Raw genomic sequence first — 48,342 nt, 5'->3', positions numbered from 1 at the left:
AGTGGGCATGCCCACCCTCAGAACCTGGATCTCGATCAAACTCAGTTACGACAATCAGGGGAGGCACTTTAGCCCGCTTATGCCAGTTGGTTAGATTTCCTTTTAACTGGGAAAGGATGGGAAAGAACTGTTCCGAAGTATTAATCCTGGACTCGGGAGCTGAAGTGAGGGACGCAAAACCGAACCACTTTGTGGAGTGAGCCATCGCCCAGAGGGCATCAAGCTCAGCGTTTGAATACGCCCTAGCGCCACGCTCCCCTTTCCCTGGCGTGGGAGGGACGCGCCGCTTCCCCAGGGATTTGGCGGAGCGCTTAGCGCAAGCCCGATGAACAATGTAGTCCACCATACGTTCTTGGAAGTTTGAGATGCAGACGTGTGCACTCACTCAGGGGTCACTCAGGACCCCGCGCCCCATGATTTGGAGCAGCAAGCGTTACAGCACATTGACGTGCATAAAGGCAGCCAATGACCGCCGAACTATGCGCGGGCCTCCGCCTCCAATTTCAAAACGTCCGACATCGAAAAGCGGACACCTCGGGAGCTGAATCTATACACTGGTAGTTTTCCAGAGCGGCGATGCCTCCAAACGAACATGGCGGAGACTTTCCAGCGATCACACAACTCGTTAGTCGTGAGAAATGCGGCTGGTTCAGATTTGTTAGTCGTTGTGTTCATAGCGTCTGTCATGTGACGCTAGGATAGATAGCGAGATAATATGGCTAACAACAACTATGCACATCGGACACCCCGAAAGCACGCGCACAATAAGTTAGCGCTTTTGTGCGCGTTCCGCCCTCTCTGCGCGTCGTCGCTTCTCGATAGTGGCGTTTTTTGTGGCACGGGTATGAGGCTTGTCATGAGCCAACCCATCTAGCCCAGCGGCCTTCCATACCTCATTCCATTTTCGCTTACTCAGGAGCTTTCTATCCTTCTTATCAGCATACAACTGCTGGACTTCCCCTTTGGTTGGCAACTCGCCATTTTGCTCCAGCAGCATACGGACGGTCTCGATGACCCAGCACTCAGGGGGCACAAAAACAACTTCGCCCGCGAATTGAGCTTCCACCATGCTCGTCTTTCCATCAGTGCTGTCCTTTACATACGGCTCATGCAGTCCATCGAGCGCCGTCTCAAACCTCCGCATAAGCACCTTCTTCAATTTGGACTTCGCGGACTGAGCTTGCGTCAAGTTAACATACTCACCGAGTTCGACGCCCAAGCCCCCTTGAAAGAGTTGCGCCACCAGAACGAAGGGACGCACTTTGTCATACACCTCGTTTGTCACAGCAAAGACATCAGATGTGTGTCCCAACATGCGCCCGACCTTTAATGCGGCAAAAGGGTTTCCTATGGGGCGCAGGTCCTGAATTTCGCGAGGCAGCTTTGCGCAGCGCCGGATAGCAAAACCAAGATAGTCCTCGTGGGCATCTATCCATTTAGCGAACCGCACAAAGCGCACATCCATGCTCTGGCTCAAGACCGCCTTTTTTGTCCCGTCAGGATATTCATGAAGCTCGAAGAGATCATCGAATCTTGTGGTTCTTATTCCGGGGACTTCCCTTTTCATGCGGACGCCTCCTTCTGAAGGGCATTTGCGTTTGTGAAGTTAGCTTCGATCACATTTTTCAATGGTGCCGCCAGAAAAGACCCAAGCCCCGCCGTCACCGGCTTTTTGACATCCGCATAGAGCTTCGCGGTGATCGAGATATTGGAGTGCCTGAGATACCGGCTAGCGTTAAAGATACCCTCTCGGGTGGCGATGATGCTACCGATCTCTTTGCGGAGGGTATGAATTGGACGAATACCGCTAACGCCCTTCTTTTTGAGCCACACGATCAGCGCCATGAAGTGCATGTTACACCGGTAAACCTTATGCCGTTTACCCCGCCGCGTCGGCTCCTCCAGGACGAACTCGCCCGAGGCACGCGTCTTGTAACCCCGAAACAGGGCCACGAGTTCCTTGTCCAATCCCAGTTGGCCCGCCGAGTCTTTGGATTTGAGCGCCTTGTGCTCGGTGTCAGCGATTTCTAGGACACTGGCGTTGAAATCAAACTGCCGCCACAGCAGCGCGTCCGCCTCACTCCGGCGAAGGCCACACACTAGGGTCAGCAGGAGAGCCTTGTACACCTCAGGCTGGTCTTGAGCTAGCTCGTCCTGCGCGGCGGCGAGGATCTCTCCCGCATCAATTTTGGAGAGGTATCGTAGAGAGGGCTCCTTCTCCCGCGCCACGCCATCGAACCAGAGAGGGACAGGGAGAACCAGCTCACCTTCGATAAAGGGTCGCAGCTTTTTGGAGAGGAGTGCCTTGGAGTTCCGCATCAGGGCGTTGAAGCTGACGACAGCCGAATTGCGGGCCTGGGGCGTCTTGGCAGCCTTTAAATAGCGGTTCTTCCACTCCAGGATCAGGCTGGGTGTCAGCTTCTCCAGGGGAGTATTATCCACGGCAGCCTTCCAGTTGCCATTCTTGGCGGCCTGCCGTTTGAACTTGTCCTCGATTCCAAGAGCGCCAGCCGTGATGCGGCGTAGGGCCTGGGAATAGGCTTCGAGGCTCGTGGGACGGGCAGACGACAAACGGGAGGCGACGGAGATGAGAGCCCCGACCGTGGCGGACTGCTTACGTTTCACCGTTTTGGGTTTGAAGCGCTCCACTGTCGCATCCCAGCCCACCCCCACGAGGGAAAGGTAGATGTCACGGGCCTTTTCAGCGGCTGTGTCCTTGTTCGCCGTCTCCAGGGGGAACCGGTGGCGTTTGCCCCTGTAGGCTATCTGAACCCCGAAGAGCGTGCTGTCCTGGGGCTTCTTCACCTTGGGAAGCCAGTAGGCCGCTGCTGTCTTGGGATACTGCTTCTTGGTCCTGTGCACTTCCTGTGCACTTTTGGGGTTATCCTGTGCACTTTTACGTGCGGTCTTGTTATGAACTTTGGTGGAGTTTGAAGCGGTTTCTCCTGGGTAATTGGTAATCATGACCTAACATGATATAACATGAGCGAAAAAGCAAAAGAAAGACTCAAAATCTTGTGTCCTTTGGACGTGTCGGTTCGAGTCCGACCACCGGTACTCCCCTTGAATAACAAGGGGTTCTGATGCCCCAAAAGCTCATGCTTTCACAAGTGAGACGGAGCATGGTTTATGCCGCGGGGACGGATGCAGAGCACGCCCCTATGACAGAGCCTCATTTGTCATCCAGGCCCTGCCTGCGCATCGCGTCCACGATTTCCAGGAGCTTCTTCGCAAGGGGAGCGGTCAGGTACCAGTGGACACTTTCGCCATACTCGTCCGTGGCGAGCTGGGTGTAACCGGGGCAGTGGCCGGGACGCCACCACCGCGGCAAGCCAAGATCGGGTTGCTTGTAGAGAGCAGTCTTGATGAGCTTCACTCCCCTGCCCGCCTCACGCACTTGATAGGGCACGCAGTTCCGGGTGCTGCCATTGTAGCGGTCCTCGATGAAGTTGTAGTAAGGCTCGCGCACTCCTTCAGGACCAGGCGATTCCCAGTTCACGTACTTGGGGCTGGGATTGACCAGCTGCAGGCCCACAACACGCTCGTCGAGGTCGGTGATGAAGCTGATGTATTTAAACTGGTTGCAGCGGTCCTGGATGGCCTGGCCTCCTTCGACGGCCCACATGTGCACATGCAGTGAATGCTGCGGAAAGGCCAGGTTCATCACATCAAACTCGCGCTGACGCCGGGCTCCACGCGGCAGCATGGCGATGGCCTCCTTCACCGGCATGAGCCACTTCACACCCGCCCAGACGGTATCCGGCAAAACCTCCGGAGCGTCACGTTTGCCGCCGAGCACCTCGAGGCTGTAAAACTCGATGCTGTTGAGCAGCACCTTGCGCGTGTGCACGTTCAGCGGCAGCCAGTCCGCGCTGAGGCTCATCTGCGTGGGATGGGGCGGCGGACGCACAGCGGCTGCGGCAGCGGGTCTGGCCTGACTGGGGGAGGTGACAGTCCGCTGGCCGAGGCGCTGGCCCTTGACGGCTCCTTCCGCATTGCCGTTTTGGGCGAAGGTCATCAGGTCCTGGGCAAAGGTGAGCTCGAGGCTTTTTTCGTTAGGCTGAAGCACCTTCACACTGGTGCTGTTTGTCTGCTGCCAGCGGCTCGGTTGAGAAGAGCCCTTCATGAGCAGAGTGCCGTCCGGCTCAAAGATGACCTGGGTGTCTGTGATGCCTGCCTTCCATGACCAGATGTGACCGGTGAGATCCTGGATGAAGCGGCTGGCGTTCTGCGCCCGGGCTGCGGCGGAGAAACCCATTAGCAGGCAGGTGATGAGGCTCAGGAAACAGGGATGGGAGAAGACGGGAGAGGACATAAGGATGCTCGGGGCATCAGGTTCTTCGGATCTACTGGTATGGAGTTGCGGCCGAGGCGGAAAAAACTTCACTCCTCCAGAAAAAAGCCACGTCAGCATGCAGCAGCTTCAATGCACGGAAGTACGGAGATGACGGATTGCTGATGCTGCATCTAGGGCCTCTGAAAATTGATCTCCCCCGTGCTTTTCTCCGTGCCGGTCATGGGTGGCAGAAGGTAGTGGCCGTCTCCGATGAGTGCATCCTGGCTGTCCGCAGGCTGGCGGAGGACGCCGCTGAAGGTCGCCGGACGCTTGAGGGCTCCATCGGTGAGCTCAAAGCTGCCGGTGAAGGTGCCGTTGGTGGCATTGAAGCTGGTTGTCTTCCATTTGGTTAGGTTGATGGAAGGCGACAGCACGCTGACGGCGTTTGTGGAACTGATGGCCAGGCGGACGGGCAGCTCTGCATCGGAAGCACTGCCGCTGGCGCTGTGCGTGACGGTGAAGTCAGGCACACTGAGGCCGAGACGCTGCGGCAATGTGACGGCAGGCGTGGTCTTGGTGGCAGGGACGGGCTTCTGCCAGGGGTCGAGTAAGAGCACGGTATTCACGGGGCCGAAACCGCCGCGGTAGCCAGCATCCGTGGAAAGGCCGGATTTCTTCCAGATCATGCCAGCAGCGACCACATGGCGGCGATTGAGCAGCCACGGGTGTGAGATCAATTCAAAGCTGCCCGCCAGGAAGCACTGCGGACGCGGCGTGAACTTGGGCGTGCCGGGAAGCGCCGGGCGGCCGCCCGACGGTTTTGTCTGGCTGGTGATGTCGAGATACGGCTGCAGGAAGATGCGATAGCCAGGATCCAGCATCTCATCGGGTGAGACGCTGCTGATGAATGCGGTGCCATCCCCCAGTCTGCCTGTGAGTGTCAGCACGCCTTTGCTACTGATGGCAGCGGTGGCCCAGCCCGCGCCGGCAGGCACATGGGCCTCGGGTGGGCTGGCAGGTTCCAGAACAACGGTGTGAACTCCTGCGTGCAGCACGCTGCTAGTGCTGAGCTTCTGGCCATCCATGGCGCTGCCAAGGGCTGTGCCATCACGTGTGGCACTGGTGGTGACCCTGCCCTTCAGAGGCAGAGTGAACTGGATCGCATAAGGAACGCCGGACTTCATCATGGTAGCGCTGCCGGCGGCCTGCTCCAGCGCGGGGTTGGTGACAAGGCTGCCCGCGAAGGAGACGGCCGAACTCTCCGCAGCGGTGGTGAGGCTGGCGGAAAAGGCTGTGTTGGAAGCTGCCACGGTGATGGCGAGCTTGCCGACAGGCATGCGGGCTCCGTCCACCATCAGCGCATCATAACTGCCAGCAAAGCTGTCCACAACAAGCGTGCCCTGCTGGTAGACAAAGGTGTAGTTCCGAGCCTCGGCACCGCTGGCCGTGATGGCGTATTCTCCGCCCGGGCTGGCCGGCCCCGCAGTGGTCCTCAAAACCGGCATCCTGGTCACCACAGCTTCCGTGTCCGTGCCACGAAAACCTGTGATCTTGTAGGTTAGGCCTGGATTGGCTTGGCCAGCGAACTTGCGCTGGTCGTCCGGAGTAACGTAGAGCGGGGCTTTGGCGATGACTAGGGAAGCGGTCACAGTTCTCCCTCCTGACGATGCCTCCACCTTGTAGCTGCCAGCGGCCACGGGAGCGGCGGGCCCCTTGATGCCGCCTGCTTCGTAAGTGATGCTGGTGACGGCCGGCCCCAAGCCAACTACGGAGACAGGTTTGGGACTGCCATCGTAGACGTGTGTCAGATCAGCCAGTGTGGTGTTTCCAGGAGTTCCGTGAACGATGATCGTCCTCACCACGGCCAGTGCCGGAGCATAGCGACCATCACCAGCCTGCGAGGCCGCGACCTTCACAGTTCCCCTATAGTAGGGCAAGAGGTAGCGGCCGCGCAGCAAAGCCTGCGTGTAGCTGTAGTTCCCGGACGCCTGGTCCGGGACCAGGTCGAACGTGACTGGCAGCCCAGAACTACTGGACGCATTCAGGATCAGCACACCCTGGCCCACGTGAAGCGCTGCAGGCGGTGAGAAGGTAATGGTTTGGCTCCGCAGCTTGTCCACCCTTCCAAAGCCTGAGATGGCGAAGCTGAAGACCGGCAGGGCCGGATCATCACTGGGGATGCTCACCATGGCGGTTCGGACGCCAGGCAGAGTTGGGTCAAAGTTGATGTCAAAAAAAGCCGTACCTCCATGGGACAAAGAAGCGTCTGGCTGGGTGGTCACGGTGAAATCTCTAGCCGCAGCACCGGTAATCTGGACCGAAGGCATCCCTGTCAGGTTGAGAGGAGCAGCCCCTGCGCTGGCGATGGTGAAGCGGTGTGTCACCTGCTGACGAGTCAGCGACACTGTGCCAAAGTCCGTATGGTTAGCAGCTGACGGCGTCAGGTCTGCGTGAGTGATGCTCATGCCGTTGCCGGTGACTGAAATGCCAGTGGTGGTGGTGATCGTGAACCTTTGCGGCGGACTTGTGTCAAGCCCCCCATGAAGCGTGCCCCCATCATCCACAGCCGTCACCACTACTGTAGCCGTGCCGCAGGCGGTGGGCTGCGGAGTAAAGGTCAAGGTGCCGCTGCCATTGATCTCTGGCTGGCTGCTGAAGAGGGCAGGGTTGTCATTCGTGACCACGAAGCTGACGGTCTGCCCCGCATCACTGGGCGGACCTGCGGAGATGTTTGTCACCAGGCTGGCGGCGGTGACCGCGCCGCGGTCTGCCTGAACCTTGATGGTGTGACACACCTCTCTGGACGTGCAGATTTCACTATCACTGATCGCCGCCAGCTTGGTGCCGTCTGCCGAGGAAGCAACGGCAGTCCAATTCCGGCGAGTCGACCATCTTTTCCAGGTCACCCCAGAATCTATTGAAGTATAAACAGAGTCTTTGGCCACGGCCACCAGCCTTGTCCCGTCAGCGGAGGAGGCGATGGCGTTCCCTGACGGGTTAAACAACGATCGGGCCCAGTTCACTCCGGAGTCGGCCGATGTGCAAAGCTGTGCCCCTAGTGCCGCCAGCTTCGTTCCATCAGCGGATGAAGCGGCCGAGAACCAAAGATTCTCACCCTGGCTTTGCCACGGGCTCCACGTGGCCCCGAAGTCATTCGAGACACAAACCCAGCCGTAAGGGGACAAGGAAGGGTTCGAGGTGCTTGTGACCGCCACCAGCTTTGTCCCATCGGACGACGATGCCATGGCCGTCCAGTTCCTCGGAGTATTTGGCTGCACGATCCAGTTCGCGCCAGAATCTGTGGAGGTGTAAATCCGTCCGGAAGCATTCGGGGCAGCATGGGCTTCTGCCGCCACCAGTTTCGTGCCATCTGCTGACGATGCGATGCAAGACCAGCTCCGGCCGCTCTCCCGTCCAATCCAGCTCTCTCCAGAGTCGGTCGAGGTGTAAATCCGGTCGTCATGGGCCACTGCAACCAGCTTTGTTCCGTCGGCCGAGGAGGTGATGGACCGCCATTTTCGACTCTGCTCTCGCGCCGTCCAGCTCTCTCCAGAGTCCGTCGACGTGTGGATCTGGCCGAGGTATGCCACCGCCGCCAGCTTCATTCCATCCGCTGATGATGCGATGGAGACCCACTCCCGCCTGCCCGCATTCGGCTGAACTTTCCAGACGGCGCCCGCGCTCACCATCCCTTCGGCGGGCAGGGTGAAGCTGGGTCTGCTGTTGATCATGGCATAGGTGTAGACCGTGCCTGGAGCCGTGACACCGCCCGGCGGAGTGGTGATCACCACTTGGGCCGTGCCCGCAGCATGAGCGGGTGTTTTGCAGGAGATCGTCATGTCATCCACGAGCGTGATCTCCGTGGCAGCAATGCCGTCGAAGGTCACTGAGGAAACCTTGCTGTAGCCCAACCCCGTAAAACCAGTCCCCCTGATCATGACCTGGGTGCCGCCACTCGTCCTCCCCAAGACTGGACTGATGCTGGTGATGACCGGCGGAGTGGCACCGAGTCCACTAAAAGCCAGGGCCCTGCCAGAATCAACCATACCCGGGTAGGGCAGTATTTCACGGTTGTCTTCCGCAGGTATCCCTGTCAGCGCAATGTCTCCCGAGGCGGCCACTTTGACGCCGAGATTGTCCCCATGCGTCAGATAACTGGCCTTCAGATATGCCTGCTGGCTCCAGATGGCGCCATACCGCACGAAGGCATACGCCGCGCCCACGTTACCGTTTTGGCCAAAGTATTCATCGGGCGTGCCATTCACCCCTGTCGCGCCGCCATCCTCTCCGGGTGCCCCGATCACAATCATGTCTCCCGAGATGGCCACCGACCTTCCAAAATAATCCCCTGCGGAAACCTGTCTGGCCTTCAAATACGCCTGCTGGCTCCACGAACTGCCGTTGCGCACAAACACATAAGCCGCACCGGCATCTCCGTCCCTGCCAAGAATCCAGTTAGGCGTACTGTTCACGCCAGTGCTGTTGCTGTCATCGTTAGGCACCCCGACCACCACGGTGTCTCCCGAGATCGCCACCGAATCTCCAAAGAAATCACCCGCTTCGACATGACTGGCCTTCAGATACGCCTGCTGGCCCCATTCGGTGCCGCTGCGCGTGAAGACATAGACCGCTCCTGCGCCCTCCTGGAGTTCGTCCACCGGGCCGTTCACCCCTGTCGCGCCACCATCCTCTCCGTAGGCCCCGACCACCACGGTGTCTCCCGAGACGGCCACAGAGTAGCCGAAGCAGTCATGCATCGAGACTTGGTGGGCTTTCAAATACGCCTGCTGGTTCCAAGTCGTCCCTGTGCGCGCAAACACATAGGCGGCACCCCCGTTTCCATCGAGGCCAAGCGCCTCATCAGGCGTGCCGTTCACTCCTGTCGAGCCGCCATCTTCCGCGTAGGCTCCAACCACTACCGTGTCTCCCGAAACGGCCACAGAGCAGCCAAAGCGATCTTCTGCCGTAACCTGGCTCGCCTTTAAATAGGCCTGCTGGGTCCATGTTGTGCCGTTGCGCACGAAGACATAAGCTGCGCCAGCACCAGGTGCCGACTGATCCGAGCCAGTGCCATTCACTCCGGTCGCGCTGCTGGCCTCGCCCAGGGCTCCGACCACGACCGTATTTCCTGAGATGGCCACGGACCAGCCGAAATTATCGCCTCCATGCAAGGTGCCAGCTTTCAAATACGCCTGCCTGCTCCAGGCCGAACCGCTGCGCACAAAGACATAAGCCGCCCCGGCGGAGGTTGCATTCTCGTTCACGGCGCCATTCACCCCCGCCGAACTACCGTCCTCCCAAGGCGCCCCGACCACCGCCGTGTTTCCCGAAACGGCGACTGAGCTTCCGAAACCGTCACCTTCCGACATCTGATGCGCATTGAAATACACAGATCCCACCATCGGATCAATGGTTAGGGGATACTGGGCGCCGGTGTCATCATAGCGCACGGCAAAACCTTCCGCGGTGGCCTCGAAATGAGTGGGGATGATCCTGCCTCTGGCGTCCCAGGCTTTGAGGCCTGAGTAGGTGATCTGACCGCCGAAGGTGATGCTCTGCGCAGAGACATCGGATTTGAGCCCGCCACGGACTCGCAGCCGGATCTCGGCGGGGGCGGTGAGCGTCCAGCCTTGTTCAAGACCGCGTGAGTCATTGACGAACCACTCCATGATGACGGGGCCGAGCCGCGCCTCCAGGCGGTTCGAGCCGCTCTTCCTCTCGAAGGACTCCTGGTTAGGCCTCGTCTGGCCTGACTCCAGCTCCAGCCCCCACTCCCACGTGCCCTCCTCAGGTCGTGCGGTGAAGCCGTGCTCATCAAAAGTCATCGTCCAGCCCAGACCTGGGTTCCGCGCCAGATAGCTGCCATCCTTCTGCTTGAGGAACTCATGCCGGCCCGCTTCATACGCTTCTCGAATGCCGGACCAGTCGGACTTGTCCAGCCCCGCCGGCATTTGCTCCGCTGCGGTGAGCGGTCGGGACTCCACCGACGGCAACGTGCCTGCCCGGGTGGAAAACACACAGGCGAAAAGGACGGCAAGGCAGCGTAACATGGAGGACGGGAGCGATGAAAAGAATGGGCCGGATGCTATTCAGCCACGGGGCTGCAGGCAAGGATAGTTCTGCATTGCAGGTGGCGGCCTGTTCGTCATCCGTCAGCCCTTCACCAGCACCACACGGAAGCCGATGGAGTTCCTGCGCGTCTCCGCAGGACCGGGAGAGCGGCTGGCACTGCGGCATTTGTCATAGGTGGTCATCCAGGAACCCCCACGCATCACACGGTTCATGCTGGCGACATTCGCTGTGCCCCAGGGATCATCACCCACGACCTGCTGCTTGTAGTAGGGATGCACGCACCACTCCCAGACATTCCCATGCATGTCATAGAGACCCCACGCGTTCGGCCGGTAGGTCGCCACGGCGGCCGTGCTGTTGCCCACGCCATCGCTGTGGGTCTTGTCCCCGTGCGTGAACTGCGTGTAGCTTTTGTCCGCATAGTTGCCGTGCATCCAGAGGTCTGCCCAGCTCGCGTCAAAGCTGAAGGCACTTTGTGTTCCCGCCCGGCAGGCATACTCCCACTGGGCCTCGGTAGGCAGGCTGACCCTCCACCCATCCTTGGGTTTGACCGCGGCATTCATGCGCAGGCAGAAGTTCATGGCATCATTGTAGCTCACGTTGTTCATGGGCTGGTTGGGGCCTTTGAACTCGCTCGGATTTGAGCCCATCACGGCCTGCCATTGCGCCTGGGTGCATTCCGTCTGCGCGATCCAGAACTCCTTGGTCAACCTCACAAAGCCCGCAGCTTCGTCATCGCCATGCCCGGCTTCGTCGTTGGGACTGCCGAGATAAAAGCTGCCAGAATCACAGTGCACGAACTTCATCTCCACCCCCGGAGCCAGTTGAAAAGCGCTGATCTTCACATCCACCGGAGCGATTCCGCCGCCGGCAGGCATGACGGGCGGCATGGCGCCTGGAGGCGGCAGGTCGGCAGCACCGGGCATGAAGTAGAAGAGGTCACTCAGCCCGGAGTTCATGAAAGGAGTCTGCTCCGCGCCAGCTGCACGCGTCACGGTTTTCACCTCGGACGTCACACGCGTGTGCATGTCACTGATGCTCAGTCCGGGCTGCGTCATAAACTTGCACAAGGCAGTAGTGTACGGACTGCCATTCATGGAAGCGGCGGCGGTCATTTCTGATGCGGTGGCAAAGCCAATGAAGGTGCCCTGCGCCTGCATGACGGCCAGACCAGGCCCCCCGGCCGACTTCGTCAGGTCATTGCGACAGCAGTCGAGGAAGATGATGTTCACCCGCGTGCCCTGGCCCTCCATGCGACCAATCACGCGCTTGGCCGCAATGGCCTCCTGCATCACATCCACGGGCTTGGTGATGCGCGCTCCTTTGGGGATGAGATAGTTCGCGCCATTGTATTCACCACCATGGCCGCTGAAGTAAAAAAGCCCCACGCCCTTGGTGGCGAGCAGGCGGTCACCGAAATCATCGATGGCCTTGTGTGCCTCGACCAGAGTCGGCTCCGTGACCACATGTACCTCAAACTGCGCCGCCTCCAACGTGGCCTTCATGCGGCCGAGGTCCTGCTTGATCCCCGGCAGGCTGCCGAAGATCGGGGAGCCCACCTCAGACACGCCCATGATCAAGGCCACGCGTGGCTCGCCAGCGGGTGTGGTGGCATCACGGGTGATGATGCGCACCGATTTTTCCGGCGTTTCCTGGGCCAGCAGGCCTAACGGCAAAAGCAGCATGGCGATAAGCGAATGCGATTTCATAAGTTCGGGAGAAGAGAGAGCGGCGCATTACGGAGCTGTGTGGAGCACGACGCGATCCAAGCCGCGTGCAGGCCGGCTGGTGCGAGTGAGAGCTGCATGAGCGGAAGATGACGATGATGCAGATGAGGTGATAGCCGCAGGCGTGTCACTGGAGGCAGGACGCGCAATGAGCCGCGCTGCCTTGGTGATGACAGACTGGATGTCCTTGGAACTCTCCTCCATGAAGGTCGCGCCCTTGCTCATGTGCATCCCATAGTTCTCACCATCCGCAAACGGACGGTCACTCACGACGGCCACGAGTTGCTCCATGCCGAAGGGCGGGCCTGTGATCTCGATAGCCACCTCTTGCGCGGCATTCTTCTGGCTGCGCGCCGGCATGATCTGGAAAGACTGGCCACCGCCAGGGATGCGGTCATCCGGCATCAGTGCGTTGGGGAAAAGGGTGACGATGGCACCGCTGGCATCCTGATACAGCAGGCGAAGATGCGCGGGCTGCGAGGCCTGGATGCGGATGATCGGGATCTCGCCTGCACGATAGTGCGTCTTGTCCGAGCTGAGCTTCACGGCGATGGGCCGCCCGCGACCCGGTGACGGCTCACGACCCGCGATGTCCAGGCCTGGAAGCACCACGGAGCCACGCACAGTGCCGAAGTTCAGGCGGGTGATAATGTCCGCGAACTTGTCGAGGAAGTGCTCGCGGCTCATCCCATCACCTTCCAGCAGCGTTTTGACATCAAAGAGGCCGATCTGCGGCTCGAGCTGCTTTTGAAAATCATCCACGGTTAGGCCAGTCTCCGCCGCAGCCTCTGCCAGGGTGATGATGCGGTCATAGTGCTTGAAGAGCGCGCTCACTGGCTCGCTTCCACCCTCGGCGGTGATGCCTGCGGACTTCAATGCGGCAAGGAAGCGCTGAGTGTCCTCGTTCACGACTGAGTCGATCTTGTCCTGCGGGGGATGCAGCATCTCCACCAGCCGCTGCTCATCCGCTCCATAGGTCTTGGCCAGCGGGCGGATCTCATCACGAGGGAGCTGCTTGATCCCCTGGTCATGGCAGATCATGCAGGCCATGGCATTGCTCACCTCGGCGCGGCCGGTGATGTTGGTGCGGTCGCTGACAATCTCCGTGGGCACCGCGCCATCCAGGCGTTTGCCGGTCACATCACTGACGTAGTAGCCGTTCAAACCGTTCGGCAGTGAGAACACGATCTCCCCGCCCGCATGCTCAAAGGCGCGTGTGCCGCCGAGCAGATGCGCGGCATCCGGACCGAGCGGATTCGTGTGCAGGTTCGCGCGGCCGCCGCTTTCCTTGAAATCATAGCTTAACCAGTAGTATCCACTGTAGGCGCGCATGTCATGGCGCTCCGCCAGGCGGTTGTGGCGTGACACGCCGCTCTTGGTGAAGCCGGAGCGCAGTGCCTCGCCTGCCGCCAGGTTCGCAAACACACTCACGCCGAGTTTTGCCTCCAGCTCCTGCTGGTGATCCGGCAGGCGTAACAAATCATGGTATAAAGGTGCCCGCGTGGCCGTGGCGGCCAGCCAGTCCGCGCGTACCACCGGCGTCTTGATGTGCAGGGCCGCGCTCAGGCTGGTCTCCACCGCAAAAGGGTAGAACGAGGTGATGCGGTCCCAAAGCATGGCATCCCAGCCGAGATCACGCAGGCGGACGCGGAAGAGCACTTTCTCCGGCCCCACTTCCTGAAAGGTGGCGATGCGCGGATTCGTGCTGAGGCTGTTCAATACCTTGCGCACTCCCTGGCGCATGAGGTCGAGCTGCTTCACGCTGACCTCGCGGCTGTTGTTATGGGGCGCGGCCAGCGAGACATAGCGCGTGTCCGCTGCCACTTCGGCGGGCAGGCTTTGCAGATCGTCCATCACCGCGCGGACCTCCGCCGCGAGGCTCACCACCGCGCGGGCTGGTTCTGGAAGAGTCGTTGTCACGGCAGGTGCAGCTGCTGCGATGGCGCTGCTGCCAGGATCAGGGGCACCGGCCTTGATCCAGGAAAGCAGCAGGGCGTTTTCGTCATCCGTGAAAGGCACCGGTTTGCGCTTCGCCTCGCGATCCGCCTGGGTCTTCAGCGGCATGTCTCCATCACGCACCTGCACATAGAGCATGGAGCTTTCAGGCGACTTGAGGTTGAGATAGTCACTCGTCCTCAGCGCGGCGAAGTTTTCGATGATGGCAAACTCATCCGGCGACTCGGCTCTCTCGCTATGGCATTCACCGCAGCGGTCACGCAGCAGCACGAAGACACGTGAGGCCAGATCGTCACCGAGCTTCGGCGCGGCGGGTGCTTCCACCACCCGCTCTGGAGCGGGTGGAGTTACAGCCGCAGGCTCGGGAGCCTTCGTCACAAGCGCAGGCGGCTCAGTGACCGGGGTCGCATCTGCCACGGGCTCCTCGGGAGCAGGAAGGCTTCTCCACTCCTTGTTGTCGTGCATCGTCTCCCAGGTGATGAAGCCAAAGAAAGCCAGCACGGGCACCGTGGCACCTATTGCGATCCAATTGGCTAGGTTGGAGGACTTTTTCGGACGCTTGATGTAGGGTTGCGCGGGGCGCGCCGTGGCCTCGCGGATGCTGCTGACGTCCTGCTGAAGCTCGCTGACATGCTGGTAGCGCCGCTCAGGCTCCTGGCGCATGGCCTTCATCACCACCTCGTCCAGGCGCACATCCACACGGGCCTTGTGAGAGGGCGGCTCAAAGGCGCCTTGAGGGCGTGACCCCGTGAGCATCTCATAGAGCATCACCCCGAGTGCGTAGATGTCGGCGCGCTGGTCCAGTTCCAGCCCCGCGCACTGCTCAGGAGCCATGTAGGCCAGCGTGCCCATGCTGACATGACTTTTGGTTAAGCCGGTGGCCTCGGGGTGCATGGGACGCGCGAGGCCAAAGTCCGCCAGCTTCGCCCGGCCATCCGGAGTCATGAGGACGTTCTGTGGTTTGATATCGCGATGAATCACCCCCTGCGCATGCGCATACTGCAGCGCCTCGCAGATCTGCATGGTCAGCTCCAGCGCCTGCTCGGAGGTCAGGCCAGCGCTGTGAATGAGCCGGGCCAGGTTTCCGCCGGCCACATGCTCCATGACAAAATAGACATGCCCGGCGCCGGTCTGCCCGCTCTCATACACGCTGACGATGCCCTGATGCTGCAGCCTGCCGAGCGTGCGCACCTCACGGCGGAAACGTGCCACAAACTCCGGGTCCGCAGCGAACTCAGGGGGCATGACCTTCACGGCCACGGCGCGGTCAATGCCCGGCTGCCGGCCGAGATAGACGGCGGCCATGCCGCCACGATCAATGAGCGCGCTGATCTCATACTGCGGCAGCAGCGCCGTCATTTCTTCCACGGTGGGAGCCTTCCAGCCATGCGCAGCGCCTGAAACCGAGGACTCCAAGGCCCGGCGCATCAACTCCTCCGGCGTGGGAGCCGGTGAGCCGGGAGCGTGGGAGGAGATGATCGTGGTCGCGTCGGAGGAATCAGACGGGGAGTCGGACATGAGGTGATGCAGGGTTCGCCAGGAATCTTCGGGAAGTGGCGAGAGAGAGTTGCACTTGGAGTAACGGTTTTATGAGCAGGGCGCGACAAATTTCATGAGCTTGAGCCGGGAGGCGAGGCAGCGCCTAACCAAGGTTTGTGGACAAGTGTCTGGCAGCGGCGCCCGAAGCTTTAAAGAAGTTATTGTGCCTGCACGCCGTTTTTCTCCGCGATCTTGAGAATGCAGCGGGCAAGCGGTGCGGGCAGATACCAGTGGACATACTCGTAGACCTTGCCGGGAAACAGGCTGGGGTCCTGTGGCATTTTCGCCACGCCGGGAGGCATGCCAGGGCCGCCACCAGGCTGTCCGGGGATAGCTGGCATGGGCGGCATTCCAGGTGGCATCAGGGCACCACCACCGCCGAAGCCTCGGTCACGGAAGACGGTCTGGATCATCGTCACGGCCGAGGAGGGATTCTGCAAAGCATAGACCACCTCTTTCTTGCTGCTGGCATTGTTCGTCAGGGTCAGAAAGTTGTAGTAGGGTTCCATGCTGCCATCCACTTCATAGAGCAGGCCTTTCTTCGGAGTCTGCTGCACGAATTCCACACTGACCACGCAGAGCTTCGCATCCAGCAGCAGGTGCAGCACATTGAAGTTCTTCCCCTGGTCAGTGAAGCTGCCGCCGTAACTCAGGAGTGTGAGCGAGGCCGCCGGAAAGCAGGTGTATTCCACCTTCCGTTCTCCCAGTTTAAAAGAGCCTCCCGGCAGCCGGGCGATGGCCTGGTTCACCGGCAGGAGCCAGGAGAAGCCGCCCACCGTGCTGGGGGTCGGCTCTTTTCCTGGGGCAGTGTTCCCGAGCGTGGCCTTCGCATAGAAGGCGAGGCTGCGCAGCAGTTCGCGCTTGGTCTCGTTGCGCTGTGGCATCCAGCCGGGTGCGAGGGTCATGCCGGCATAGTTGATGTCCATGCCGGATGTGTTTCCTGCTGAGACTGGAGCCGGCGGCGGCACGGATGACGGAACAGGCGCGGGAGCTGGCCCTGGCATTCCGGGCATGCCTCTCGGCGGGAAGGAAGCCCCTGGCGGCCCAGGCATGCCGCCCTGTCCGCCTCGGTTACGCAGGAAAAGCTGGTCAGGAGTGCTCAGGGAAGAGACGGGCAGCGTGTACTGTTTTCCATCGGGAGTGCGCAGGACCACCTGGCTGCCGGTTGAAGACACCACGGAGGCGGTGATCCGCTTGCCCTGGTTATTCGTGAAGGTGCGATAAGGCGAATCTGCCAGCGCGGTGACCGCGACCAGAAAGAAGAGGAGCAGAGTGATCAGCGACAGTTTCATGGAGATGAGGAGAGAGTGGGAAAAGGCTGTCTGAGAGGAATCTTCGAAACTGGCCTGGAACAGTTGGTTAGGCCGTCAGCGTGTGGTCCGGGGATCCGGCATGTCTTGAAAGTAGGTTTCGAGCGTCAGGGCGCCCAGGGCGGTGTTGTCCACAGCATCTCCGCGCATCAAGGCAGACGGCGGGCAGGAGATGGAGCCGTCTGGCTGCAAGGTGGCGAGGAGCTGGGGAAGCATCTGCTTGTGCCAGGACAGCCATTCATCCCCGCCCGCTTTGAACGAGGCACGTGTCGATTGGAAGACGGCATGCAGATCCATCTTGGAGCGGTCCAGCGGCACTCCTTGAGAATGCTGCCTGCCGAAACCGCCATCGGCATTCTGCGCCTGCTGGAGCAAAAGCGCCACACGACCCGAGCACTCCCCCAGGCCGGTGAATTTCAAATGGGTGAGCCTGGCCGTGTTCAACACCTCAGCCTGCCATGCGAGAGCGAGGCCGCTGCCTGCGCCGGCGTTTGCAGCGGAGGACTGCACCTCAATCATGAGGCGGACTGCGTTTTCAAACACCTCGCGCATCCCGGGGAGCATCTTGCTTCCACGGCGTGCTGCCAGATATGCCTGCCCGAGAGCTTCGGCTGCCATGCAGTGCTCCGTGACGGCATGAGGTCCGGCTGAGTCAGCGACCAGGCTGCCGTTGCTGTTTTTTCTCCCAGTCTCGATGAGGAACATGAAGCCCTTAATCACGGTGTCACCGTAGGACTTTGAGTCGGGTGTCTCACAGCGCCCCGCATAGGCCATGAGGGCCAGCGCTGTTTTTCCTGCACGACCTTCCGTGCCCCAGGAGCCATCGGGATTTTGTCTGGACTTCAGATACTCAAGAGCTGCGGTCACCGCGCGCTCGATCTCCGGGCTGCCACCTGTGCGGCGCAGAGCCTCGAGACGTCCCGACGTTGTGCAGGGAAGCTGGTCAGCCGTTGCGGAGGCGGCTGCGCTGGATGCGGAGGGACTGGCAGCCGCTGGACCGGAAAGGTCTTTGATGCGGACGTTGCGGAACTCCATGGGCAGGTTGTCATCATAGTCCTGGATGCCGATGTATCCGGAGGTGCCCGGAGTATTGTATTGCTGGTGCACGTGGACGCCGTTGAGATTGACCGTGACCTCAGGCCCCCTGGCGGTGATCTCGTAGGTGTTCCAGTCTCCGATGATGAGTCGGGGCGGACGTGAGGTGCTTCCCGAGACGAAGGGAATGCGACCCGTGTTCTGGTGAAAAATCTCGACTTCCGCCCCCTGCGAATAAGGGGTTGGCTGGCCGCCTGGCACCAAGGCCGGCAGGCGCAGATGCACGCCTGAGTTCTTCTGGAAGTCCGTGATCTTGAAGTCGAGGCGCAGCACGAAGTCTGCAAAAGTCCGCTTCGAATACCAGAACATGCCGACCTTGTCCCCGGCCGGGCGTGCGGCGAAGGAGGTGATGCCGTCTGCCTGGCTGATCCCGGCGCCAGGAGGGCCGGAGTAGGTCCAGCCATCGGTTCCTTCACGGCCTAACAAGGTGATGAATCCGTCCTCGCTTCCAAGCGAAGCGGGGTCGATGCTCCGGTCACGATCGGTGACGACCTCTTTATTAGACAGACGGGTCATGGTGGTCATGTCGGGGTCCACCCTGCGGTCTTCTCCGATACCAGGGTCAAACTGCGCGGCCTGGGAGGCAAACTGCACATGGATGGTTCGTGGCCCGACCACCCACCAGTGCCACATGCGGTACTCGTCTCCCTCACGCACCAGCGCCTCATGATTGGGGCCAAAGTAGGCCACCCAGTCCTTCTGGCGCATTCTCCAGGAGTAGCTGCCCAGCTGCTTTTCGAAGGCGGGATCATCCACAGGGGAAAACGGGCTGACAACTTTCGGCATCAGCTGGTCAGGAAAGACTTCTGGCATCTCGATCACGCAGCGGAAGCCTGTCTCATAACTGCGTGTGTCTGCCGGTGCCGCCTGCCGCCGGGAGGTGACCATGCCGTTCCAAAAAGTGCTGTGCCAGGCGGAGCCACGGAGCACGTGATCGCTGGAGCCTGTGTCCCAAAGATCCTCCACCCATTCGCGGGCATTGCCGCCGAGGTCGTGAAGGCCGAAGCCATTGGCATGGAAACTCTTCACCGGCGCGGTGGTCGGAAACCCATCATAGCATTCGATGAAGGGCTCCCCGCTCTGATCGGCACCGTAGGTCGCGTCTCCGTAGTTTCCCTCCACCTCCGCGCTTCTCGGAGGGTGGGCAGGTCCCCAGGTATACGTCTTCAGGACGCAGTCGCGGCTCTTGGGCGTGCTCTGTGCATCCCACGTCTCGTCTTTGGCGATGCCTGCCGCCTGGCTCCATTCCCTGTCGGTGGGCAGACGCACTTTCAGCTTCTCCTTTTTCCCGAGCCATTCACAGAAGGCCTTGGCATCGGTCCAGCTGACACCGAGGACGGGATGGTCATCCTGGTGACCGCACGGTTTGTGATTGAACTGTTGGTTACGCCACGATTCATCGGTGCCAGGTGTTTCTTCCGCGTAGGTTTGGTAGTCCTGGCGGCGGGTCTCGTGCTGGCACATGAGCACGCGGGTTCCAGGCACCGGGACAAAAGACATCCCCAGGCTGTTCACGAAGGGCTGCTCTTGAGTGGCGGTCTCCGGCGCGCGGATGATCACAGGGCTTGGTGATTTGTTCGATGTCAGAATACCCAGGATCAATGCGGCCACCGGGGCAGCCACCCACCACCAGCTGCTCGAAGTCTTCTTTCTCACCGCTGAAGCTGCTCTGGATGCCTGCGGCGACCGGGATTGACGTGAGCTTGCGGGTGGCTTGACCGGCGGCTGCGGGCTCTGCACCGTGGCCTCCTGAGACGAGGCATGGAGCTCCGCCGCCTGCGGCACGCGCCCGGACTTCTGCACCGGTTGCGTGAGGATCCCGTCCAACGCACGGCGGAGATCCAGCACGCTGGGAAAGCGCTGCTCACGGTCCTCACGCATGGAGCGGGCGATGATCTGGTCATAGCGGGGATCGAGGCCCGGCACCTGGAGTGAGGGCATCTCAAACAAACCCCGCGGCACCTTGCCAGTCAGCATCTGGTAGAGCATGACACCCACGGCATAGATGTCTGCCCGGTGGTCCACCTGCATGCCGATGATGAGCGCCTCAGGCGCCACGAAGTGGGGCGTGCCCATGACGTAACCGCTTTGGGTCAGGCCGGTGTCCGCCTGGAGCACACTTTTCGCCAGGCCGAAGTCTGCCACCTTCACACGGCCATCATAGCCGACCATGATGTTCGCGGGCTTGATGTCCCGGTGCACGATGCCGCGCTCATGCGCGTATTGCAGAGCATCACAGACGTGCGCGGTGATGGCCATGGCATGCGCGGAGCTCAGGCGGCCCTGCTTCAGCACCATCTGGCCCACGTCCGTGCCATCGATGAACTCCATGATGAAGTACAGAGTGCCGTCCGCCATCTGGCCGAAGTCATACACACTGACGATGCCGGGATGATTGAGCTGCGCCATGGCGCGTGCCTCCTGCTTGAAACGCGAGGCATACTGCGGATCTCCATGACGAAGCTGCGGCGGGAGGATCTTGATGGCCACCTGACGGTCCAGGGACACGTGCACGCCGCGATACACCGCGCCCATGCCGCCGCGTGCCAGAAACTGGCTCACCACATACCCCTGAAGCTGCATCTGCAAGGCCTGGGGGCTCGGCGGCGCCCAGTCCTGCGGATGTCCGGTGGCGGCGTGGGACTCCAGCGCGCGGCCTAACAACTCTGCAGGATCAGGCGTGGAGGGTGGCGGGGTGTTTTCAGGTTCAGACATGACTCGGGAGAGATGGTGTCTGGGACTTTCGGAATTTCGGAACGGGAGTTGCAGATCTCACGAGGCATTTTTCAGTCCGCTGGCTCCAGCTCCATCCAGCCGGAGAGAACAGGAGAACTGCTGGAGACCGGAAGCTGCGGCAGCAGGAAGTGACCCACGCCAGCGCCGAGGCGGTTCACCACCGCACCGGTGAACTTCACGGTGCGCTTCACCTTGGAAGGTGGTGCCTCCGCGAGCTCAAAGCTGCCGGTGATGAGGCCGAGATTCGTGGCGCTGCTGACATTCAGAGTCATGGCCAGCTTCGGCAGCGTGGCCCCGGTGAGGACGGGCTTGTTGGCCAGGCTGATCTGCAGAGAGGTGCTGGCCTGCTGGGAGAGACCGCCCTGGCCAAAGCTGATCTGCGCGTTGCCAGGCTGGTCATCCAAACCAAGGATGATCATGTTGGCCAGGGGCTTCACAAAGCTGCTGCCGCCCACGGTGAGATCATGCGCGGTGAAGCCATTTTTGTAAGCCATGCTGCCCGAGGATTGCCGGCTCTTGCTCCAATGGGCGGTGCCATCGAGCTGCGGATCGTTGTACCCCTGTTTTGCGGCAGTCATCCATCCCGTGATGCTGCCGGGAGCGGCCGCGGTGTAGAGCATGGTGAAGAGCGGGATCTGACCGCCAGGCCCCATCGTGGTGCTGGCGGTGATGGCGGTGCCATCTGCCAGCGTGCCCTTCCAGGTCACCACACCGAGGCTGCTGATGCTGATGAAGCTGACACCATCTCCCGGCGGGTAGGTCGCAGTCTCGCCTTCAGGAGCTTCCGGAGGCATGAGCGCGGCGGTGTAAGTGGTCGAGAGCGCTGCCGGGCTGAGGTTCTTCGTCCAGATGCTGCGCCAGGCCTCCACCGTGGTGTTCTTGCTGCCGTCCACCAGCGTGCCCGTGAGATGGCCGTCATCCAGATCGACCGTCAGGTTCAGCGTGAAGGTGGTCTTGTCCTTGCGGGTGAGCACGAGACCGGCAGAGGCGGTGCCTTCTCCACCATCCAGGAGACGCCCCTTGAGCGGGTGTGCGGTGGTGCCGAGCTTCATGGTGCCGGTGAAACTGCCACTGGTGGTCGTCACGACATTGATGCTGCCGCCATACTTGGCATCCAGAAAGGTGTCACTGCGTGTCACCAGGCCATTGAAAGTGCCGAGCGCATCGGCATCCAGCGCAATGACCGTGAAGGCAATGCTGCGCTCAGGTCCTGCGACGCCATCCTTCGAGGCGATCACTTTGAAGAAGCCCGTTCCCGCGGCGGTCGGGTTGCCGGAAAGCTGGCCGGTGGCCGTACCATAGCTCACACCCGCAGGCAGGCCCGTGATCTTAAAGCTGGTTGGGCCAAAGCGCTTGCCGAGCACCTCCGTGATATTGCGGCCCACCTGCCAGACATAAGGTCCGCCAAAGGCCACGGCACGATAGTTGCCAGTCACGGTGAATAGACCGCTGCTCATGGTGATGCGGTTGTTCGGGTTAACGGCATCCGGCATGGACACCACGCAGTGATAGTCCCCCGCGTCCAAGGCCGTCATGCCGGTGATGGAAAGCTGATCCCCCGCCACACCCGTGACTCGTTCACTGGCAGTGAGGGAGATGCCATCGCGGAACCACTGATAACCCAGCCCAGGCCCCTGTGCCTGCACTTCGAGTTGCAGGTCCTGCCCTTCATGAACCGTCACCCCCTGAGGGGCGGTGTTGATGATGCCGATGTTCGCCGTGCTGACGGTGTTGCCGCCAGGACCGGCGACTGTGACGGAGTAAGTTCCGGCATCAGAAAGGTCCGGGAAGATGTCCGTGAAGTTAGGCGTGATGTTGCTCAGCGTGGTGGAACCCTTCTTCCACTGCCAGGACAGCCCCAGGCCGCCGGCAGTGGCATTCAGCACCAAAGGCTGCCCCACCGGGATGAAACGTGAGGCCAGCGGTGCCACAAGCACGGGTGAAGACGAGGCAGACACGATGGACATGATGACGCTACCATTGGTTAGGCTGCTGCTGGAGTCATTGCCCACCGCGATGCGGTAGGTCTCTCCCTGCGTGATGGGGAAGAGCACGCCTGGAGCCTGCGAGCGTGTCGACACGGCCACCTGGCTCAATCCGCTCAGGCTATTGCCCGTCCACACACTGACCCATTTCTGAATGGCATCACTGCCCGTCGTGTCCACCATCGCGAGGCCGGTGCTCGGTGCGGTCCAGCTCCACCACAGCGTGCGTTCCTTGGTGGCGGCGGGTTCCAGCGCTTCACGCACCGCACCAGTGTTGTAGCCGATGCCGCTGACCACGGAGCCCGTGAGGGGGGTGCTGCTGGCAAAGAGGTCATTGATCGCCGTCGCAGGCGCGCCGAGGTTCAGGTCGTTGACATCACTGTCGTCATCGAGGCTGAAGCTGATGACCGCAGCATCTCCCGCCTGATTGGAATCAAGGTTCCCCAGGCTCACCTGGTAGTCCGTATTGGCCGTGACCGGAAAACTGAGGGTGACGAGATTCCCCGTGGACGAGTTGTACTGGTTGGTGAGGTTGGCAACGAGGCGCAGACCGTTGAGGTTTGTGCCGAGATAGACGGCCAGCGTCTTGGCAAAGTTGTCACTGCCTTGAGAACTGATGACCAGCCTGCCTGCAGCCGGCGGACGATAGGTCCACCACAGGCTCTGCGCACCCGATGTCACCGGCTCGCCGATCTCATTCGTGGCACTCGCGGTATAACCAATAGCACTCACCTCCCTGCCCGTCAGCAGCATGCGCTGTGCAAAAGCATCGTTCTGAGTGCTCGCGGGATTCGGGATGTTCAGGTCCGTCACATCGGCGGCGGCATCAAGCTGCAGAGTGAGGATCACATGGCCCACTTCATCCGCAAAGGCGCCGACAGCGATTTGATAGTCTGTGTCCGCCGTGACCGGGAAGGAGAAGGTCAGGTTCTCATTGCCGTAGCTCGTGGTGCGGAAGGCCGCTTCCTTCAGCGAGGACACACTGTTGCCGAGATAGACGCCGACGTTCTTGCTGTGCAGCGTGCTGCCATCCGTGGTGATGGAGAGACGGCCGTCCGAAGCCGGCCGATACGTCCACCACAGTGTGCGCGTTCCCAGCGCGGACGGCTCGCCAGCCTCGATGGTGGCCGGACGGTTATACCCCATGCCACTGACATAGGACCCGCTCAGCGTGGAGCGTGCCACAAACATGTCATTGGCCAGCGTGGCCTGGTTCGGGATCGTGAGACCGGAGACGTCCGCATTCGCGTCCAGCGCCAGGGTCAGCACTAGAGCGCCTGAAGTGCTGACGCTTTCAAAACTGCCCAGGCTGATCTGGTAGGTCGTTCCAGCAGTCACGGGAAGGGTGATGGAGAGATCACCGGAGCCATAGCTGGTGGACTTGCTTTCCAGCAACTTCAGGCTGTTCACCACCGTGCCGATATACACGCCCATGTTCTTGCTGATGGCATCGCCATTCACCGTGGAGAGACTGAGGCGGCCATTGGCGGTCGGGGTATAGCTCCACCAGAAGGTGCGGATGCCGGCCTCAGCGGGCTCACCTGCCTCGATGCTGGCCGAGGTATTGTAAGCCATGCTGGCAGCATGGCTGCCGGTGAGTGTGATCCGCTGGCTGAACAAATCATTCGCCATGGTCACGGAGCCGTTGAATGGCATGCTGGAGATCACGTGACTGCCATTGAGAATGAGCTCCAGGCGGAAGCTGGTCGTGGCGGAGGTGTTCACGGTGCCGAGTCCGATCAGGTAGGTGCTTCCCTGCACCACGGAGAATCCCACGGAAGGGCGATAGCCGGTGTTGTACATCTCCCCATCATCATAGGCCACGCGTCCGGTCACGGCCCCTGAGGTTTCCTTGAGCCAGACCTGGAGCGCCAGGTGCGGAGCGCCGCTGTTCACGATATCAAGCGCTACCGTGCCGCTGGCGGGCGCCGTCCACTGCCACCACATGGTTTTCTGGGCGAAATCACCGGGTTCCACGGTCGCCTCAGCACAGTTGTCATTCACCACCACATTCGCACCGGCGATGAGGGTGGCATTGGCCTTGTTGTCATTTGCAGGTGCAACGGCCAGCAAGCTGCTGGAGAGAAAAAGAGAGGTCAGAAGACAGACGAACGATAGTTTCATAAGAGAGACAAAAGAGGATTCGCCGGGTGCATTCGGGATCCGTGGACGGGAGTTGCAGATGGATACAGATTTTGCCCTGAAGGATGTCAGACACCGGAACAATACCAGATCATGAGGATCGCGGGCGTGGTTGCACCGTTCGTATCCGACATGATTGGAGCGATGCGATGGCTGGCGCTTTCAGCCTCGCATTCAGGGCAGTGTCATGTCCTTGCCTTCAACACCCACTTTGCGGTAGCGCTTGCCGAGGTATTCATACTCCACCACCAGCCGGTTGGGTGAGGTGGCCACGATCTGGCCGGGACTCTGTGTCTGGACGACGACGGCCCCCTTCCGCGTGGCAATGACCACCTGGGTGCTCACACCGGGCAGGGCGATGAACTGGGCGTTCGCGGCGGCGGTGCTCAGATCATCGCTCACAGGAAAGATCAGCGGCGCTGTGAGCATGCCTTTGTCAGGAAGGTAAGTCTTGAGCCGGTTCTTCACGTTGCGCGGCGCGTTGCCATGGAGGGAATACGACGCGCTGATGATGACAATCTGGCCGGTTTTAAAGCCCGGCTTGGTGGCCTGCAGGCTGGGTTCCTTGTCAAAAAGTCTCACATCTGACTTCGAGGCCACAAGGCGGCTCTTTCCATAGTCCAGCACCACGGTGCCGATGTCCTGGCTGACAACATCCAGAATGGTGCCCTTCTCCATCCGCCGCTGGCCATCCGAAAGACCATCGGAAGTCTGGTAGCGCGCGTTGACCGTGCGGATGAACTCCGCCTGCTGCGGCGGGCGTGGCTTATCTGGGGGGCTGGCATTCTGAGCGGCAGCCATTGATGCCACAGACATGAAGAGGAGGGTTTTGAGCAGGGAGTTGAGGTTCATGGGAGTGAAGTTGGAGAGAGTGCGGACGGGGATGGATGTCAGGGTTCGCCAGTGCATTCGGAACCAGCAGGCAGGAGTTGCACCTTATCCGCAGATTTTTGGGCGCCTCTGCCTCGGGGTTTCATTCGGGTCTGTCTGTGCGGGCGAGAAATTGTTTCCCACAGCTCTCAGCGCGGCATGCGCAGTCTCACCGCACCGCGGAGCTGGTAGATGTCCACGCCGGCCACGGCCGCCACCTGCATCAGAGCGCGCTCGAGGGTCACGTCATGACTGTCCAGAGTAATCTTGCCCGCCGCCTTCCGAGTTTCTTCATCGATCAGGATGCGAACTCCCTTTTTCTCCGGGTCCAGGTCACGGCTTCTGTTCACCAAAAAATCGATGGCCTCACGGAGGGTCGCACCTTGAAAAGGCATCCGCGGGAGCACCGCTTTTCCAGGAGTTCCTAGATCAGGCAGGCTTCCATCAGCTAGCTTTCCCCTAGGCTGGGCGGCCGGCTGAATGTAGAATGCATTCCTCATGCAGATCACCTCCGCATCTGCCACGGCGGCGATGTAGACCAGCGCATCCGCGACGGTCACGTCCAGCACATCACTGATGATCTGCGGCTTCTCCGCATCCAGCGCCGGGTCTAACAAGATGTGCATCTTCGACTGGCCTGGCTTCTGCTTTTCAGTGATGACTCTGACGAACTCCAGCGCCTCTCCCAGACTGGCCTTCTCAAAACGCATCTGCGGCAGCACCACGGCCACCTGGTCCAGCTGCCGCTGCGTGGCCGCGCTGGCGAGGTAGGGCGGCGTCATCCTCGCAGACGAGGTGACTTTCACATCACCGCTGGCCTGCACGACGATCTCCAGTCCCGCCAGATGCGCCAGATAGTCGAGCAGCTCGCTCAAGGGCACATCATGGCAGTTCATGGTGATCTTCACCGGGCTGTTCCGCACCGCGTCCCCGGCCAGGAAGCTCACACCTCTTTTGGCAGGATCCAGGTCACGGCTTTTGACCTGGAGAAACTCCAGCGCCTCTGACACACTGGCTTTGTGAAAGACGCACTGAGGGAAAATGATCGTGTCTGCGAGTTGTGCCCCGGAGGAAGCAGCCGATGCGCGGCTCTGCGGTGCTTGTGCGCACCCTTCTCCCATGCTGAGCGCCATCAAAAAGCTCACCGTCAGCGCGCACCAGGATGAGCTCCGTCTCCAACGTTGGTTAACGAGGGCATGGCGGAAAACACGCCGGAGAGAAGCGGAGTCGGGAGACATTCCCGCGAACAAGTAGCACGTCTAACAGGAAGTCAAATTACGAACGCGCCTTACACACAACCCAGAAGTTCCCGCAATTCCGCCTTGATCTCGTCAGGGGTGGGATTGTCCAGCGTGGCGGCCACCTGGCTCATCACACAATCACGCCAGCGCTCCCGCAGGCGGCGGATGTGGGACTTGAGCGTGTTCAGATTCAGCCCGAGCGCATCCGCCACGGATTGGTAGTTAGGCTCGCTGCTCTGGCTGAAACCGAGGAAGGGTTTGAGCGCTGCGAAGAGCGCCTGCTTCCCCTCATCCTGATACGTGCTCTCCAGTTCCTGCATGGAGGTGGCGATGACCTGCAGCGCCCACTGCTTTTGATAAAGCCGGTCCGGGGTGACGGTGTCCACCGGCTCCGCCAGATACTGTTCCTCGGCGCTCAAAGCACTAAACTCCACAACCTTTCCCGCGCCGCGCTTTTGCGCGAAGGCCCGGTCATGTTCGTCCGCCATGTAGTGCTTCAGACAGGAGAGCAGAAACGTGCGCAGCCTCCCCTTCTCCGGATCTGCGCCCGCGAGCAAGCGAGTGCTGATGACACGCTCAAAGAAGCCCTGGCACAGGTCCTCCGCATCTTCCGGTGACTTGCCGCTGCGGCGGATGAAGGCGTAGATGGGATACCAGCAGTTCTGGCAAAGCTGCCCCAGCGCCCTTTGCGAGCCAGAGTCCCTCTCATCCACCGCGCGGCGGACCATGCTCCATTGGGTCTGAACGAATGAGGCGTGTCGGGAGAGAGGCATGGTTCACGGTAACATCTTAGTTTGACATGGCACCACCAGTTTGAATCGCAACTTCTTCGTCATCCCACGGAGAACGCCTCGCTGCATGCAGGGCCACGGCCCGCACATTCCGTGAGGACGTGGCAGCTCGCCATGATGCCGCTGCCATTAAGACTCCAAGGCGTTTCTCAACCGGACATTGGGCTTAAAGCAGCCGCAACCCGTCCATGCCAGCTCGCCCCACCCATAGCGGCATCTTGAAAAAAGAAGAGCCGGAGATCTCACAAGGAAATCTCCGGCTTTTGCGGCAGGGATGCCTGCCAGTTCGAAAAGATGGTTACGCCACAAGAAGCTGCCTTGGCATCACCAGGCGGTTCGCTTTCGAGGTCGATGGATTGAGCAATACTTTCCGTCCGCGACGTGCTGGAGACCGCATCATCTTCTGCGCGATCGTGCGGAGCCTCTGGCCAGCTGCATGCTCCTCTTGCAGGGTCTTACGCAGCATGTCAGCCACGCTTTTCATCCCCATCGACGAGGCGGAGGTCCAAGCTGCCTGATAGGCGGCGATCTCATAATGAGCTGCGCTCTGGGCGGCGCGGAGCAGCCGTGCATCACGGACCAGTTCATCTGAGGCATCGGAGATATGGCTCCAGGCCGCCTCCAGCATGTGCTCCAGGGCCTTGGCACCCTTGGTGTGGCAGCGGCAGCCCAGTTCATCAGAGATGTTGAGCAGGCGCTCCAGATGATCCTTGGTCTCCTCGAGCTGCGCATCAAACCCCTCCATGAGCCTCGGATGGATTGCGGACCTGGCCATCTTCGGCAGTGCGTAGAGCATCTGGCTTTCTCCCCCGTAAACATCGAGGAGTTGATGATGGAACAAATCGGCAAGCGTCCGAAGCTTCATGGAAAGGGGATGGTGTTTGAGTAGACGGAGCGTGGATCAAGCAGCCTGCAGGCTGTGGATGGCATTGCGGGTGCGGAAGGCATCACGCAGTTTCTTCAGGCCGAGTTCGATTCGTGTCTTCACCGTGCCCAGGGGCAGATGGGCAGCGGCGGCCACCTCGCGCTGGCTCATGCCCTGAAGGAAGGCCAGGCTGATGACTTCCTGCTGGGCCACCGGCAGGAGGCGCAGATGCTGGTGCAGCACCTGGCTCAGGTCGTGGTCTTCGCAGTCAGTGGCAGCGTCCTGGAGGGTGATGTGGGCGGTGACTTCGCTTTCCATGCGGTCCTTCGCGCTGGAGTAGGACATCGAGCGGCGGATGTGGTCGATCGCGCGGCGCTTGGCCAGCGTCACGATCCAGCCGAGCACGCGGCCCTTCTCCGGGGAGAAGTGGTGCGCATGGCGCCACAGCTCGACCAGGCAGTCCTGGAGCACGTCTTCGGCGGAGGCATCGTCATTGACGATCCGCTGAATGGCGCTCTTCAGCACCGGGCGGTAGCGTTGATAAAGAGCCTCCAGCGCGGCAGCATCACGTTGCTGGATGCCAGCCATCAGTTCCTCATCGCTTGGAAGCGGGGCGGCACTGTTGCTGGCGGAGGTAAGGGTGTTGTGAGAGTTCGTGTTCATGGTGAGTCAAGCTAGAGCACCCCCCTCGGGGCTCAACCTGACCACAGCCTGTCCAGCGCGTAGGGGTATGCCTGATGCCCCGCCCTGAGAGTCGGGCCGGCCCTTTCCTGCACATCCACCTCCTCGTTGAACTCCGAATACGCAGGCAAAACCCCGTCCCAGCCCGTTTTCCCTGGGGAAAACCGTGCGGAACGCATGCCAGCCCCCTGCCCCGAGCCTCCTCCCATGGCATCAGGGTGCCATCAGGGTGCTCTCCCAACCCCGAAATCAGGGCAGCTCGCGGTCTTCAGCGGGCCGACGAGATCCACCAACTCCAGCTCACATTTTTCTTGGAGGCTTTTTCAACCTCCAACACGGGCAGCCACTAGCACGAAAGGTCCGCCCCTACCTCGAGAGATGTTCAAGGAGGAACTTCTGCGCCCGAGCCCCTGCATCCGCCAAAGCCACCTCGGAAAAACGATGCGTCTCCTGCTCATAGATCTTCACCACCGGCTCCACACCATGACGGCGCGCCTCACGCTGCACATCCAGCACACGCCCCACCGGCACACGCTCATCCTTCCGTCCATGCAGGACCAGGATGGGCGCGAAGCGCTGTGTCCTGCCTTGCAGCCTGTCAAACACTCCACCCGCAAGGGCCACCACCGCGCGGATGCGCTTGTCACCACTCGATTCGGAGATCGCCAGATAGCCTCCAAGAGAATATCCCAGCATGCCGACCGCCTCAGACCTGACACGTGGATGACTCACGACAAAGTCCACACCATCCCGCACAGTCTCATTCCACGTGGACCAATGCTTGGTGATTCCTTTGTCCAGCACCACCAGCGAGCCAGTGCGGTTGAAATAATGCACCAGGAACGCGGCCATCCCTTGTGAGGCCAGTCCTCGTGCGAAGGCCACCATCTCCCCTTTCCCCAGCAACGCTCCTCCTGATCCATAGAGCACGATCACAGCGGGATGACGGCCGTTGCCAGCAGGCAGATAGGTCTCTACCTTGATCTTCTTGCCGCCGCTCTGATACGATGTGCGCCCTTCCTCCACGCTGCCCGCAAAGCCGAGGCTGGTCACCAGCATCCAGCACGTGGTCCAGCATCCGAGTTTGACGGCGGTGTAAAGGCGGAATGGCATGTCGTTCATGCAAACCTATCGCCTGTCGAACAGAGCGTGACTGCCTCAAACGACAGGCCTTCAATCAAATCCATTTTGCACCCACCACACATCCAGCTCATGCGCGCCAAAGTCCGCCAGCACCTTGCCGTCGATCTCCAGGCATGGGGCGAGGCTCTGGCCGGTGAGCTGCTGCATTTCCAGCATGGCCACGGGATCTGCCACCACGTCCAGCACTTCATAGTCCACTCCGCGTAAGCGGAGTCCTTCCACAGCTTCCAGGCACCAGGGGCAGCCTGGCTTGATGAACAAACGGGCGCGTTGCGGTTTCATGGCTTGGGGTAGGATGAGTTTTTCCTCTGCTGATAATACGTCAGACCCGCCCTCATCAGGTAAGGAAACGCAGCCTTCACCGCCATCGCCGCCACCGGTCCGATCATGGAGACGGGCAGCAGGGAGCCGAGCACGCGATTCGAGGCCTTTTTCCGCGTGGCCTCCGCCACAGCCTGCCTCACCTCCCGCCGTGAAGGCAGCTCAGGTTCTGGCCGCCTCCGTAACAGCAACCAACTTAGTGTTAGGCCTGCGCCTGCCGCGGCCAGCATGACCCAGGCAGGGTGCTTGCTCAGGGCTTCCCTCGCCGCGTTGGCCGGGTTCAGGTCATGCCGCAGTTCCGCGGCCTGCACGCTGATCTCAGCGCGCGCCTGGTCCAGGGCCAGCAGAGTCTGCCGCCTCACATCTCCGGTTTTTGGGTCTTCAGCCATTGGCGGTCCTTTCTGAATTCGTTGAGTGTGTCCGCAAACCACGTGGCCGCCCGGAAGCGCCACCATAGCACGCTTCCAGTTAGGCCCACGATGATCACATGCGCGAGCGCCGTCCACAGCACCGCCTTGATCCAGCTCCCGCCGAGATACTCGGTGAGCAGGCCCACCACCGCCGTGGTGGCCAGCATCCAGATGATGAGGATCGAGACGATGGCCACCACGCCCAGCAGCAGAAGCGTCACAGTCTGCTGCAGCGCCTCCTTGCCCTCCAGATTCAGCAGCCTGAGGCGGGCCTCCACATAGCCGAGCACAGGATCCAGCAGCTTGTGCCGCCCCGGCACCGCCGCAGGCCGGACCAGGGGCGGAGCACAGGGCTCGTCCCCCTTGCATTCAGTCCCCTCCTCACGCCGCTCCTCCCGCGTCACCGCCTCCGCATGCGCCGAAGGTTCGATCGGTCGGCCACGAGCTCTCGCATGAGCCCGCGTGAACTCCGCGCCAAACAGCGCGATGCATGAGGTGTAGTAAACCCACAGCAGCAGCAGCACCACCGAGCCTGCGGTGCCATAGGCACTGGAGGTGCTCTCCAGTCCCAGATACCAGCTCAGCGCCGCCTTGCCGATCTCCAGCAGCACCGCCGTGATGGCAGCTCCCAGCCACACATCCTGAAAGCGCACCCTGGCATCCGGCAGGTATTTGAAAATCATCGCCAGCAGCACCGTCGTGAGTGACATGGAGACAAGGACGCCGACCGCCCACCACACTCCCATAGGCAGCGCGAAGATGTTGCCCAGCCGGTTGTGCACCGCAGCCAGGATGGAGCTCATCACCAGTGAGGTGAGCATGAGAAAGCCGATCGCCAGCACCATGCCGAAGTTCAGAAACTTCTCCTGGATGAAGGCGGTGAAGCCCAGGCCAGGCTTCGGTTTCACACCCCACACCGTGTTGAGCGCATCCTTGAGCTGCCCCAGCACGCCAGAGGCACCCAGCAGCAGCATCACAAAGCCGCCCGTGGCGGCCATCCACCCTTGATCAGGCTTCGAGGCGCTCTTCACCATGGCCTGCACCCCCTCCGCCGCCTGCGCGCCGAGCAGCCCCTTCAGCCCGTCATAGATCTGCCCGGTGGCCGCCTCACCGCCAAAAACGAGACCCGCGATCGCCATGCCGATAACCATCAACGGAGCGATGGAAAAGACCGCGTAGTAAGCGATGGCGGCACTCAGCCTCAGTGCTTTGTCCTCGTTCCACGAGGTGAATGAAAGCTTGAGGAGAGTGCTCCATGAGGTCGCAGCCATAGTACCTGGTCATTGAAGGGTCGCCGCCACGCATCTCCCGTACTTTGAACTTTGAGTTAGGCACGCCGGGAGGCGATGATCTTGGTGATGCCGTAGTAAAGGATGGCCGGCTTCACCAGCGGCACGGCCAGGCGGACGACTCCGCCCAGGATCCGTGCCACCGGCAGCACACGCAGTGCGTACCCAGCGGTCACCGCATACAGCAGCGCCCTGTCAGGATGGCTCTCTGTATAAGCCATCACTTCATCCATGGCGCGCTTCGTGGTCGTCTTCACATTGTCCAGAGCCTCGTCCACCGCCGTCGGAACATGGAGTTCCGCAGGCTGGCTTTCGAGTTGCTCCGGCTCGCTGGTGGCCACGATCGAATGGTGTTTGCGGTGTGACATGGCAGTGGATCAGTCGATGTTCAGCTTGCGACCGAGGCGGCGGAGGAAGTCTTGCGCGCTGTCCGTGTAGCTGTGGCGTGACTCATGCGCCACCGTCCAGCCGATCAGCACGCCCAGGGCGATGCCCGCGCCAAACACACTCAGCACCGAGGTGCCGGGATTCTCGCGCACATAGCGCTCACTGGTCTGGATGGCCTCGTTGGCTTTACCCTTGGTGTTTTCCCATGCCTGGGCAGCACCGCCAGCCACGGCCTTGGCCTGGTCTGTGACGGCTCGGGCTTGTTCGGCGATCAGGTTCTTGGCTTGTTCGAGGGTTGCGTTCGTGCTTGGGGCTGGCTCTGTGTTCATGATTTAAGATGGGTTAGGTTTCTGATGCATCGAATCCAGCACGAGGCGCGGCTGTATGGATTTCAGGGCATCTCGCTGATCGCCTCATCAGGAAGCATTCATGGGCCTGGAAAAAAATCGCCCGCCGTGGAGATGATCCAGGGCGGGCGAGGAAGCGCGAAGCTTGCAGAGACTAACGAATTATTTGTTCGTCACGTCCTCCACCGCATCACGAATGCCTTCGGCTGGACGCTGGTCCAGGGCATCATCGATCTTGTCACCGATTTTGGCGCCAGGGCCTTTCTCGCGACAGCTCGGCATGGCGACCAGAGTCAGCAGTGCGAAGGGAATGATCAGGAGTTTTGTTTTCATAACTTTCGGTTTTCTATTGTTGGTTTGCTGGAGCTGTCATGATACGGCTCGTTTACAGGTCGGCGATGTAGGTCCTGAGGTTCTCCTTGGTCTCACCAGTCTTTTTCTGGAGACGGCCGAGCAGTTCATCCTCTTTCCCTTCCGTGAATAGAAGATCGTCATCAGTAAGCTGGGCGTACTTCTGCTTCAGCTTGCCTTTCGCTTCATTCCACGAGCCTTTGAGTTCGAGTTTAGTCATGATAGTTGGGGGTTTGGTTTTACATCCATGAATCGCGCCAGGCCTCGTCATCGGATGTGCTCACCTAAGTTCTCGAGCCTGTCTCCGCACCGCTCCGGCTTCCGCGTGTCGTGTAAAATCTGACAAGTCTGCCGTGCCAGACCCTCGTCTTTCTGAAGGTGACGGTCGGCTCTCCAACACCCGCAAAAACGCCTCCCTTTTCTTACAACCAGGAGCATGGGTGGAAACGATTAGGCTCGAATGAGCTTTGCCAGTGCCATCTTCACGATTCCCGATCCATGGGCGGGCTCGTTCACGCTTCCTCCAAAACGGGTCCAGCCACCCGCCTAACCCCTTTCTCCAGCCGGATAACACTTATTGACATGTTGACCTCTTCTCTCTCGACATCGCATGCCCCACAGCGGCTCGCAGTGGTGGATGATCACGGCATCATCCGCGGCGTTTTCTTGACCCTCATCGAGGACACGCCGGATCTCATCATGTCCTGGATGGCCCCCTCGCTAAATGAAGCGCGCGCCAGTCTGAGCAAGGACAGGCCCGACTTCCTGGTGTGTGATGTCTGGCTTCCTGATGGCAACGGCTTTGACTTCGTTCGCGAGGCTCTGACCTTAGCCCCTGATCTGCCGGTTCTCATGGTCTCCGCCCACAATGACAAGACCTATCCTGAGCAGGCCAGGGCCGCCGGCGCCAGGGGATTTATCTCGAAGGCTGCATCCCTGGAGCAGCTGCTGGAAGCCATCAGCACCATCCAGCAGGGCGGCCAATGGTTCAGCGGCTCTTCAGCTGGCCGGGGTGCCACAGCTCATGGTCTGGAAGATGAGGTTTTGTATCAGCGCACGGCTTGACTTGGCATCACAGGACATTTTCTTCCCGCTGCATGACTGAACCCTTCAGCGAGAGACATCCCTGGCTCGAGTGGCTGCGCCAGGTGGGCCAGATGTTCTGGGTCGCCATCAATAAGTTCTTCGCCATCGATGGTGAGCAGCGCGCCGCAGCCTTCGCCTACTACGCCTTCTTTGCGCTCTTCCCGCTCGTCCTCCTGCTGGTCACCATCGGCTCCCAGTTCTGGGACACGGACGCGGTGGAGAACTACATCATCCTGAATCTAAACCACTACGTCCCGTTCAACACCAATGACCGGGATGTCATCCGTGGCACCCTCCATAGCATTGTGGATGCACGCAGGAGTGTCAGCTTCCTGGCGGTGCTGGGACTGATCTGGAGCTCTTCTCATTTCCTCCATGCCATGGTCCGCGGCGTGAACAGCGCCTGGGGCACCATCGAGTATCCCTGGTGGCGGCTGCCGGTACAGAGCTTTCTCATGCTCGGCTGGGTGGCCAGCGCGCTTTTCATCGGCGTGCTTGTGCCTCTCACCCTCGGTCGCCTGCGCCACATCGTGCTCTTTCAGGCGGAGGCCTGGAGCGGCCTCTTTGACCTCGCCACACTTCTCGTGCCATCCCTGGTGCTGTTTTATGGCCTAACCATGTTTTATAAATTCGCACCGCGCCGCCGCACCCAGATCTCTGAGGTCTATATCCCGGCATTGATCACCACCGCCCTGCTGCAGCTCTGCCGGCACCTGTTTGAGCGCTATGTGTATGACTTGAGTAATTTCAACGCCATCTACGGCGCCGTCGCCATCGTCATCGTCTTCCTCATGTGGATCTACCTCTCAGGCGTGATCATCATCTTCGGCGGCTGTCTCTGCGCGGCCCGGGCCGAGATCTTCTGGAAGCCCGTGGCTCCCACCGTGGACGTCCCTGAAGAGGATGGCAGTGACAATCCGGAGGTCGGCTGATCTGATCTGCAGGCCGTTCTCATCCGCTTTTTTTCAGCCTTAGGCCAAAAAAATGGGGCTGGGCGGCTCCCGACCACCCAGCCCCTCTCTCTCTATAGATATGCAGTAGATGACTATTGCCACCGCCTGCACATAAGGGAATCGGCCCCCGGCCAGAAAGCGCGTGTATAAAAGTGAAAAAGTTTTCGGCCGCAGATTCGGGGCTCAAAAGCAGGTCCCCCTCCCCTTCGCTGCTCCCCGGGGAAAATCTCCCATACATCCGCTCCCAGGCACCTGGGCGAACAATGGGTAGGCGCACAACCCCGCCTCACGCCATGAGACCGATCTTTGCCGCTGCGTTCGCCTCCCTCGTCTTGGGCAGTGCCGCTTGTTTAGTGGCGACACCCCCTCTCCTCTCCCCCGGCATCTACAAGGTCGTCGGCCTGATGCCGGCACCTCCCACGAAACCGCTGCCGCCGATGCCGGAGCCGCCCGCACCATCGGTGCCCCCGGCGCCGATGCCCCCCGTGCCCTCTCCGGAGCCCCAGCCGCCCATGAGGCGCTGTGAGATCGAAAAGCCGCACACCCCTCACGATTGGAAGGACGCCGCAGGCCAGAGCTTCCATTGTGATGGCAGGATCGATCCCAAACCACGGCTGTAGTCAGCCGCGACCAGCCTGGCACCATCAGCCTAATCAAAGGTGCTGAATCAAGCACCGGGGTTGCTGACCTGCCCTCATGCCGCTCATTCCGCAGGCAATCCCGCTCCAAAAAGAATCCTGACTAGCACAAGTCTAGTCAGGATTTACGAGGAGCTTCGGTTGCTCAGTCCATCGCTGGTCGAGCTGCTTTTCGCACCTCATCCATAGATCGCACCAGAGGGCAAAATGGATGGGCGGCGCAGGCCTTTTAATCACTTTTGCGGACACCCCTTCTTGGCTGCGGCCAGAGCACGTCAGCTTACGGATTGGAGTCGCTGTTCACCCACTCCACCGCGGCACGCACCAGTTCATTGGCGCTCTGAATCTTGAGCTTCTCCTTGATGTGAGCCCGGTGGGTTTCCACCGTCTTCACACTCAGAAACAGCGTCCGGGCGATTTCCCGTGTCCCGCGCCCTTCTCCCAAAGCACGGAAGATCTCGAGTTCACGGTCGCTGAGCTGCTCCACACCCGAGCCACCGGTTGTCGGACCTCGGCCATTGAGAAAAGTATCCAGCAGGCGGCTGCCGATCGCCTCGCTCAAATACAGGCCGCCACCGAGGATGCGGCGGATGCCTTCGATCACCTGCTCCGGTGCCGCTGACTTCATCACATAACCACGGGCACCGGCGCGCAGGGCGCGCTCCGCATACAGATTCTCATCATGGGAGGAGAGCATCATCGCCGGCAGCGTCGGATGCTGCGCGCGGATGGATTTCATCAGCTCGATTCCGTTCGTCCCCTGAATGGAGATATCCAGGACAATCATGTCCGGCTTCAGCTCCTCCACCGCGCTCAGCGCCAGGTTCGCGGAGCAGACGCTGCCACACACTTGAAGATCCGGCTGCGTGTTGATGAGCTGGGTGATCCCGTCGCGGAAGATGGGATGATCATCCACGATCATCACCCGTTTCTTCACCTCGGCGGGAGCTGCCTTCTTTTCAGGGGCGGGAGTTGAGACTTTCGACATTTAACTCAATGGAAACAAAATTTGTGACGCTGCTGGGGCCGCCACGGACTCATCAATTAGCAATTCACAGGCCGATATTGGCGCGGCGGCGAAACAGCTTCAAGTCTCAAACGTCACATCTCCCTCACCTATTATCACGAACGAGGTACTTGGCTCCAATCAGCCATGATCATCTTCCCGGTGAGGAAGCCCTGCTGCCGGGCGATGGCCAGGTACTGGTCCCGGATTCCGGCTGGAAGGCTGGGCTGGCGCGCCAGCAGCCACAAAAACCGCCGGTCCGACGTGCCCACCAGGGCCACGGAGTAGTCCGGTGCGCAGGCGATGACCCAGTAGTTCCCCTCCTTTTTCTCCGGCAGCAGTGCCGCCAGCCCCGGGAACTTCACGATCAGCCGGCTTCCCCTGCTCTCAGGCACCACCGTGCCCTCGCCCGCCACCACCTTGCGGTTGCCGTCAGGACGGTACTCCGTGTTCACCACATGGATTGTTCCTGTGTTCTTCAAAGTATACTCGGCTGTGGCCCGGGAATCATCCCGCTGAAAGACATTCGGCAGCCGGGCTACCTCATACCACAGGCCGCCATACCTCTTCAGGTCCACGGACTCCACCGTGCGCAGTGGACGGGTCTGGCAGCTGACGAGTGCCAATGACGACAAGACTAGGGCAATGAGGGCGCGTTTCATGCCCCGGATTCGCACCGGTGAGCACGTTTGCGTGTATGCCCTCCTTACTTGCCGCCCTTGGCTGGCTTTGCGCGGGTGATTCGTAGGGTGGTCACCTGCGTCTCGGCCAGCATGTCTGCCCCAGGCCACAGACGTACAGCACCGCGAAACGCATCCTGATTGCCTCCACGGACACAGCCGTCCGGCACTGGGTCCACATGTCGCGCATTACCTCCTCCGAGCTGAAAATGGTCCGGCCAGAAGATATCCCGCAGCAGCATCACCGCTTTGCCGACAGACTTTTGCCAGCGTCGCTTCCCATGCGTGTCCAGCGCCTCGTTACTGAGGCGATCCAAAAACGCCTCAGACTTGGACAGGGGCATGATCCCGATTTCCAGCGGCACCACCGTGTCATCCGCAATCAAAGTCGCTCCCACACTAGTGCCCAGCCCCAGGAAGAGCAGCCGCCCAGATTCATAGTTCGCCAGTGCCTGCATCGCCGCATCATTGATGATCTTCACAGGCTTCTTGAAAGCCTTCTCAAAATCAAATCCCACCCAGCTCCCACCCAAGTTCAGCGGATTGCGAGTGATCTGCCCTTCACGGACGAGGCCTGGAAACCCGAGCGAGATCGCGTCATAGCTCCAGTCTTCTGTGGCCTCCAGCACCCCTTTCACCATTTTCGCCGCCGTCAAAGTGCGGCCTGAAGGGAACTTGCGGAAGCCCTCATGACCACTGGCCATCAGCTTCACATTGGTTCCGCCCACATCGATCATGAGAACTTTCATGGTGCGGTTGTTTCAGGAGTTGCCAGCAGATGGCCGATGAGTTCCACCACACCCTCTCCGTGATCAGCCTGCGTCACGAGGTGCACCTTGTCCTTGATGGCAGGAAGCGCGTTTGAGACCGCCGCCGAGTAGCCGCAGATCTCCAGAAAGGCATGGTCGTTCTCAGCATCGCCAATGCCTGCCACCTGCTGCGGTTCGAGACCTAGCTGCTTCAAGGCCGCGAGCAAACCCGCCGCCTTGTTAATGCCGCTCGGCAGGATCATCACCGCGCCCTTGTTGAAGATGACCTGCAGTTCCAGGCCCATCTCCTTGATGATCTGCAGCACCACATTCTCATGCGGCTCCCACGTCGCCACGATGGCCTTGCCCACCTGCACCGGAATGCCGCTGTCCAGCAGCCTCTTCACAAAGTCGGAGGACGGCGGTTCCACCAGTGACTCGATGGCGCCCGTGTGCGGATGAAAAAGCACCGCTCCATTCTCCATCACCGCTAGATCAAACATCGTGATCTGTGGAAAGATGGAGATGAGTTCATTGAGCTCGCGTCCTGTCACCAGAATGAGCCGGTAGCCTGCCTGCTTCAGCCGCTCCAGCCCTGCGAGCGTGTTCTCGTTGACGTTGCCGTTGTGGGCCAGCGTGCCATCGTAATCTGTGGCGAGCGCCAGCAATCGTGAGGATTGGTTCGTGCTCATCGGGATCTATAGTATTTTAACCACCCTTTTGGTTGGGTCATGCATTGATACAGGTTCACCAATCCATCGCTCGTCAGCACGGCCATGGATGCATGAATGGGGAGATCTCCTCAGCTCGGATCACCCGTCTCATAAGCAGGCGGCCCGTAAACCGTGAAGGTGAAAACCGTCTCATGACCTTCATTGATGAAGCGATGCCGCACATCCGCCGGAATGGTGATGCAGTCACCTTTCTGCATCACCTGCCGCTCACCGTCCACCTCGGCCACCACCTCCCCTTCAAGCACCAGCAGTACCTGGTCACTGTGCGGATGCACTTCCAGTTGGTCAGAGGAAGCTTCTCCGGGCTTCAGCGTCATCGTGGCTGACTGCGTCCGCCCCGTGGTCTCCAGCAAATGAAAGTCTTCGGAGGATTCCCGGATGTTGGAGATGTTCATGACAGTCAGGTGATTGAGATGCGTAGCTTGAAAGCTTACTTGGATTCCATCGGCAGCGCATTCGCCAGCTCCTCCACGGATAACCTCGGGTGCATCACATAGACCTCGGCCTCCGGATGCTCACAAGCCACCAGCTCCGCCAGAGCCCTGTCACCGAAGACAAACGCGCGCGTCAGCAATCCAAACGATGGGAGGCCGCTCGTGCCGAGCTTCATGAAGCGTACGCCAAACTCATCATCCCGCATTTCGTCCTGGTCCGTGCGTGCCACATACACATAAGCAAACTTGGCGAAGTAACGCGCCAGCTCCATCACGGATGCATACACGCCCGGCGCGATGGTGGGCTCCGCTGGAAGCAGGAACAAGATGTTATGCAGCTCGGCATCACATGGCACGTCGAGATCCAATGAGGCGAGGTCCAGGGAAGCAAGGAGGGATGATGAAGGGAGAGCATTCATAGGAATCAAGTTTTGCTCTTCATCGCAGACCCCGCTCCCAGTGGTTGTAGGTGTGTCCCGCCGTTCACGCATCAGGGAAAACCTCAGACATGACTCCTCTGCATGTTCTCTCGCGAGAGAGATGCTGTCACAGAGCCCTTACCCTGCCCTCATACGTCCATTCCGTCGCCGCCAAACGATGGATGATTAAAGCATCCAACTACTCCCATGAAAACTCGCGCACGCACTTCTACCAAGTCCCAGAATCTCTCCGCCGATTTCGGAGCCCAGTTGCACGCCATCAAGGAAGATTTGTCCAAAATGATGACGCTGCTGCAGAACAAGTGGGGAGAGATCCGCCGGGACACTCATCCAGGTGAGACCGTTTCAGAACTCGTCAAAAAAACCGGACTCGATCAAACCTGGAATGGCATCAAGGAAGCTGCGGCGTCCACGGTTCAGCCATGGCTCGGATCATCATCTCCAGCACCGAAGCGTGCCACGAAGAAGCGCAGCACCGCCGCCCGCGCGAAAACCGCCGCCAAGAAAGCCGTGAAGGCAGCGAGAAAGACGGCCCGTAAAGCCGTCACACGCGCGACCACCGCCACCAAGAAACGGCGCTGATCACGCTGAGCACCGATGGCTTGCTGAAATTCCCGGCCATTCAAAACGGCATCATCAACCCCTCACATGGCAGCCCCCCCGTGACCGCGAACATCCCTACCTTTCCCTCTACAGGCAACATCGCCCGGATGGTGCACTACATTCAGTCTGAGTGGCATGGACTGGGGCGCGGACTGCGCCAGGTGGCCCAGGCCGTGCGCGATCCGAAACTTGGCGAGGAGACCCTCCATAGCTGCCCCATCTACATCTCCTCCTCGGAGGACTTGCCGCGGGTGCAGCGCATCTTTGAGAAGTCCATCGGCTCAGAGCAGATGACCTCCCTCAGGCTGAAAGTTCTGCCCACAGACACCTCGCGCATCGACGAGCATGGCCTGCTCTTCCTTCCCGGACGCTACGTCGTTCCCGGCGGCCGGTTTAACGAAATGTATGGCTGGGACAGCTACTTCATCGCGCTCGGCCTGCTGCGCCAGGGCCGCGTGGCCATGGCAAAAGGGCTCGCCGACCAGTGTCTCTACCAGGTGGAGCACTACGGCACCGTCCTCACGGCTAACCGCACCTACTACCTCAGCCGCTCACACCCTCCTTTGTTAGGCCGCATGGTGCTCGCCATCTATCGTGCCACGGGTGATCTCGTCTGGCTGAAGCGCGCCCTGCCTCTGCTGGAGAAGTTTTACTATTACTGGACCGTGCCTCCGCACCTGGTGCCCGGCATCAATCTCTCACGCTACTATGACTTCGCCCAGGGCCCGGCCCCCGAGGTGGAGAGGGGTGAGGTGGATGAAAACGGGCACAATCACTATCAGCGACTGCAGATGAACCTCACGGCAGCCAAAGATCAACTGCGTGACATCAATGAGTTCATTGATCCCTCCACCGGCGCTCTCACTCCGCACACCTACCACGCGGACCGCAGCATGCGCGAGTCGGGCTTTGATGTGAGCTGGCGCTTCGGCTTCGCTAATCTGGACGTGCTGGACATTCTTCCCGTGTGTCTGAACACCCTGCTCTGGCGGCTTGAGGTGGACATCGCCAAGGTCCGCGGCTTCCTCGATGCCACCGGCACAGTCGAAGTCTGGCAGGAACGCTACAAGCAGCGCGCCGCTTCCATCACCGAGCATTTTTGGGATGAGGAGGCAGGTCTGTTCTGTGACTTTGACGGCCGCTCCAACAGCCGTCTCACCTATGCCTTTGCCACCACCTTCTGGCCGCTCTGGGCCGGCCTCGCCACGCGCGCTCAGGCCGCGCGCATCGCCTCACGGGTGCCGGACTTTGAGGCCCCCGGCGGATTGCTCACCAGCTTGAGCACGAGCGGATGCCAGTGGGACAAACCTTTTGGTTGGGCGCCTCTGAACTACATGGCCGTCATGGGCCTGCATCGCTATGGCTACCGCACCGAGGCGCGCCGCATCGCCCGCCGCTTCGTCTCCCTGGTGACCGCCGAGTTCTGTCGCACAGGACTGCTGTTTGAAAAATATGACCTCGAAGGCATGACCAGTGATGTGGAGGGCAAGATCCAGTACGGCTATCCCACCAATGAGCCAGGCTTCGGCTGGACCAATGCCTGCGTCATGGAGCTTCTCGACTACCTCGGCTGCCTCGGTGACCTCGACATCGAGCAGACGGACACGGCCCAGATCCAGCTGCCGCCGCTTTCGATGCTGAGGTGACCCCTGGATCTCACGCGCAGCTTTACAAACCATGCATCACTCATTGTTAGGCACTCTCGAAACAAGACACAGCCCTCTGCCCGCAAAGCCTCCCGGCATGGGTGGCTACATTGCAGCAGCACTCGTCGGCGGATTCGTCGGCGCATTCCTCACGCGGAACTTCTTTGAGAGCGAGAAGAAGGTCACCCATGAGATGATCGTGGACTACGAGATCGAGCACCCGCAGTTCTGCCGCACCATGAGCCAGCTCCTGGGACCACCGCTGGTGGAGGGAAACTCCGTCTCCATCCTGGAAAATGGAGACGAGATCTTTCCCGCCATGCTGGAGGGCATCGCCTCGGCACGGAGGACCATCTCCTTTGAAAACTTCGTCTTCACCCATGGGCGCGTCACCCAACAGTTCACGGATGCGCTGTGCGCTGCCGCCAGGCGAGGAGTGAAGGTGCATTTCCTGCAGGATGCCGCCGGCTGTGACTGTGTGAACGGGACCGAGATGAAGCAGCTACGCGAGGCCGGCGTCGAGGTGGAGATTTTCCGCTACTACCATCTGCGCTTCAATGAGCGCACTCACCGCAAGCTGCTCATCATCGATGGCAAGCACGGCTTCATCGGCGGCGTGGCCATCTCCGATGACTGGCAAGGCAAGGGAGACAAGCCAGACCATTGGCGCGACACCCAGTATCGGGTGGAAGGCACGGTCGTCGCGCAGATGCAGCAAGCCTTCCTCGATAACTGGATCCAGACTCGCGGCGTGGTTCTGCATGGCGAGGACTACTTTCCCGAGATCCCGCATGGCGGGGACCTCCTCTGCCAGGCCTTTCAGAGTTCATCCGCGGAGGGTGCTGACGGTGCCCGCCTCATGTTCCTCTTCTCCATCGCCGCCGCACGAAAATCTATCCGCATAGCGAATGCCTATTTTATTCCGGATGACCTCACCGTCCAGACCCTCATCGATGCACGCCATCGCGGCGTCGAGATCGAGGTGATCTGCCCGAGTGCCTACACCGATCAGCGCGTCGTCAGATACGTCGGCCGCTCACGCTGGAAGTCTATGCTGGAAAGCGGCATCCGCTTTTACGAATTCCAGCCTGCCCGCTATCACTGCAAATACATGATCGTGGATGATGTCTGGACCACTGTCGGCTCCTGCAATTTTGACAATCGTTCGTTACGCCTGAACGAGGAAGCCAACCTTAACATCCTCGATAAAGGCTTTGCCAAGAATCACGTCAAAATCTTCGAGGAGGACAAGGCACGCTCCAGACAGATCACTATGGAGGAGTGGCGTCACCGCCCCATCTCGGAGAAGATCGCCGGCAATCTGGGATGCCTGCTCAGATCGCAGTTGTGAACTCTACCTCCGCCACCAGCGGTAGATGATCCGAAGCCAGTCTGGCCAGCGGCGTGTTCACCACCCGCGTGGACTGGCATTTCAGCCCCTGGCTGATGAAGATGTAGTCCAGGCGCAGCAGCGGCCAGCGTGATGGAAACGTGGCCCTCGCCCTCCGCCCAGGCACCGCGCGCTGCGTGTCCGTCATTGCGTGACAGGCTTTCCGATGGACCCTGGAATACGGCAGCGCATTGAAGTCACCGCAAAGGATGCTCGGCGTCCCGCAGTCCGGATGGGCCAGCCATTCCGGGCCTAACAAAGCATCGATCTGCTTGATGCGCTCATTGTTGCTCAGGCCCAGGTGCGTGTTCATCACCTGCACCGGCCTCCCATGCACCTCGACTGATGCCCACAGCGCGCCCCGTGGCTCAAAGGCCAGCCGTTCCTGCACCGTCGGCAGCTCCGCCGCCTGCCGCAGATGCATGGGCCAGCGTGAGAGGATGGCATCTCCATACTCCTCCTCTTCTTGAATGCGCTGTGCCGGGTGAAAATGAAAGCACATGTCCAGATGCTCCGCGATGATGCGCGCCTGATGCGCGCGGCCGCTGCGCGCTCGTGACACATCCAGCTCCTGCAGCGCCACCACGTCCGGCTCCTGGCTTGCGATCACCTCCGCGATCCGCGCCAGATCCAGCTTCCCATCCGTGCCCACACCGGAGTGCACGTTGTAAGTCATGATGCGAAGCGATGGCTGGTCAGTGGAGTCATTCACATGAGAGGATCGAAATTCGATCAAGCCCCGGATGCAGTCAGGCCACTCGTATGGCAATGGCAGGCGTAGGTAGATCCAACATCCGCTCTGCCGCAAGCCTTCCATGTCGTCACTGTCCTCTCGCACCGCCACAGCACTGCTGCTGGTGATCGCCTATCTGGCCTTCATCAGCCTGGGGCTGCCAGACACACTCATCGGAGTCGCGTGGCCCTTTGTGCGGGATCATTTCACGCTTCAGCAGTCCAGCCTCGGCTGGGTCTTCGCCGCCACAAGCGCGGGCTACTGCCTCTCCAGCTTCTTCACCGGCAGCTTGATGAAGCGTCTCGGTGTGGGCTCGCTTCTGGCAGCCAGCACCGCCCTCGTCGCCTTGGCAGGCGTTGGATTTTCAGCAGCGCCCATGTGGCTCTTCTTTGCCGCCTGCGCGGTCTGTCACGGCCTGGGCTCAGGTGCTATTGATGGAAGCCTGAATCACTATGCGTCCACGCATTTCCCGGCGCGCCATATGAACTGGCTCCATGCCTGCTATGGCATTGGCGCCACCTTCGGGCCTGTCATCATGACCAGCATGCTGGTGGCCAGAGGTTCCTGGCGCGCAGGCTACGCCGCTGTCGGCACGCTGCTGCTTCTGCAAGCCTTGTTGTTCGCTTTCACGCGTCGTCTCTGGGGGCAGGCCATGACTGCCGACTCCCATTCAGATCACCTGAGCATTCCCGCCACGCTGAAACACGCCGCCGTGTGGCTGCACATCCTCATCTTCTTTTTGTACACAGGCCTGGAGGTGCTGCTGGGCCAGTGGAGCTTCACGGTGCTCACAGAGGCCCGGAAGATGCCCGTCGAATCCGCTGGCGCCTGTGTCACCGCCTATTGGGCCAGCATCGCCATCGGCCGCGTGCTTTTCGGCTTCGTCGTTGAGCGTGTCAGCATCGACCAGCTTGTGCGCGCCTGCCTGCTGCTCGCCATTACTGGAGTCAGTGCCATCGCTTTCAGCACTTCACCGGCATGGAGTGCCACCGGTCTTGTGCTCGCAGGCCTGGGGCTGGCGCCCATCTTCCCGTGCCTGATGACCCAGACCCCGCGTCGTCTGGGCAAGGCGGCTGCCTTTCACGCGGTCGGTTTTCAAGTCAGCGCCGCCATGATCGGCGCGGCAGCTTTGCCAGGAGTGGCAGGCATGCTCGCGCAGCAGGTCGGGCTGCATGTCATTCATCTCATGGCCGCCGCGCTGGCGGTGGTGGTGCTGCTGCTCCACACCGCCATCACGCGACTGCCAATGATGGATGATCAACGGTAGTAGTAGCGGCCCGTGCGGGGATCATAATACCGGCGGCTGTTCTGATAATTGCGCTGGTCCTGCGCATTGCCGATCGCGTTGCCCGCCAGAGCGCCTGCACCACCGCCGATGAGTGCGCCCTCCAGCCCTCGACCGCTTTGATGTCCTATGATGCCGCCCACCGCAGCACCTCCCAGGCCGCCGACGACAGTTCCCGTTTGCGCGTTGGGACCGGTGGCGCAGGAGACGAGTGAGGAGGTGAGCAAGGCCGTCAGGAGGAGTTTTTTCATACAAGGATGGGGGTGGAGGTTCTGTGCCGCACCCAGAAATCTCCAGGATGCATTTGATGATTATTCGTGCCAGACACGCAGACGGCCGTATGCTGCCGCATCTGGCAGTCTGATCTATTCACAAACGAGACGACCACCCGTGCCCGCAAACACGTATCTCGGCCATATCCCGTATGAACTTTTCGAATCCGCGTCGTTTGCCCCTGAAATCAGTCTCCGAGCTGACGGCCATTCCGCTCGTTTGATCGTAATCGCCGCTAGACACTCACATCTGTTTTTGGCAATCTCCCTCCCGTAAAGCTTCATGACCTCTGCGAATAACGAAACGATTCTAATTGTCGACGACCAGGAGGAGAATCTCCGGGTGGTCCGCAAGGTGCTGTCGATGATGAACTACAACGTCATCCTCGCGAGCAGCGCTGAAGAAGCTCTCCAACGGCTGGCCGAGCGCACTCCAGAGCTCATCTTGCTGGACGTGATGATGCCGGATGTCGATGGCCTGACCGCCTGCCGTCAGATCAAGGCCGACCCACGCTGGGCAAATGTGCCCGTGATCTTCCTCTCCGCGGATGATGACAAGAATGTCATCGTCCAGGCGCTGGAAGCAGGCGGTGTAGATTATGTCACCAAGCCCTTCAACCGCGCCGAGCTCGTCTCGCGCGTGCGCACCCAGCTCGCGCTGAAGCATGCCAGTGACCAGCTTCGTGCCCTGGCGGAAGACAAGGATGAGATCCTCGGCATCCTGGCGCACGATTTGAAAAACAGCCTCGCGGGCATGAAGCTCAGCGCGGCGCTGCTGCAGAGCCGCTCCTCGGAGATGCCGCCGCGCTGCGTACCCCTCGTCCAGAACATCCTGAATGCCACGGAGCGCATGCTTTCCTTCATGAAGGAGTTCCTGGCCAACCAGCATGCCGAGCAGCTGCGCATGAAAAAGGAGGTCATCGATATCGCCGAGATCGCCTCCACGATTTCTGAGGACCACCAGGTCGCCGCCACGGTGAAGCACATCGAGCTCGTCACCAGCATCCCAAACTCCCCACTCATGGTGGAGGCCGACCACGAGGGCGTGACCCAGGCCCTGGAGAACCTCATCTCGAATGCCATCAAGTTCACTCCTGAAGGCGGCAGAGTAAAGGTCGCGGTGGAACGCCCGCATTCCGGCATGGTGAAGTGTACAATCCAGGATACCGGTCCAGGCTTCACCGCTGAGGACCGTGCCCAGATGTTCCGCCGCTATGGCCGCCTCAGCGCCCAGCCCACCGGCGACGAACCTTCCACCGGACTCGGACTTTCCATCGTCAAACGTCTCCTCACTGCCATGGGCGGCACGGTCACGCTCGCGGAAGCCACACCTGAATCACCTGGCGCAAAGTTTGTGGTCTCACTGCCAGTCGCGGTCAGCAAGACCGCTCCAGAAGAAGGCGAGGTCGAACCAGACTTGGCGGCCCTTGAGTAGCCTCTCGGTTGCACCTTCATTCCACGCACCTCGCTCGCGGGGATGTACATGTCCACGGTTAGGCCGCGCAGCATTATCGCATGCGGATCTCTCCAGCGTGGCGATCTCTCGAATTCGCCTGCCTCATAGGTTTCGACACATCCACTCAAGCCATTGATGGAGATAGATAGGCTGAGGCTCACGCTTGCTCGTGGGCTCGTCTCCCATGGATCCTTCCTACCGAACGCTCTCGAGCTTCATCAAGTTCTTCACCGCCTTGCTGGTGATAGCCGCGCTTTACCTCGGGCGTGAAGTCCTCATCCCCCTGGCACTCGCATGCTTGTTCACCTTTTTGTTAAATCCCGTGGTGAAGCGGCTCTGCCTCTGGGGCCTGCCTCGCGTCGCCAGCGTGTGCATCGTCACCATTGTCAGCTTCTCCAGTCTGGCGCTCATCGCCGGCTTTCTCGGCAAGGAGATGACCAATCTCGCCAACGACCTGCCTAACCATCAACAAAACATCCAGCGCCGGGTCCAGGCCCTGAAGAGCATGGGTGACAGCGGCGTCATCCAGAAGCTGCGCAAGCTGGTCAGTAACGTGAGCGACAGCTCTCAGAAAGACGATGCGAAAAAGCTGGCCGCCGAATCGGGCGATGCCGCAAGAGCCCCCGCGCCTGCCGATCAAGCGAAGCCTGAGAACCAACCACCACCCGCCGATCAAGCGAAGCCCGCTGAGCAGCCTCCACCC

Annotated in this window: 40 protein-coding genes; 9 read left to right on the top strand and 31 right to left on the bottom strand. The window is 60.5% G+C overall.

Features of this window, described 5'->3' with window-relative positions:
* Positions 1-477: 477 nt before the first annotated feature.
* From BGE01nite_RS29945 to BGE01nite_RS24425, 23 genes are all read right to left on the bottom strand, one after another.
* On the bottom strand, positions 478-675 hold the full coding sequence (locus tag BGE01nite_RS29945) for a helix-turn-helix transcriptional regulator (RefSeq protein ID WP_170267028.1): 198 nt from the start codon (positions 673-675) through the stop codon (positions 478-480).
* A 94-nt stretch (positions 676-769) separates the two neighbouring features.
* On the bottom strand, positions 770-1,567 hold the full coding sequence (locus tag BGE01nite_RS24525; protein WP_146854719.1) for a hypothetical protein: 798 nt from the start codon (positions 1,565-1,567) through the stop codon (positions 770-772).
* Positions 1,564-2,964, bottom strand: coding sequence for a tyrosine-type recombinase/integrase (locus BGE01nite_RS24520; RefSeq protein ID WP_146854717.1), 1,401 nt, complete (start codon positions 2,962-2,964; stop codon positions 1,564-1,566). Before BGE01nite_RS24520 ends, BGE01nite_RS24525 begins: the two co-directional genes overlap by 4 nt.
* Before the next feature lie 208 nt (positions 2,965-3,172).
* Positions 3,173-4,315: a hypothetical protein gene (locus tag BGE01nite_RS24515; protein ID WP_146854714.1), complete on the bottom strand. Its 1,143-nt coding sequence runs from the start codon at positions 4,313-4,315 to the stop codon at positions 3,173-3,175.
* A gap of 152 nt (positions 4,316-4,467) precedes the next feature.
* A complete protein-coding gene (locus tag BGE01nite_RS24510) occupies positions 4,468-10,326 on the bottom strand; it encodes an MBG domain-containing protein (RefSeq protein WP_146854713.1) in 5,859 nt (1,952 codons plus the stop codon).
* 102 nt (positions 10,327-10,428) lie between these two features.
* Entirely contained in the window at positions 10,429-12,057 is a 1,629-nt protein-coding gene (locus tag BGE01nite_RS24505; RefSeq protein WP_146854711.1) for an SUMF1/EgtB/PvdO family nonheme iron enzyme, read from the bottom strand.
* Positions 12,058-12,084: 27 nt separating this feature from the next.
* Positions 12,085-15,549, bottom strand: a complete 3,465-nt coding sequence (locus BGE01nite_RS24500) for a serine/threonine-protein kinase (RefSeq protein WP_146854709.1) — start codon at positions 15,547-15,549, stop codon at positions 12,085-12,087.
* 179 nt (positions 15,550-15,728) lie between these two features.
* Positions 15,729-16,862 carry a hypothetical protein gene (locus BGE01nite_RS29300; protein ID WP_176601362.1) on the bottom strand — a complete coding sequence of 378 codons (1,134 nt, stop codon included), beginning with the start codon at positions 16,860-16,862 and terminating at the stop codon, positions 15,729-15,731.
* Positions 16,863-16,937: 75 nt separating this feature from the next.
* Positions 16,938-20,690 carry a protein kinase domain-containing protein gene (locus BGE01nite_RS24490; RefSeq protein ID WP_146854707.1) on the bottom strand — a complete coding sequence of 1,251 codons (3,753 nt, stop codon included), beginning with the start codon at positions 20,688-20,690 and terminating at the stop codon, positions 16,938-16,940.
* 71 nt (positions 20,691-20,761) lie between these two features.
* The gene (locus BGE01nite_RS24485; protein WP_146854705.1) at positions 20,762-24,820 is read right to left on the bottom strand and encodes an immunoglobulin domain-containing protein; all 4,059 of its coding nucleotides are present in this window, start codon (positions 24,818-24,820) and stop codon (positions 20,762-20,764) included.
* Between the two features lie 192 nt (positions 24,821-25,012).
* Positions 25,013-25,690 carry a hypothetical protein gene (locus BGE01nite_RS24480; protein ID WP_146854703.1) on the bottom strand — a complete coding sequence of 226 codons (678 nt, stop codon included), beginning with the start codon at positions 25,688-25,690 and terminating at the stop codon, positions 25,013-25,015.
* A 167-nt stretch (positions 25,691-25,857) separates the two neighbouring features.
* Positions 25,858-26,829, bottom strand: a complete 972-nt coding sequence (locus BGE01nite_RS24475; protein WP_146854701.1) for a hypothetical protein — start codon at positions 26,827-26,829, stop codon at positions 25,858-25,860.
* Between the two features lie 167 nt (positions 26,830-26,996).
* Positions 26,997-27,722: an RNA polymerase sigma factor gene (locus BGE01nite_RS24470; RefSeq protein WP_146854699.1), complete on the bottom strand. Its 726-nt coding sequence runs from the start codon at positions 27,720-27,722 to the stop codon at positions 26,997-26,999.
* Positions 27,723-28,038: 316 nt separating this feature from the next.
* Positions 28,039-28,605, bottom strand: coding sequence for a DUF892 family protein (locus BGE01nite_RS24465; protein ID WP_146854697.1), 567 nt, complete (start codon positions 28,603-28,605; stop codon positions 28,039-28,041).
* A gap of 36 nt (positions 28,606-28,641) precedes the next feature.
* Positions 28,642-29,268, bottom strand: a complete 627-nt coding sequence (locus BGE01nite_RS24460) for an RNA polymerase sigma factor (RefSeq protein WP_146854695.1) — start codon at positions 29,266-29,268, stop codon at positions 28,642-28,644.
* 384 nt (positions 29,269-29,652) lie between these two features.
* Positions 29,653-30,399: a dienelactone hydrolase family protein gene (locus BGE01nite_RS24455; protein WP_170267027.1), complete on the bottom strand. Its 747-nt coding sequence runs from the start codon at positions 30,397-30,399 to the stop codon at positions 29,653-29,655.
* A gap of 60 nt (positions 30,400-30,459) precedes the next feature.
* Positions 30,460-30,711 carry a glutaredoxin family protein gene (locus tag BGE01nite_RS24450; protein WP_146854691.1) on the bottom strand — a complete coding sequence of 84 codons (252 nt, stop codon included), beginning with the start codon at positions 30,709-30,711 and terminating at the stop codon, positions 30,460-30,462.
* Positions 30,708-31,139, bottom strand: a complete 432-nt coding sequence (locus tag BGE01nite_RS24445; RefSeq protein WP_146854689.1) for a hypothetical protein — start codon at positions 31,137-31,139, stop codon at positions 30,708-30,710. Before BGE01nite_RS24445 ends, BGE01nite_RS24450 begins: the two co-directional genes overlap by 4 nt.
* Entirely contained in the window at positions 31,109-32,431 is a 1,323-nt protein-coding gene (locus BGE01nite_RS29740) for a YihY/virulence factor BrkB family protein (RefSeq protein ID WP_146854687.1), read from the bottom strand. The genes BGE01nite_RS24445 and BGE01nite_RS29740 overlap by 31 nt, the downstream gene beginning before the upstream one ends.
* Positions 32,432-32,487: 56 nt before the next feature.
* Positions 32,488-32,817 (bottom strand): hypothetical protein, encoded by a 330-nt coding sequence (locus BGE01nite_RS24435; protein WP_146854685.1) that lies wholly within the window; start codon positions 32,815-32,817, stop codon positions 32,488-32,490.
* Between the two features lie 9 nt (positions 32,818-32,826).
* Positions 32,827-33,165, bottom strand: coding sequence for a hypothetical protein (locus BGE01nite_RS24430; RefSeq protein WP_146854683.1), 339 nt, complete (start codon positions 33,163-33,165; stop codon positions 32,827-32,829).
* Between the two features lie 180 nt (positions 33,166-33,345).
* Positions 33,346-33,516: a hypothetical protein gene (locus tag BGE01nite_RS29135; protein WP_170267026.1), complete on the bottom strand. Its 171-nt coding sequence runs from the start codon at positions 33,514-33,516 to the stop codon at positions 33,346-33,348.
* A gap of 52 nt (positions 33,517-33,568) precedes the next feature.
* Positions 33,569-33,754 carry a CsbD family protein gene (locus tag BGE01nite_RS24425; RefSeq protein ID WP_146854681.1) on the bottom strand — a complete coding sequence of 62 codons (186 nt, stop codon included), beginning with the start codon at positions 33,752-33,754 and terminating at the stop codon, positions 33,569-33,571.
* Between the two features lie 362 nt (positions 33,755-34,116).
* Between BGE01nite_RS24425 and BGE01nite_RS24420 the strand changes: the two genes are divergently transcribed.
* From BGE01nite_RS24420 to BGE01nite_RS29130, 3 genes are all read left to right on the top strand, one after another.
* Positions 34,117-34,599: a response regulator gene (locus tag BGE01nite_RS24420; RefSeq protein ID WP_170267025.1), complete on the top strand. Its 483-nt coding sequence runs from the start codon at positions 34,117-34,119 to the stop codon at positions 34,597-34,599.
* A 32-nt stretch (positions 34,600-34,631) separates the two neighbouring features.
* Positions 34,632-35,552: a YihY/virulence factor BrkB family protein gene (locus tag BGE01nite_RS24415; RefSeq protein ID WP_146854677.1), complete on the top strand. Its 921-nt coding sequence runs from the start codon at positions 34,632-34,634 to the stop codon at positions 35,550-35,552.
* A gap of 314 nt (positions 35,553-35,866) precedes the next feature.
* Complete coding sequence (locus tag BGE01nite_RS29130) at positions 35,867-36,193, top strand: hypothetical protein (protein ID WP_170267024.1); 327 nt, start codon at positions 35,867-35,869, stop codon at positions 36,191-36,193.
* A gap of 298 nt (positions 36,194-36,491) precedes the next feature.
* Here the strand turns inward: BGE01nite_RS29130 and BGE01nite_RS24410 are convergent, their stop codons facing one another.
* The 6 genes from BGE01nite_RS24410 to BGE01nite_RS24385 form a co-directional block, all read right to left on the bottom strand.
* Positions 36,492-37,199 carry a response regulator gene (locus BGE01nite_RS24410; protein ID WP_146854675.1) on the bottom strand — a complete coding sequence of 236 codons (708 nt, stop codon included), beginning with the start codon at positions 37,197-37,199 and terminating at the stop codon, positions 36,492-36,494.
* 134 nt (positions 37,200-37,333) lie between these two features.
* Positions 37,334-37,879: a lipocalin family protein gene (locus BGE01nite_RS24405; RefSeq protein ID WP_146854673.1), complete on the bottom strand. Its 546-nt coding sequence runs from the start codon at positions 37,877-37,879 to the stop codon at positions 37,334-37,336.
* Between the two features lie 44 nt (positions 37,880-37,923).
* Complete coding sequence (locus BGE01nite_RS24400; RefSeq protein ID WP_146854671.1) at positions 37,924-38,646, bottom strand: ROK family protein; 723 nt, start codon at positions 38,644-38,646, stop codon at positions 37,924-37,926.
* A complete protein-coding gene (locus tag BGE01nite_RS24395; protein WP_146854669.1) occupies positions 38,643-39,338 on the bottom strand; it encodes an HAD family hydrolase in 696 nt (231 codons plus the stop codon). Before BGE01nite_RS24395 ends, BGE01nite_RS24400 begins: the two co-directional genes overlap by 4 nt.
* Before the next feature lie 110 nt (positions 39,339-39,448).
* Positions 39,449-39,775 (bottom strand): cupin domain-containing protein, encoded by a 327-nt coding sequence (locus tag BGE01nite_RS24390; protein ID WP_146854667.1) that lies wholly within the window; start codon positions 39,773-39,775, stop codon positions 39,449-39,451.
* 35 nt (positions 39,776-39,810) lie between these two features.
* A complete protein-coding gene (locus tag BGE01nite_RS24385; RefSeq protein ID WP_146854665.1) occupies positions 39,811-40,233 on the bottom strand; it encodes a hypothetical protein in 423 nt (140 codons plus the stop codon).
* Positions 40,234-40,440: 207 nt separating this feature from the next.
* Here BGE01nite_RS24385 and BGE01nite_RS24380 point away from each other — a divergent pair, with 207 nt between their 5' ends.
* The 3 genes from BGE01nite_RS24380 to BGE01nite_RS24370 are packed head-to-tail and all read left to right on the top strand — an operon-like array spanning position 40,441 to position 43,854.
* Positions 40,441-40,836 carry a hypothetical protein gene (locus BGE01nite_RS24380; RefSeq protein ID WP_146854664.1) on the top strand — a complete coding sequence of 132 codons (396 nt, stop codon included), beginning with the start codon at positions 40,441-40,443 and terminating at the stop codon, positions 40,834-40,836.
* A gap of 20 nt (positions 40,837-40,856) precedes the next feature.
* Entirely contained in the window at positions 40,857-42,503 is a 1,647-nt protein-coding gene (locus tag BGE01nite_RS24375) for a trehalase family glycosidase (protein WP_218033089.1), read from the top strand.
* Between the two features lie 31 nt (positions 42,504-42,534).
* Positions 42,535-43,854 carry a phospholipase D-like domain-containing protein gene (locus BGE01nite_RS24370; RefSeq protein WP_146854663.1) on the top strand — a complete coding sequence of 440 codons (1,320 nt, stop codon included), beginning with the start codon at positions 42,535-42,537 and terminating at the stop codon, positions 43,852-43,854.
* Here the strand turns inward: BGE01nite_RS24370 and BGE01nite_RS24365 are convergent.
* On the bottom strand, positions 43,838-44,605 hold the full coding sequence (locus tag BGE01nite_RS24365; protein WP_218033088.1) for an endonuclease/exonuclease/phosphatase family protein: 768 nt from the start codon (positions 44,603-44,605) through the stop codon (positions 43,838-43,840). The two genes, BGE01nite_RS24370 and BGE01nite_RS24365, sit on opposite strands and share 17 nt — an antisense overlap.
* A 103-nt stretch (positions 44,606-44,708) precedes the next feature.
* Between BGE01nite_RS24365 and BGE01nite_RS24360 the strand changes: the two genes are divergently transcribed.
* Positions 44,709-45,893: an MFS transporter gene (locus BGE01nite_RS24360; protein WP_146854662.1), complete on the top strand. Its 1,185-nt coding sequence runs from the start codon at positions 44,709-44,711 to the stop codon at positions 45,891-45,893.
* Here BGE01nite_RS24360 and BGE01nite_RS24355 read toward each other — a convergent pair.
* Complete coding sequence (locus tag BGE01nite_RS24355) at positions 45,884-46,162, bottom strand: glycine zipper domain-containing protein (protein ID WP_146854661.1); 279 nt, start codon at positions 46,160-46,162, stop codon at positions 45,884-45,886. The two genes, BGE01nite_RS24360 and BGE01nite_RS24355, sit on opposite strands and share 10 nt — an antisense overlap.
* Positions 46,163-46,466: 304 nt before the next feature.
* On the opposite strand from BGE01nite_RS24355, the gene BGE01nite_RS24350 reads away from it, so the two are divergent.
* Together BGE01nite_RS24350 and BGE01nite_RS24345 are read left to right on the top strand one after the other, a co-directional pair.
* The gene (locus BGE01nite_RS24350) at positions 46,467-47,618 is read left to right on the top strand and encodes a hybrid sensor histidine kinase/response regulator (protein WP_146854660.1); all 1,152 of its coding nucleotides are present in this window, start codon (positions 46,467-46,469) and stop codon (positions 47,616-47,618) included.
* A 205-nt stretch (positions 47,619-47,823) separates the two neighbouring features.
* The coding region (locus BGE01nite_RS24345) for an AI-2E family transporter (RefSeq protein WP_146854659.1) at positions 47,824-48,342 on the top strand (519 nt) is incomplete at its 3' end.

The sequence above is a fragment of the Prosthecobacter gellanilyticus genome (assembly GCF_007992435.1).
Taxonomy (GTDB): domain Bacteria; phylum Verrucomicrobiota; class Verrucomicrobiia; order Verrucomicrobiales; family Verrucomicrobiaceae; genus Prosthecobacter; species Prosthecobacter gellanilyticus.
Note: the sequence above shows the minus strand (reverse complement) of the source record. Positions and strands in the feature narration are given on the sequence as shown.

What these genes read in the sequence shown, in the direction of transcription:
- BGE01nite_RS29945 (WP_170267028.1), bottom strand. Translation starts at nt 675, where the DNA reads ATGAACACAACGACTAACAAATCTGAACCAGCCGCATTTCTCACGACT.
- BGE01nite_RS24470 (WP_146854699.1), bottom strand. Translation starts at nt 27,722, where the DNA reads ATGCCTCTCTCCCGACACGCCTCATTCGTTCAGACCCAATGGAGCATG.
- BGE01nite_RS24505 (WP_146854711.1), bottom strand. Translation starts at nt 12,057, where the DNA reads ATGAAATCGCATTCGCTTATCGCCATGCTGCTTTTGCCGTTAGGCCTG.
- BGE01nite_RS24480 (WP_146854703.1), bottom strand. Translation starts at nt 25,690, where the DNA reads ATGAACCTCAACTCCCTGCTCAAAACCCTCCTCTTCATGTCTGTGGCA.
- BGE01nite_RS24415 (WP_146854677.1), top strand. Translation starts at nt 34,632, where the DNA reads ATGACTGAACCCTTCAGCGAGAGACATCCCTGGCTCGAGTGGCTGCGC.
- BGE01nite_RS24350 (WP_146854660.1), top strand. Translation starts at nt 46,467, where the DNA reads ATGACCTCTGCGAATAACGAAACGATTCTAATTGTCGACGACCAGGAG.
- BGE01nite_RS24510 (WP_146854713.1), bottom strand. Translation starts at nt 10,326, where the DNA reads ATGTTACGCTGCCTTGCCGTCCTTTTCGCCTGTGTGTTTTCCACCCGG.
- BGE01nite_RS24425 (WP_146854681.1), bottom strand. Translation starts at nt 33,754, where the DNA reads ATGACTAAACTCGAACTCAAAGGCTCGTGGAATGAAGCGAAAGGCAAG.
- BGE01nite_RS29130 (WP_170267024.1), top strand. Translation starts at nt 35,867, where the DNA reads ATGAGACCGATCTTTGCCGCTGCGTTCGCCTCCCTCGTCTTGGGCAGT.
- BGE01nite_RS24460 (WP_146854695.1), bottom strand. Translation starts at nt 29,268, where the DNA reads ATGAACACGAACTCTCACAACACCCTTACCTCCGCCAGCAACAGTGCC.
- BGE01nite_RS24385 (WP_146854665.1), bottom strand. Translation starts at nt 40,233, where the DNA reads ATGAATGCTCTCCCTTCATCATCCCTCCTTGCTTCCCTGGACCTCGCC.
- BGE01nite_RS24485 (WP_146854705.1), bottom strand. Translation starts at nt 24,820, where the DNA reads ATGAAACTATCGTTCGTCTGTCTTCTGACCTCTCTTTTTCTCTCCAGC.
- BGE01nite_RS29300 (WP_176601362.1), bottom strand. Translation starts at nt 16,862, where the DNA reads ATGAAACTGTCGCTGATCACTCTGCTCCTCTTCTTTCTGGTCGCGGTC.
- BGE01nite_RS24370 (WP_146854663.1), top strand. Translation starts at nt 42,535, where the DNA reads ATGCATCACTCATTGTTAGGCACTCTCGAAACAAGACACAGCCCTCTG.
- BGE01nite_RS24455 (WP_170267027.1), bottom strand. Translation starts at nt 30,399, where the DNA reads ATGCCATTCCGCCTTTACACCGCCGTCAAACTCGGATGCTGGACCACG.
- BGE01nite_RS24390 (WP_146854667.1), bottom strand. Translation starts at nt 39,775, where the DNA reads ATGAACATCTCCAACATCCGGGAATCCTCCGAAGACTTTCATTTGCTG.
- BGE01nite_RS24435 (WP_146854685.1), bottom strand. Translation starts at nt 32,817, where the DNA reads ATGTCACACCGCAAACACCATTCGATCGTGGCCACCAGCGAGCCGGAG.
- BGE01nite_RS24360 (WP_146854662.1), top strand. Translation starts at nt 44,709, where the DNA reads ATGTCGTCACTGTCCTCTCGCACCGCCACAGCACTGCTGCTGGTGATC.
- BGE01nite_RS24520 (WP_146854717.1), bottom strand. Translation starts at nt 2,964, where the DNA reads ATGATTACCAATTACCCAGGAGAAACCGCTTCAAACTCCACCAAAGTT.
- BGE01nite_RS24445 (WP_146854689.1), bottom strand. Translation starts at nt 31,139, where the DNA reads ATGGCTGAAGACCCAAAAACCGGAGATGTGAGGCGGCAGACTCTGCTG.
- BGE01nite_RS29740 (WP_146854687.1), bottom strand. Translation starts at nt 32,431, where the DNA reads ATGGCTGCGACCTCATGGAGCACTCTCCTCAAGCTTTCATTCACCTCG.
- BGE01nite_RS24410 (WP_146854675.1), bottom strand. Translation starts at nt 37,199, where the DNA reads ATGTCGAAAGTCTCAACTCCCGCCCCTGAAAAGAAGGCAGCTCCCGCC.
- BGE01nite_RS24500 (WP_146854709.1), bottom strand. Translation starts at nt 15,549, where the DNA reads ATGTCCGACTCCCCGTCTGATTCCTCCGACGCGACCACGATCATCTCC.
- BGE01nite_RS24420 (WP_170267025.1), top strand. Translation starts at nt 34,117, where the DNA reads ATGTTGACCTCTTCTCTCTCGACATCGCATGCCCCACAGCGGCTCGCA.
- BGE01nite_RS29135 (WP_170267026.1), bottom strand. Translation starts at nt 33,516, where the DNA reads ATGAAAACAAAACTCCTGATCATTCCCTTCGCACTGCTGACTCTGGTC.
- BGE01nite_RS24380 (WP_146854664.1), top strand. Translation starts at nt 40,441, where the DNA reads ATGAAAACTCGCGCACGCACTTCTACCAAGTCCCAGAATCTCTCCGCC.
- BGE01nite_RS24400 (WP_146854671.1), bottom strand. Translation starts at nt 38,646, where the DNA reads ATGAAAGTTCTCATGATCGATGTGGGCGGAACCAATGTGAAGCTGATG.
- BGE01nite_RS24515 (WP_146854714.1), bottom strand. Translation starts at nt 4,315, where the DNA reads ATGTCCTCTCCCGTCTTCTCCCATCCCTGTTTCCTGAGCCTCATCACC.
- BGE01nite_RS24465 (WP_146854697.1), bottom strand. Translation starts at nt 28,605, where the DNA reads ATGAAGCTTCGGACGCTTGCCGATTTGTTCCATCATCAACTCCTCGAT.
- BGE01nite_RS24355 (WP_146854661.1), bottom strand. Translation starts at nt 46,162, where the DNA reads ATGAAAAAACTCCTCCTGACGGCCTTGCTCACCTCCTCACTCGTCTCC.
- BGE01nite_RS24475 (WP_146854701.1), bottom strand. Translation starts at nt 26,829, where the DNA reads ATGGGAGAAGGGTGCGCACAAGCACCGCAGAGCCGCGCATCGGCTGCT.
- BGE01nite_RS24525 (WP_146854719.1), bottom strand. Translation starts at nt 1,567, where the DNA reads ATGAAAAGGGAAGTCCCCGGAATAAGAACCACAAGATTCGATGATCTC.
- BGE01nite_RS24405 (WP_146854673.1), bottom strand. Translation starts at nt 37,879, where the DNA reads ATGAAACGCGCCCTCATTGCCCTAGTCTTGTCGTCATTGGCACTCGTC.
- BGE01nite_RS24430 (WP_146854683.1), bottom strand. Translation starts at nt 33,165, where the DNA reads ATGAACACAGAGCCAGCCCCAAGCACGAACGCAACCCTCGAACAAGCC.
- BGE01nite_RS24490 (WP_146854707.1), bottom strand. Translation starts at nt 20,690, where the DNA reads ATGTCTGAACCTGAAAACACCCCGCCACCCTCCACGCCTGATCCTGCA.
- BGE01nite_RS24450 (WP_146854691.1), bottom strand. Translation starts at nt 30,711, where the DNA reads ATGAAACCGCAACGCGCCCGTTTGTTCATCAAGCCAGGCTGCCCCTGG.
- BGE01nite_RS24395 (WP_146854669.1), bottom strand. Translation starts at nt 39,338, where the DNA reads ATGAGCACGAACCAATCCTCACGATTGCTGGCGCTCGCCACAGATTAC.